Genomic DNA, 57,671 nt, shown 5'->3' with positions numbered 1-57,671 from the left:
CAATCTAGATTAAAACGGTAAATTGCCACTCGATCTGTTTGTAAAGTCTGTCTCACTTCAGTAACTGCCGTATTGAGAATAATATTGAGATCCAAAGATTGGCGGATGGCTTGAGTAATGCTAAAAAGTAACTGTTCTTGTCGGGCTTGTTGTTGTAAGATTATTTCGGTTTGTTTGCTATCGCTAATATCAAATACCGTTGAACGACTCATCAAATAGTTTCCGGCTTGATCTTTAATTGCTGTGGCATTGACACTCACCCATAAAATATTACCCGTTTTAGTAATCAGTTCAAATTCTATGTTATTAATAACACCCTGTTGTTTAAAGCAGTTAAAGTTCTTCTGAAAAACCTGTTGACTTGCGGCGGTAATCAGCTCAAAAAACTTGATTTTGTGTAGGATTTCCTGACGGGTATAGCCAAGCCAATTGAGTTCTGTATCATTAATTCTAACGATTGTTCCTGCTGCGTCTAGGGAGTGATAACCACAGGGAGCATTATTGTAGAGATCTTCGACTTCTCGGCTATATTGTTGTAAGGCTAATTCTGCTTGTTTGCGTTCGCTAATATCGTTGTTAATTTCAAGAACCTTAATCGGTTCTCCTGCATTATCTTTTTGCAAAACCCAACGACTTAATACTGTTATTGGGCAATTATCTTTGGTGAAATGAATCAGTTCTCCTTCCCAAAACCCCTGTTCTAACAATTGTGTTTGTATCTCGGCTAACGGTTGATCAAATTGTGTCTTCAAAAGAGTATGAGTCTCTTGTCCCAATGCTTCAGCTTTTTTCCAACCATACATGAACTCAGAACCTTGATTCCAAAACGTGATCTCTGAGTTGAGATTCCAAGTGATAATACTATCATGGGCAAGGTCTAAAAGTTCCGCTTGTTCTGCTAATAATTGGGAGGCTTGTTCTTGTTCCTGTAAGCTAACTAATAGGCGCTCATTGAGTTTTGTGAGTTGTGTTGTTCGTTCTATTACCCGTTGTTCAAGTTCAGAATTCAGTTGTTGTAGGGCAATTTCTGCTCGTTTGCGCTGGGTTAATTCAGTCTGTACCTGTTCAAATAAATCAGATTGCTGAAGCGCTATGCTAACCACAGAGGCGATTTGTTTCAATAAATCAATTTCAGAATCTTCCCACAACCGAGGGGATCTACAGTGGTGAGCCGCTAATAATCCCCATAATTCCTCACCTTTGAGAATCGGGACAACCAGATTCGCTCTAATCTTAAATTGTGCTAAAAATTCTATATGACAGGGGCTAATATCAGCCTTGTAAATATCAGATTTTGCCGTCACTAAACCTTGTTTAAACGGTTCAACATATTTTTCCCCAATACAAGGATCGTAAATATCAAAAGGTAAAATCGCCATTGTTTGATCGACAACAGACTCAACCTCAACGGTTCCCCCCCAGTTAACACTAAACTGAAAAATAATCACCCGATCCACTTGAAGAAACTCTCGCACTTCATCAACAGTAGTTTGTAAAATATCCTGTAAATTGAGCGATCGCCGAATACGTTGTGTCATATCCAGGATCAGGCGTTGTTGCTCAAATTGCTGTTGCTGTAAAATTTGGGCTTGCTTGCGTTCATTAATATTTAAAATCGTTCCTGACATTCGCACAGCTTGACCGATGGTATCATAAAAAGCGTGTCCTCGTCCTTCCATCCAGTGAATGCTACCATCAGGCCAAATCACCCGAAATTCATGGTGGTAGGTGCTGCGAGTTTGTAAAGCCTGCTGTACGGCTTGATTTAATCCTGGGCGATCATCGGGATGCAAACATTGATCAAATGTCTCATATTTGCCATCAAATGTACCGAGAGTTAACCCCAATAACTGTTCATGTTCCGGCGACCATTTAATCTCTCCTGTCACCAGATTCCAGTCCCATAGTCCCATCTGTGCTGCTGACAGGGCCATCCGCAATTGTTCGGCGTTTTTTTGGGCTAATTGTTGGCTGAGTCGTTCAACCTTTTTTTTGCTATTTTTAAGATTTCCTGTTACAAAGTTAATCACCATCCCAACAGTCAGAAAAAGAGTTAACTGTAATAGATCCTGTGGGTTTGTTATCCAATTCTGATGAAGGGGAACCCGAAAAAAATAACTGATTGCTAGAGTTGACAGGAAAACCGCAACTATTCCGGGTCGAAAACCGCCATACCAACTACTGATAATAATAGCGATGTAAAAAAGCGGACTAATAATTGGTGACAGAAGGGGTTTTAGCCAGAGTGTCAGTAAAAGGGCAATGGCTGTTAAGCACAGGGCAACTGCGTAAGGCAAGGGTTGATTGGGTTTCATGTTTGTTGTTGCGCTAAAGCGCTTCATTAGAGAAAGTAGAAACACCACAAAGACACAAAGGTAGAAAGAGGGTGAATTTTTCTCACAAAAAATGTCTATCTTGGGCTTTTATACTGCTATGATATCTATGATTTCACCATTAAGATGTAAGTTTTCAACTTTATTAATAAGTTATTGACGATTTTTCATGCAAATTTTTTCTACCTTTTGCGATCGCGTTCAATGCGACTGAGTACCCGTGCTACAAGTTCTGGCCCTAATATGGGTTTGGTAATAAAATCATCCGCACCCGCACTAAAGGCTTGTTGCAGGGAGTCTGCATCGGTGCAAGCCGTTACTACTAAAATCGGCAAATCTCCCCACTGGGTATCTTGTCGCACCACTTGACACAATTCTAATCCACTAACTTCGGGCATTTCTAGATCTAATAGGATTAAATCAGGCGAAGTTATCAGTAATTTTTCCCAAAAATGTTGGGGTTCATTTAACGGAATGACTTCTAAACCCCAAGGTGTTAATATTGTGGATAAATGAGTTAAAATAACAGGATCATCATCAACAATTAAGACTTTTGCGCTTAAAGGTTGAGTTTTATTTAAAACACGGGTAATGGCTTGAAAAATTTGTTCAGGGGTAGCGGGTTTATGTAAAAATTGTTTGGCGCCTAAACGAGAAACGGCTAATCGATCGGCGAGGCTATCTCGTCCCGTAAAGACAATAATCGGAAGATTGGGCAATTTTTCGGTAAGTTCTCGCAGTAGGATTAATCCATCTTCTTCGGTTGTCGGAAAGCTTAAATCGAGTAAAATAACATCAGGTGTGGAACGTGTAAGATAGGAACGAGCTGTGCTACAATTGGGTGCAATCTTGATGTGAAGTCCCCAGGCTATAGATTCGCTTTGCAGTTGTTCTGTTAAGGCTTGATCATCATCAATGACTAAGACTTGAGAGTTGGAAACCATCGCCACTAAAGAAGCTTTGGCAGGCATCGGAGGTTTAGCCCACTCTTGTTTTAACGCGGTAACTCCTTGGGAAAACTGGGTAATTTCTTCAGGCGTAAAGGGAGGATTATTCCTCAAAAAATGTTCGAGAGTTCGGGCAATTTTTGAAGCTTCAGGATATCCAAAGGATGCCATTGAACCTGCAAGTTTATGGGCTTCCTGTTGGGCTGTTTGGTGTAATTCTGGTTCTATATTTCCCGCTAAAAATGCGATTTTTGCCTGTTCTAATACAGCGACTCGTTCGTTAAACATACCCCGAAAGCGTTCCAGGAGTTTGTCAAGATTTAATTGCTTATTTTGAGGACTATGATGTTCTGAAGTATTATCATCAGAGGATACAGCTATGGGGCGAGGTTTGAGGCGATATCCCATCCCATAAACGGTTTCGATTATTTCTTCGCTTAAACCGCCTGTTTTGAGTTTCTTTCGGACATCTTTAACGTGAGTAATAATGGCGCGATCGGTGGGAGCATTATCAAATCCCCAAAGTCGATCTAAAATCGCATTACGACTAAAAATCCGTTCAGGATTTCCCAGAAACAATTTTAACAAATTATATTCAGTTGCGGTGAGCGAAATCACCTGATCATTAAACGTAACTCGCCCCGAATGTAAGTCTAAACAAAGCTTTCCCCAAGTTAACATATCCGATGGATTTTGAGGTAAAGTTTTAGGTAAAATTGCACCACTTCGCCGTAATAAGGTTCGCATTCTGGCTAATAAAACATCGGGTTGGTAAGGTTTGCTGAGATAATCATCCGCACCCGCATCAAAGCCTGCTATAATATCAGTATCAGAATTTTTAGCGGTTAAAAGTAATATCGGTTTGGAATAACTGTGCGATCGCAGTTCTCGCACGACACTAATTCCATCTTGTTTAGGAAGCTGTACATCGAGTAAAATTAGGTCATATTCGACCTGTGTTGCCAGGCTGAGTCCGGCTTCTCCATCGCTTGCTAACTCAACAATATAGTGATTGGCTTCTAACACTTTTGTTAAAGCTTCACTCAGTAAGGAGTCATCCTCTACCAATAGAATTTTGATCGGAGATTTTTTCATCGGACTCAACCGCAACTTATTACTGTTCCATTCTCTAATATTTTTCCGGCATGAAACACACTCAGATTACTGCCAACAGTATCCTCTCTGGAAAAAACCCTAAAGTTCGCCTGAACAATACAAGTCGTAAAACAATCAGCTTATTAAGCTAGAACGGTAGGATTGAGGTTATCGAGTTTCAAGTGAGGTTCGTCGAGAAATTAACCGACGATTAACAGAAGCTAAATTATCTGTTTAAGGAGTCTCTATTGATGCTGACTTGCAGATACTTCCCTCTGTTCAGTGTTGTGTTGAATATCCCAGAGGGAACGATAATGTCCTCCATCGGCGAGTAAATCTTCGTGAGTTCCTTGTTCAACCAATCGACCTTGATTCAAAACAAAGATACAGTCTGCCGGCATCGCTGCTTTGAGTTGATGAGTAATCATAATCACAGTATGTCTACCAGCTAGGGAGGTAATGGTTTGATTAATCGCATCAGCTATCTCAGCCGAAAGACTACTGGTCGGTTCATCGAATAACAGAATAGGCGGACGATGAAGCAATGCTTGAGCGATCGCCATTCGCTGGCGTTGGCCCCCAGATAACTGTCCTCCTGCTTCGCCAACTACGGTTTGGTAACCCTCTGGTAAACTCAAAATAAAGTCATGGATTTCGGCCTCACGAGCAGCAGCAGCAACCTCTTCCTCTGTAGCTTCTGGTTTAGCGATGCGGATATTATTCATAATCGTGGTGTTGAAGAGAAAGGTTTCTTGCAGTACAATCCCCATCTGCGATCGCAAAGATTTCTGCGTCAGTTGACGTAAGTCCTGCCCATCAATCGTTATCCGTCCCTCAGTGGCATCGTAGAAACGCATCAGCAGGTTAAACACCGTACTCTTACCCGCACCACTCGAACCCACAAATGCCACAAATTGTCCGGCTTTTATCGACAAATTAATGTCGTGCAATTGACGCTGTGCATTGTTATAGCTAAAAGATAAATGCTCAAAGCAAATTATCTTCTCAAACGAAGTCAAAGCATGAGCATCAACAGCATCAAGAATTTCAATCTGTTGCTTAAATACCTCGTCAATTCGTTGCATCCCAATACTGGCTTCAAACCAGCGACCAATCCGCATATTAACCAATTGACCTAAGAGGTCATACATACTATGAGAAATCGTGAAGAAAGTGATCCAGGTTCCAAGCGTAATTTGGTTGGAGAGAACGTAAACGCCTCCAATTCCCATCACCCAAGCATCAAGCAAATAAGCGGAGAATGTGACTGCATACTTAAACACAAGAAAGCTGAATACAGCCTCGGTTTTCTTGTCCTCAAGTTTTCTCAACTCATCACTAAAATAACCTGTAAATAAAGCCTGTAAGCCATATCCTGAGATCGTCGGTCTGGCACGAATTCCCTCTTGTACCGCATCCACCATTAAGGCATTCTGGTTAATGGCATCCAGACCTCGCCGAGTCATATTAACCGTCAAATACAGAGTAATGGGTAGCATTATAACCATAGGCAAAGTACCCAGTAGGGTTAAAGTGCCACTAATGCGAATCATCATCCCCACATTGACGAGGATCATCACGATTTCACCGACACTGCGAACCATTTCTTGACCTAAAATCGGCTCTATTTTATAAATATCTACAGAAAAGTGAGTTAACAAATTTCCGAGTCGAGCCTGTTTATGGAAGTTTTGTGAAAGGGTTTGCAGTTTGACAAACAAGTCGTGTCGGATATCATTGGCAACACGGCTAGAAACGCGAGCCGATAAACGACTCCCTAATATGTATAAGCCAAAAGCTATAGGTAATAGAATAGCCAGTTGGATTGCTGAACTGATCAACACAGTGGCTCCTTGATCAATCGCCCTGCCTAGCTTATGAGCAGCAACGAGTTGGTACGCAGGTATACCCATCAAACAGATAGCACTAACTGTCGCAATAACCACATAAGGAGACCAGTAAATCCAGACGTATCTGAAGAATAAGTAAAAACGACTCGTGAACTCTTTTACTAATAAACTCCAATTACCGAAGTTGACCTTCTGATCTTTCTGAGACAGTTCATGCCCTTGCCAGGGTGAGGAATCTTTCAGTTGAGAGGGGATGTGCTGAAGTTTCTCAGATGCAGGCATCCAACGATCCACAGAGAAAAGTTGAGTAAAGCGTGCGATCGCTTGACGAAGGGGGGAAACTGAATTTGAAATATCTGTTTTCTTACAATCAATTGACTGGCTTGAGGATTGTCCGCGAAAGTAGCATACCAAGCCCCAACAACAAACAACTGTAAGGGTTACAGCTAACCCTATCGTTGTGGAAGGGGAGATGAAGCTCTGATAATCCATCCTAATTTAGTCTTTTTCTGGTGGGGTTTTCAGTAGATTGAGTTGGTGAGAGTCTTCACCCCGTACTACAATGCAAGGAATGGGATTGCCAGCAAAATTTTTGATTTCAACATCAGGTCTTGCAAAGCGAGCCACAAGACCAAAGCGAGTTCGAGTGTCATTATTTCGACTAACACCATGCCAAATTCCACCTCTTGTAAAGCAGTATTGACCTGCTTTCATTTCTATCGCTTTAATTTGATGAGGTGCGTTTTCTGGGTGCATCCGATCGGCTAACCTCAGCAGACTACTCGCATCGGTGAGATCGCACTCTCCTGCTTCTTCTAAAGCCGGAAGATCTGCATCATATTTGTGGGTTCCGGGGATAACGAGGAGACAACCCGTTTTCATGGTCATATCGGTCACAGCAATAGAGGTATGAACCCCTTTGATCCAACCATTGATGACATCTATATGCCAAATTTGACCTGTCTTTTTGACAATATGACCATCATGCCCTGGTTCTCTGACTATCGTTTCTGCCATCCAAAACAGGAGATTTGAGCCTAGAAAATCAGCAACATCATCCAAAATCTGAGGTTCTGTAGACAGGTCATAAACCAACTTAGAGGTAATATGAGCTATCCTGCGATCCATAACAGGGCTTTGAGGGGACTCAGTGGAAGTGTCTTGAGCTTGAGAGTTTTCTATCTCTTTACTCATTGCATCACGCAGAGCAACTAAACTAGCAGTTTGACCCAGCGTAAACGGGCCAACAAAGCCTTCTTTCTCGAAGAAAGAGACTTTCTGCTCAGTTTGATTTAGATTAGTTTGACTAGAACTATATGTTTGAGAAGATCCAATCGATTGCATAATTAAATTGTCCCTCTCACAGATGGAGGTATACAAACAGTCATTTATCATTTTACTGAAAATCAGGCAAACCCGTACAAAAACTTTCAAAACGTTTGGAATAATGGGCGTTTGACTCGCGTGATATCTTTATAAAGCCAGAGATAATACTTTCTCTAGCTTCAACGGATCTACCCATGTTTGCCAATCTGAACTGACATTCTCCCCAAAAATATGCCAGTGAGTATGTCCCAGAAAACTGGAAATGATTCGAGATGAATGATGCCAGTAGTCTTTGTTATAAATTTCTATGATAGTTGTCCCTGAGCGGCAAAAAATTTGATTATATATCCCGGCTCCATGAGAACCCAGGACAACCTCTGCCTCTGAAAAAATTCTGATCTGTTCAGCGAAGCTCATTCTTTCACAGTGTATGACTTCAAAGTTATAATTTTTCAAAACCTGTAAGATCTCTTGTTCGTTAACTATTTTTCGCTCTGATTGAGATCGAGAAATATACAGCCGTCTAGAAGCTAAGTCATTATCTTGATTAACCAGAACAGAATCAAGCAATTGATTTCGTATTGTTAAAATATGCTTCTTACTGGGTCTACCTGGATTTTGTGCTGCGTGACAAAGGATCAATTTTTCGACTTGGATGCCTTTTTCTGAAACGGGAATAGTTTGATTTTCTTGAATTCCTAATAGCTTTAGAGAATCTATAATATAAGGGGGTGAAGCATCAGGAATAATAAACTTTAAATCGGCTTTTACGCTATCATTGAGTGATGCAATTAAAGAAAGTTTTGGCAAGCCATCCATCAACCAGTGAGCAAAATTTAAGGTGTAGAAAGACAAAAGAGATACATATGTTCCCGAAATTATTTTGTTATCCTCCAACCTTTTTTTTATGGGTTCTGGATTTAAACTAATAGTCCTATTTTGACCGTCTAGAGATTGACGGATAATTTCCATATCAGAAGTCAGAGTTAGTCCCATTTTGTTAACAATAAAAGCATTGGGAATAACACAGAGAAAAGTCTCGTCTATTTCGTAATTGGTGACGCAATGAAGATGATAAAAATATTCTTCTCTACCGAGTTTAGTGCGTTCTTCAGCCGGCTGTGTTAGAAGTTCGGCCCAATGTTGAATAACGTAGAGGATATCTTCTTCAATCGTCTTTGAAGGATAACTGATCTGAATGCTTGGGGGAGTGACAACTTCAAACAGCCATCCATTCCTTTTTGCGAGTTCCTTGAGATTCGTATTAATAGTCAGCATCTTAAATTCCCTTAAGAAGATCTCTCCAGTTTTAACTCATACACATTCCATAATCTCCAACTCAGCCCAGAGAAACGTACATTCTTGACATCATTGCGAATAGCCGAGAACGAGAGAGGATTGACAAGGTAAATAAAGGGGAGATATTCCTGGGCTAGAATTTGAGCCTGAGCATAAATTTCTCGACGCTTCTGTTCATTTAACTCTTGGCTACCTTGGATATAGAGGTCGCTGATTTTTTGTTCCCAGTCGGGAATCACTCTTCCCTTCAAAGGATCGCCATAAAAGACGTTTTGGTTGAAGGTATGAAGACTCCCATCGATGAACCAGATTCTGCGGCCATTATCCGGTTCTACGCCTCCGCCGACGAAGTGCATGATCTGTGCATCCCAGTCAAGAGTCTTTAAGACTTTCGTGATAAAAGTGTTGAACTCAAGTTGTTGCAAGTCTACAGTAATACCGATGTTGGCAAGATCTCGCTTAATTTGAACTCCGATTTTGACTCGAATTTGGTTGTCGCTACTGGTCAGCAGGGTAAAGCGCACAGGGTTGCCGTCAGCGTCCTCCAGTTGTCCCTGACTATTGTATCGGAATCCCCCCTGCTTTAACAGTTGTCTGGCACGATCAAGATCGTAGTTGTAAGTGGGTAGCCCTTCTTCTGGGGAGAGGTAATAGGGACTTTGTTTATAGATGGGGGAATCGTGGGGCGTGCCTAACCCCTGAAAGATATTATTAATCATGGTAGAGCGATCGATGGCATGGGCGATCGCTTGGCGAAATTCCAGGGTATTAAACCAGCGAGACTTAATCGGGTCTACCAGAGGTTTTCCTTCACGGGTAGCCTGATTCAAATTGAACGTGAGTAAATGGGTAGCCGGTGCCGGTCCGCCGTTGTAGATCGTGAAGTTTCCTTTTTCTTCTTCCCGCTTCATCAGTGAAAAGAAACTACTCGGAAGGTTGATCATATCCAATCCACCCGAACGAAACTGTATCAGTGCATTATCAGTCGATCCGACAATCGAGATTACGATGCGTTCGATATAAGGTTGGGGGTTGCCTTGATCATCTTTGCGCCAATAGTAGGGATTGCGCTCCAGAATGATTCGCTCTTCGGGTTGGAATCTCAACAGGCGATAGGGGCCATTGGTAATCAGTTGTTCTGGCGGGGTATCGGTTCCCCAGGCTAATAAAAATTCGGGCAAGCCCTTTTCATCAGTTGTATTGACAGTATCTTCTAAGGCCTGTTTGGGTAACAGCTTAACTTTCCCCGCATACCGCAACAGGGGAGCAAAGGGTTCTGGACTGATAAATTTGACTTGGTTGGGACTAATTTTGCGAACTTGGGGAAACTTCCCGGCTTGACCAATCCGAAAAACATCTTGCTCCCCGTTAGGAATGTTTTCGTTAAAGTAGATTTTATTGAAGCTAAAGACGACATCATCTGCTGTAAGTGGCTCTCCATCTGACCAGCGCACGTCCGAGCGGAGGTTAAAGATAATCTGTTGTTGGTCGTCGGAAATTCTCCAAGACTCGGCGATGCCGGGTTCTAGTTCTCCTGTTTCTCCATTTTCTGTAATCAGTCCTTCATAGATCAACCCTAGCATCGCATGGGGATCGAGGCTCATAACGGGGTTGAAGGTGGCTGGACTATTCAGTTCGCTAGTGACTAGATGAGGAATTTTGTCAGTTTCGGTTATGAACCAATTAGGGACGCAGCCTTGGAAGACGACTACTATTGCTATTACCCCAGGCAGAAGTCGGAGAAATACTCTCGGCCACTTGATTCGACGTAGATATATTAAAATTGTGTAGATTCGTATAGAACCCATTGAAGATCGATTGATACTAAAGTGAGGAAAGTAAGTTAAATTACTCGAATTACTATTTTACTTAAAACTATTACGATTCCGTTTTAATTCAATGATCATCGGTACTACAGAAGCTGCTCACATTTTGAAGATCTCTACGGCTCGTCTAAGAGTCCTTCTGATAGCAGGTAGAGTCGAAGGGGCTTACAAGACGGGGAAGATGTGGTTAATCCCTCTATTTAATGGCAGACCGATTATTAAACGAGGCAAAAGAGGTCCGGCTCCCCGTTGGCGTAATCCCAGAACCCCTGCGAAAACCATCATTCATGTTAACTCTCATAAAATTAGAGAAAATCAAAAACAAAATCTTCAACAGCCTGTGATTACAGTTAAGAAGTGGTGCGACCCGAGTGAGGAAACCCACTTCTTCCCAGACAATCAGCCATCAACGCCCTTGGTAGATTCACCAACAAAGAGTAATATCAATATTTATGGCAATGAGGTAGAAATACTGGGAGGATGTCGGGTCGTCTATCGTCCCAATAGTCCTAGATGTGGTGCGAGGGTTTGGATTGAAACGCTATATGATGTCAAAGTTACTTAAGTTAAAAAATTCTGCACAGGGGGTGTTCTTTGATTTTTATTTTGCATTTAGAGTTTCCAGTAGATCGGCGATCGCTTGATGAGTTGGATTCAGTTGCAGTGCTTGCTGGAGTGCAAGCTTGGCAGAATCTAGCTGACTTCTCTGATTTTCCGAACTCAATTGAACAGCTTTTTGATAAGCAGAAACGGCTTGATCCAGCTTACCTAAACGTAAAAATCCTTCGCCCATTAGATAGTGAGCTTCCGGTACTGAAGGAGCTACTTGCAAAGCGATATGAATATATTTGAGTGCCTGTTCAACCCGATCTTTTTCTAACAAAACTCTGCCAAAATTTAAGTAAGTGTCATAAAGTTGTGCCGTTGCTCCAACAACTCCCAGAAAAGGCTGTAATGATGGATCTAAAAATAGACTCGCTGAACAGAAAAACTCTTGCAGTGCCGGGGGAAGAATCACCTCACTTTTTGGTTTGAGCCTCTCCAGCAGATCTTTTAGTTCTGTGTAAGAATAACCTAAACTCCTCAGCAAATCTTCTCCTAAAAACTCTAGATAATTGTCAGCAGATTGCCAAAAGATTGGATTCTGTAAATCTTCTTGCCAGCGATTGATCTGATCGGAACTCGGTTTGGTTTCCTGGTGAATGAGAGATTGGTCTCCAAACTGCCATTTCTCAGAAAAAGACTTACCGTAGCTAATGATTTCCGCATTAAAAGAAACATTAAGGAAACTACAAACCTTTTGAATTTCTTCTTCTGGGTTACTCAGTAAGTTTTCATATCTCAATACTATACTGTTGCCCTGAAAGTTAAGCAATGCTTGTGCAATCAGACCCGGCGCTTTTAGTAAATCATCCTGATAATACTGTATTTTCCACCAATCCTCTTGAACAAAAGTGTTGAAGATAGAACACAAAACAGCTAGGGGATTCCTAATCAGTAAAATATATTTAGCATCAGGGAAGGTTTTGTATAGCTCGGGCAGAATATAATAATATCTTGGAGTTTTATCTAAAAAATATTTTTTGTCTGATCCTCGAAGCAATCCTTCATATAAATTCAAAGACATTTGTCGTACAGCTTGAAAATAAGCATCTTCACCTTCGGGGTGTAAGTTCAAGAAGTTATCGAGTGCTTTCTGACTATTTTGAACACTATATTCAGCTTGATGTCCATCCCTACGCAGTGCGTAAAGAGGATGTAGCATAATCCAAGGTTCAGACACCGTATAAATTTCTCGATGGCTTCCTAAAATCCTCTGAGTCAGGGTAGAACCAGCACGAGGCTGAGAAATTAGAAATATTAAATTCTTCTGGGAGAAGGCAGCCATTAAACAAACCTCGAACAGTAGAAAATGGTTTTGTTACGTCATTAAATAGCGAAATTTATGCCGGGTTCAGTCTGTTATAGGCAGATGAATCCCCCTTAACTGACTTGCTTTCGATGCCTTCAATGCTAACAGGTAAGTTTCCTGCAATTGTTACCCGTTGAACACGACGGGGCTGAGAACCAAAATCATCGATTCCATAGTGTTGGGTGACTCGGTTATCCCAAAAGGCAATATCCCCCGGTTCCCAACGCCAACGGACAGTATTTTCAGGACGCATGATGTAGGACTGCAACATCTTCAGGATTTGTCTTGACTCATCTACGGAAAGTTCTCGAAACTGACGCACAAAAGCGCCAATAAACAGGCTCCGTTCACCCGACTCTGGAATCACGCGAACGACTGGATGCAATGTCTGGTATTCAGTGGAGGTGAAAACTTTACCCAATTCTTGTCGCTTTTGAGAGATATTCACCGTTGCTGCGGCATAGTCATTATAGGTATTGCTGTGAACGGCCCAAAGCTCGTTAGCCAAGCTACGCAAGGGTGCAGGCAAATCTTGATAGGCTGTTACCGTGTTTGCCCATAGTGTATCTCCCCCGACTGAAGGAATTTCAACTGCACGCAAAATTGAAGCCAAGGGAGGACGATCAAGAAATGTTAGATCTGTATGCCATTGGTTTGTGCGGTTATCCATGCGTCCATAGTCGAATTCTAAGATCTCTGGATGACCCGGCAAAGATGGAAGCATTGGATGTGCAGTGGTCACAACCCCAAATTGTCGGGCGAAGGCAACTTGACTAACCTCGGTAAGCTGCTGCCGTCGAAAGAAAATTACCTTATATTTGATTAATGCTTGGCGAATGTTATCAACGGTTTCATCGCTGAGAGTTTGGCTCAGATCGAGTCCGAGTATTTCTGCCCCAATCCGTCCAGCTAGAGGACGAATATCAAAGTTTTCATACTCATCTGTTTTTAGCCGTGCTGTTATTTGAGTTGTGCTATCCATGAATAATTACTCCTAGTTAAAAGTTAATTTCAACGCCAATAAAACTTTTCACAATATTGTATATATTCGTTTCTCTGAATATTCCCAGATGAAAACCAAGCGATATAGCTTCGTAACTCTTCGCAAGGCAAGGTGGTAATATCTTTAATATATAAAATTTCTTGAGATTCCCAATTCACAATATTGGTTGAAAGCAGACCGTAAAATGCTTCTTCCCATGAATGAGCAGTTACATCAGATTGATGATGAGTTATCTTGGTATTCATTGATGAACTACCAGGCTTCGCGTTTGCTAAAGCATGAATAATGTCCATCGTGTGAGTTTGATATAAGTCATTTGCCTTCTCTGGATTGGGGTTGTTCTTGTTGCGTAAGCACCACTCCTTAATTATTAAGGTCGAGAGTCGATCTGACAACATCCCGATTGAATTCATCCCCACTCCTAGCTCGGTTTGTGCTTGACTCCCGTTATACTGGGGACGATTGAGATTTTTATAGTTTTCTATCATACTTGCTTTTAAACGAGCAAGCTTATTTGATAAATCAGGTAATAATGTTTCTAGAGGAAGAATATCAGAGGATAACTTTAAAATATCTAGAAGTTTGTAACTTTCAGAGGTCAAGCCCTGAAAATAGGACACGAGTTGCTGTTTTATCTGCCAGTTTTGTTCATCCATTAGTTTTTAGGGTGGTCGGTTTAATGTTTAATAACGTAAGCTGTGGGACAAGGATAGTGAAGGGCTTGAATTTGAATATTCTTTTCTTCAAAGAATTGATCGGCTCCTCGTGCTTCTGACCATTGATGATAGGCATATTCATCGAATACGACCATCCCTCCAACAGATACTCGGTCCCAAAAGGCATTCAAGGCGTGATAGGTGGGATATTGTAAGTCTAAATCTAGATATAAACAGGATATTTTTAAACCCGGTCTTTGATCAACAAACTCTTGAGCAACTTGTGAAATATCACCTTTGACGATATCATAGCTGCTTCGATCAAACCCCGCATTAGCAATTAGATCATGCACAAATCTTTCTGCTCCTTCTTCATGTTGGTAGCCTCTCACCTCAAATAGACTTTTCATGGAAGCTTTGTCTTGTCCAGATAAAGAATTTAGTAACGATTCTGTATCAAAGTAGTCAAATCCTATCACTTTTTTTAGAGCGTTTGGTGCGAGGATTTTTTTAAGTTTTAGCCAAGTTAACATACCACTTCCCCTATAGACTCCAGCTTCTATTATATCCCCTGGAACATTAATAATTTGTTCAAAAAGCAGGGTTCGGGCAACTAGCTTGGCTAATATTTTCGTATCATCACTAAAAATAAATTTCTCAAAGGCGTCATAAATCTCACGTTGCTTTTGTGTTCTTGTTTCCAAAGTCAGTGAGTTATCGGGTTGGGAAAGCTTGTCAATTTCAGGTTGAGAATTATTCATAAAAGCTTCTTCCTAATTTTGCTTGATATCAAAGGTCTGGATTTTTTACAACTTTCAAACTATCTAATCCTACATCTCTCCATAAGTTTACAGCATAACTGGTGAGCAGCCCAGAGGCTTTTTTATCGTTGATACAAATTCGTTCTCCTGTAGGCACACCAAAAATGGCAATATTATAGCGCAGTCCGTGGTTATCTAATAAAGACAATGTGGCTTCACGCATTTCTTCTGTGCGGGCGGTGAGCAGAATAACAAAGTCTTCCTGAGAGATTTGATGCCAAAATTTCTTAACTCCAGGGAGTAAAATTTCACCATCTTGCTTGTAGCCGTTATGTTTAAGGATAACCCCATCAATGTCGATTAACCAAGTTTTGGGTAAACAACTTAAGACTAATTCTGTCATCTTACCACAGTCTCCAACCAATATAATCCATTATAAAAACTAGCGAGTATTGAGTCATAGTCATCTTTTACATATCCTGATAATGAGAGCCAAATCAAAGAATGTAACAGGCGAATAACAGGCATTTGTGTCGGCAATTTTTCCGCAAACATTGGTTCTAAATCTTTCCAGTCATTACTTTTTATATCAAGATAAACTTGTTTTCCGATAATTTTAAGCTGAAATTGACGACGGTTAAAACAATCGTAATCTCCGACAACTGAGTAGTACAATTTTGCCCAATCATACATCGGATCGCCGTACAGCAAGCTTGAACCAAAGTAACCTCTAGGATCGATTAGCCAAGCTTGGTTGTAATGATCTATCAGCATATTAGAGAAAGTCGGATCGCCATGAATAAGTGTAAATTCATCAACTTGAATTTCATCAACAAGTTGAGACAACCAATTTTCATATTGAGTATGAAAGGGATTTCGACAGAACAAACCATTGACTTGAATTGTTGGCTGGTCGAAAAAAGGAATGAGTTGAGCAACACTATTAACACGACTATAAGTTTTCTGAAGGTAAACTTCTCTTATAACTTTGGGGTCAGCAACTTTTTGGACGCAATGATGGAGCCGAGTTAAAGTTTGAAAAATGTCAGTCAGAATCTCTTTTTTTTGCTGAAAGTCAACTTTTAACTCAAAAGGATGTGACCCGATAATTCTAGAGATAGTCATCGGGTGTTCAGACAGTAAGGTTGGGGTACGATCAAATCCAAGTGAGTGAACAACGCGATACCAATTGCACTCTCTATCAATTAATTTCTCAAATTCTTGAACTCGTGCTTTTTTGATGACTTTATTTTCTGAAATCTCCACCGAGTTAAAGAAACGACTAACGAGTTTTGTTGCTTGATATTCTGTGAGATTATCTACAGTTCCGAGTTCATAGGTATTATCAAGAAAAATTTCGTTAAATTGTATAGGTTGTTGAGAGAGCCAACGAACATACTCTCCTGATGATGGGATATCTTTGAGAATGGCTTTATTTTGAAATACGAAAAATCCGGCTATTCCTCGTTCTGTTGAAGCTTTCTCTACACAAATTCCACTGTTATCATAAGACCAGCGACATTTGAAAGAACGACTAAGGCCAATCCAGTTCTGTCCATCAATCTGAATATTAGGTATTTTTTCAAACAGTAAATCACACCAGACTAATAAAAATGGATCGTTATCCGTAATATAGGTTAAGGCTCGATCAATACCTGAGAGCGTTCCTTTGGTTTCTGCTAAAATTAACTTCACGGAAGCTTGGGGTGGAAAAACCCTTAGATATTTGTCTAAAACGTCATAAAGATAATCTCCTATGACTAGAAAATTAGCCGATGGAAAGCGATCAAAACAATGATAGATGAGGGGTTGACCTGCAACTGAAAGTAAACACTTGGGTTTATTCCAAGTATAGTGTTTTAATCGATTTCCTTGGCCACCTGCCTGAACAATTACCCAGGGAATTTCCTGTAGCTTCACGATTGACGCTCCATTATCTCAACAGAGGTTTGAATACTTACTATATCATGTTTGCATAATCTTTGGTACATTCATATTTGAAATCGAAGCTAATTGATGGACATGAACAATCCCAATTGGTATCTTGTCTTTGACAACAAAAACATTAGGTACTCCTTTATTTTTGAAAAACATGAGTAATTCTGAAATCATCATCTCAGGGGAAATAGATAAAGGTGAGGGGGTCATGTATTGACTAACAGGTTCTTCCAAAGAAACTTCAGCTTCCAAACTTCGACGAAGATCTCCATCTGTGAAAATCCCAACGTATTGATTTCGATGATTAACAATACCAACACATCCTAAGCTTTTAGAATTCATTTCGATAATGGCTTCTTTAATGGATGCGCTCAAGTCAATTAGAGGCATTTTTTCGTTTACATACATTATATTCTTCACGGGAACAAGTAATGCACCTAAATTTCCCCCTGGATGAAGTTCCTTAAAATTATCCGATGTAAAACCTCGTAAAGACATCACAGTTATAGCTAACGCATCACCTAAGACAAGTTGACAGGTTGTTGATGTTGTCGGCGCTAAACCGTTAATACAGGCTTCTGGAAAGTTAGGAATTTGTAAGATAATATCTGCAAAATGGGCTAAGGAGCTAGTCTGATTTTTAGTGACGATAATAATGGGTACTTTTAGGCGTGAAGCATATTGTACTATGTCTAATAGCTCAGTGGTTTGACCGGAAGCGGAGAGTATAATCAGAACATCTCTGCTATCTAATAAACCTAAATCTCCATGACTGGCTTCTGTGGGATGAACAAAGATTGAAGGCATTCCTGTCGATGTAAATGAAGCCGCTATCTTCTGGCAAATATTACCGCTTTTTCCCACTCCAGAAACGACTATTTTACCTTTACAGTCTCGGATCGTTAGTACAGCTTGTGACCAGGAATCATCGATAGTTTCATGGAGTTTTACCACTGCGCTAATTTCTTGTTCTACAACCGTTTTCAGTTGCTTCTTAATCATTTCATTAATAGACATTTTAGATCTAGAGCGTTATCGTAATAGTTAGCACGACTTGACTTAAGTTCAAAACCAAATTTCAAAGATTAAGGCTTCTTTTACTGATCATTCTCCTTCGCTTCATCAAACAACATCATCTTCCAATTTTTGTGACTCTTGAATTCCTTCATATGTTTGAGGGAACTTAAGAGTTCTTTTTCATATTTGTAAGCATACTCTTTTTCGTCAATTAATTTGGTTTTTACGGAAGCCCAGTTCGTCAGACTTTCTGGGTCTCCGGTTAAATAAGCGACATTTTTGAAGCTAGCAACTTCTACTCCGCAATAGTCTAAATGACTCTTAAGATGTCTTTCGTGATTTAAGTTATTTTCATCTAGATTGTTATAGATATAATTCAAGGCTTTTAAGCTAATCATCGATGCAAATATACTGAGGTAATTTTCAACATTTTGGGTGCTACAAATTGCATGGCGATCGTTGTAGCCGTTGTAATTTTCTCCTGTGGGTATCCAGACGAATTTTGGATCGAGTAAATTTAAGGGTGGATGTTCTACCAGCCATAATAAATCTGTTCTTGTGATTATAAATCTCTGATAATCAGAACCACTGTTTTTCAAAGCTTGTAGTCTATCCCAGAGTTTCCAATAATTGAAATTCAAATGAAAGCCTGAACCTCTACGCCCCTTTATTCCTCCTAGCCAATTTCCTTCAATTTCAAAGTATTTATGCCATTGTTTCTGTTGTTCGGGAGTGAGTTGATTGCAAAAGTTTTCTAAAAAGTCTTGATATCCGTTTTTTCCATCTTCGTAGATACAGATGTCAACGATATTATAATTTCTAAATTTGTCTAGAGAAGCTTCATCTTCAGAACTCATGCGAGATACACAGAAGACTAAATCAGCATTTAAAGGCTCAATGACTTTTTCAATCAAGTTTTGATACGTTAAATTGACTGCCCTCAAAGTCCCTACTATACAGATAACTGGGCGATTTTCTACTACTGTTCCATTTTGAGTTGATGTAATATTATCCATGATAATTTATTAATTAAACACAATGTGAATAGTCTGACTTGGGTTGCAATTTCATCTGTCCATGCAAGACCTGCTTGAATTCAAACAAATCTACTTTAAAATCAGCATTCTCATCAAACTGATCGTGCGTCATAAAGTAATGTTCTTGACCAAGCCCTTTAAATTGGGTAAAGAAGAACGGTGTAGGAGAACTTTCGGGGTACAAAACTAATATTTTAATTTTTCCTGAGAATAGAGTCGTTGCTAAACCTGCACCGTGAGGTGCTACAATAACTTCCGCTTGAGTAAAGAGTTTCACTTGTTCTCTAAACGACATCTTTTCAAGAAAAACCACTTTAAATCCATAGTTATTTAGGTACTGAATAATTTCATCTTCATTCAAGACTCTGCGATGTTTTGCATGGGCGCGGGAAATATAGATGCGTTCAGTGGGATTTTCAACGGTCGCGAGATCAAATTTCTTGAACACACAGTTTCTAATATATTCGTAATACTCAGAAGGCAAAAATCCATTTTCACAACGACTGACATAAGAGGGCATAATCAAACGGTCTACTTTAACCCAAGAGCCTTGTGGAACCGATATCGTGTCAAAATTTTCGGGTAAAACACAGGATAAAAGTTCTTTAAACGAATTCGGCAAAGTGTCGGGTACAAGAACTGTTAATTTTTGATTGGGTCTTGCAAGCATAGCCGAATAAATTCGGGGGATGGAGTCATATAGAAAGTGCCAAAAGTTTTCGGCTGAAAGTGAAAAAATGTAGAGGGCTGCGATCGGTAAATGTTGCGACCAGAGAAGTTTCAGGCGATCAAAGTACGCAAGCCTCCATCTGGCAATTGTAACTCTATACTGCATACCTGAATCAACAATTACCCTAAAGTCTTTTGTACAGATAGTTCCTAAACCCATATGTACATAGGCGGGAACCACATCACATACAAATATTTCCGAGCGCTCAAAATAATCTTTTTTGTAATAAAGACAAATCTTGAGAAAATCTCGGTCAATCTCATTAACACCAAACTCTATTCTTTCAGGAGGAAACAAGACCTGATAGTTTTCAACATTATCTCCTAATGTTTCTTGGGGATGAACGGTTTTTCTCAGTCGCAATAGCCGCAGTATAGGAATATAATCTACAAGGGTAAAGATTAAATTTTCCTTAGATAAAGGGGCATTAGGATGGTCAATTAAATGGGTTTTTATCGCTTTTAATCGTCTTTGCCTCTCTTCATTGAGCAAAGCCAAATAACGCTGAGAGATACGCCTTTGAACTAAGAAATGAGTTTTCATTATGATCGCGGTTCATCTTGGAGTCATTGTTGTTGTAATTGAGATTAAAAATCAGATTTCATCCCGCTTCAAGCAACGTGCTTTCTCATCCTAAGCTGCGTTGGCATTAATACAGTATTGCGGCGTTGAGGAAAAACGGGACGATGATTCATTAGTTCTAGCTGATAGCGAGAAACAACCATCGCCAGAGCCAGTTTTAGTTGATAAAGGGCTATTTCTCCTCCAATACACCCTCGCATTCCCCCACCAAAGGGCAAAAATTCATAGGGAGAAAAGCGATGATTTAGAAAACGCTCTGGTTTGAAGGTTTCGGGTTGGGGATAAATATCTTCGCGATGATGAATCACATAGGTTCCCACAGTCACTAACATTCCAGGATCGACAGTGCGATCGCTAATTTTAGTGGTTGCTTTCACTAACCGAGGAATCATAAACATGGTAACAGGATACATCCGCAACGTCTCATTACAAACTGCACTGAGATAGGGGAGGCGAACAATCTCAAGAGGGTCAGGAGAATTACCTAAGTTATTCAATTCTGCCAATAATTTGGCTTGAATTTCAGCATCGCCATAAACCCGATACCAAGACCAAGCAATAGACGCTGCGGTTGATTCATTTCCAGTAAACAACAGCGATAAGACTTGACCTAATAATTCTTCATCTGTTAGAGAGTTTCCCTGTTCATCCGTCGCCGACATTAATAAGGTGAGAATATCGGGTTTTTCTAAGTCAGGATGGCTGCGACGTTCCGCAATTTCGCTATAGATTAACTCTTGCATTTGCTGACGTTCCTTAAGAAACTTTCCCCAAGGACTGAATGAGCCAAAATCCTGTTGTAAGAATCGAAAAAATAAGGGAATACCTACAATGTTGGAGGCAAATAAACCGATCATCTCAACCATCAAGCGTTTAATTTGTTGATAGCGCTCTTGCTGATAGGAGCCAAACAAGAGCTTAATCATCACTTGCATGGATATCTCTTGCGCCGTCTCCCAAACCAAAAAAGGTTGATGGGCGGGTACTGCTTGCATGACATCATTCACTAAGTCACAAATTAACTGCCCATAGGAGTGAATGCACTTGCCATGAAGTTTTGGGATCAACAGCTTTCGCACCTGTTGATGACGCATACCTTCGAGGGTGAAAAAAGAACTGTCTCCAAAGATTGCCTTCAGTTCACTGTCAAATGCAGTCGTAGTCAAATGCCCATGACGGTTTTCAATAATTTGTTGAGCCGCTTCCGGTGTGTAAAAGACCACCAGAGGGCGACCAAAATCGATTCCCTTTGCCCAAAATCCATCTGAATAGGTTCGGTAAGCCCTTTCCCAATAGCTAACTGGATTAGTGATGTATTCAATTCTCTGCATCCAGATCGGTATTTTTAATGATTCAACCTGTGTCATAAGCCAACTTTAATGAGTCAATATTTGGAAAAGGAGGAATGTTTTTATCGTTAGATGTATCGCCTCTCATCAATCGGAAAACATTCCCTAAATTAGTTTAGCTTCAGCTAAACGTTCAAACAGTCCAAGACTATTTTGTGGCGACAATAATACCGCTTGGCGCCCAAAAATCACAATAAATTCGCTTCATTTGGGTGAATCCCGCATCCCGCAAGCATTGTTCATGGTCACTCCAAGAATAAATCATCCCCCCCTCGTGCGGAATTGAGACAAAGTAGGATGAATCAAGGGCGGCCATCAGGGGGCCGTCTTCTTCATCGGATGTCATCATGTTAAAAATAACGACGGAACCTCCCGGTTTTAGGGCTTCATAAGCCCGACGAAGCAATGTTGTATTCTTATCTAAAGACCAGATGACTAATACATGAATAAACAGAAAACAATCTTGATTTTGGGGAAATTCATCAACAAAGATGTCCGCTCCCCTCACTTGAATTCGGTTTGTTAATTGATGTAGATCGATATGATTTTGAGCAATTTTACAACTGTCTGGAATATCCATCAACGTAATCTGTACGTTGGGGAAAGCCTGAGCTAAAGCAATGGAATTGGTTGCATCTCCCCCTCCGACATCCACAACTGTTTTGAAATTAGAAAAATCAACCTTTTCAAACAATAAAGGGTTCACTAATTTTGACCAAGATCCCATAAAGTTATAGAATACTTTGTCAAGTCCGGGATTCTCGTGCAAGCGATTATATAAATCTGGCCCTTGACCGGGGAATTGTCGCAAACCGACATTTTTATTCTGATGTAAAGATTCTACATAATCAATCGAACCGCGATAGACAATCTTGGCTTCAAAGAGAACAACATCGTAGAACTCTTTCCAAGTGTTTTCTAAAAACAGCATTTGAATGACTAAACTATTGCGATATTTATCGTCAACTTTTTGAATCAGTTTCAACGCTGTTAGTCCCAGCAATAAAGCTTTAGTCGGATAGTCGGCGAGTTGTAACTTTTGACTAATTTCTGCTTGGGAAAGATCGGGGTGTTTCCAGAGCAGTTCAAAGACGCCCAGTTCACAGCCAGCATACAGATTTTGAAAGGCGGAGTGACCGTACAAAAGTAGCACGAGGTCATCCATTTTTAAGGTATCTTTATTGCTATTGATCAACTGCAACATTTTCAAGTCGCTGTGAGCTTGACCGTTGGGTTGGGAACTCGCAATACCCTCTTGAGATACCGACAAGGGTTCAAAATTTTTGACCATAAATTTCTCCTGAATTTCTGACTAACTGCCAACGGGTATCAATTAGGAAAGTGTCTCACTTTTAACCGCATATTTGCTCGATAGAGACAGATATATACCCAGTAAAACTATACAACAAAATACCCCATTTAAAATATTTAATTGTTCGCTCAAGATTGTCCAAGCAAAAAGAGCGCTAATCACGGGATCAAGGAGCATCGTAACCGCGACAACTCCCGATGATAAATAGTTAAGAGAATAGGTAATTAGTCCTTGACCAATGACTTGACAAACCAGAGCCAAAGAAATAACAGCCCCCCATCCTAGCCATGACACAGGAAAAAAATGATCGCCTGTAATGATCAAGGTAATTGTTGTTACAAAAGAGCCAATGGTACAACACCAAAACATTAGAGTTTGAGCGGAAAATTGGGTGATCAAGTGTTCCATAATCAGCAACTCCAAAGCAGAAGAAATTGCAGAGAATACAGATAATAAATCTCCCTGTAATTTATTGATTGAGTCTGATAAATCGTTAAAACCAATCAAGATAGCGCCGATAATGGCAATAGCCATACCCATTAAAAATTTGCTGTCATAGCGATTTTTATATAAAATCCATCCTCCCAGTGCCGTTAAAAGGGGTCGCAAACCATGTAAAATTGTCACAGAACTCGCAACAGTTGTTCGAGACAATGACCAAGCCCAGAGGAGTTGAATAGCTGCATATAAACTACCAACCAATAACAGCAACCCTATGTTTTTCGGCGTATAAAGCTTTTGTTGCTCGTTGGGTGAATTGTCAGATAAATGTTGGCGAATTGCCCGGATTCCATTTCCAACCGCAAAGACCAGACTCGCCATCCAAAAGCGATTAAAAATGGTCGTATTGGGACTAATCTCGCTTATGCTAAATTTCATAAAAATTGGAGCAAGACCAATGGCAAACAGTGCTGTTAAAAGGAAGGCGAACGGTAAAAAAACAGTTCTTTTATCCGATAACTGATTGAGATTTTTGAGTTGGTTTTCCATACAAATAGGGGTGATTTCATTTCAACTAAACTGTTTTTTCTGAGGCTAAGATCTCAAGTTCGCTATCGGGAATTCTGGGGAACTGATTCAAGATTAAATATGCCCGTAGTAGTCCCGGTGAACGGCAACAGAATAGGCATAATCTAATAGAGTTCCCCAACTCAAAACCGGAAGATTAATCGCTTGTTGAATCGCACGGGCAAAGGGTGGAGTTCCCGAACATTCTAAAAGTAAAGCTCCCATATGAGGATAACGTTGATAAAAATCCACCGCCAATTCGGTTAATTCCTGTTCAATTTTGTCGTAGTTCGCTCCTCGTAATAGGGGATCGGGTGACATATAAAGATTGGTGATTTCCGAACAACAACCCGACTCTAACATTCCCTCAATCACATAATTACTATTGGGCTGAATTCCAACCGCTTCTAAATGGGCAACAGTTAAAACATCTTTTGAGAATACAAGAATTCCCACAACTTTATCCTTCCCGATCAACTGTTGAGCCAAAGGAACTTGAAGTAAACTCGACATAAAAACGGGAACATTAACATAGCCGGCAATTTCTTTTTGAAAGTAAGCAAAATAACCACATTCCCCCGCGATCGCCCGACAGCCCATTTTCTCCAGTTTCTTAGCGGCTTTTTGAATCGGTTCTAAATAGGGAGTTTTATCGGCTTTGAACAGTAACTCTTTCCCGTCTAAACCTTCAGCAATTTCATATTGAATGGGAAACGGATAAGCGCTGGCGTTGCGGGTATCTCCGGGAAAACCTGGATATTGTTCGTCCAGAATAATAATACCTAAACCCATCCCATAACAATGACGATGGGGTGAAGTTTGGATATAATTAATTCGGTGATTTCTTTGTTGATCTATCATTTGATTTGATCTACTCCTCTCCATCTGCCTTTCATGTACTGAGCCAGCCAATAAGATTCGGTTTCTGATAGAGGTTCCTTAATTGATTGGTTGGGGGGAGTCGGATGATTGGGCAAAAATCCGCCTCTGGGTTTCCCAGTTTCTACATTTCCCCACATCGCTCTGAATGCAGGTGTATCGGGCAATTCTCGATTATTAAATGGAGAAAACCAAACCCTTAAAAGTAAGCGATCGTATTCCCCTGACTCGATTTTCCAAGAAGAGCGGGCATGATAAGTCACATGATTGTTTGTAATCAACCAATCGCCCGGTTCTAACTTGAACATCATTCCTACTTTCAATCCAATTTCCTCTAAAAGTTCCAAACCTTTCTGTTGTTTTTCCGTGAGTCGGGGCGCTCCTGCTATGGATTGGCTCAAACGAACATAAGCACTGGAATATTGAGTGGTGAATTTTCCGTTATGAATACACCATAAAGGATAAGTTATCCAATTATTTTCTCCCTCAAAAAAGAAGGGAATTTCTTTGAATAAATCTTGGACGATTTCGGGATGAGATTGCTGCATTTCATTGTAGATGGTAATGGCACTCGCCAAGCGATTTTCGCCCCCTTCTCTGGCTTGTCTAACGCAGAGTAAACTATTAAGATCACAGCGATCGCAATGAAACTTAAAAGCATCATTGGATTGTTTCCCTTCCTGAGATGAATCTGGAGCTTCTGCTCTAATATAGGTAATAAATTGTCTAGTTTCCCGAGAGGGCGAATCAAAGTCTGAATTGGATTCTCTCACGGGCATACCCATCTGTTTGCACAGTATTAGGTAAACCTCTGCGAGTTCTTCTTCTGAATATTTATCAACTGGAAACCCTTTTAAAAGAACGGCTCCTGTTCCATTTTCCAATTCTTCGGAAACGCCTGCGAGAGTTTGGCGGAGTTGATCAAACTGAATCCCTTGATTGTTAGAGACTTTTAAAGTGTGAATTGCCGCGTCAATTTCGGCGACTTCTTCTGGAGTCAATCGATAATTCCAGTAGGGATAATTGGTGATTTCATCACCTTTCCACTGGGCTGGAAGATTAACTAAATTCATCACATTTTCCTTCATTTTTTTGCTTCTATTCCTACCCATCTAACTTTCAGGTATCGATCCAACCAATAAGATTCTGTTTCCGATAACGGTTCATTAATCGCTTGGTCTGGCGGAAGCTTATGATTAGGCAAAAATCCCCCTCTAGGTTTTCCTGCTTCTACAGATCCCCAGATGCTTTTAAAAGTATCCGTGTTCGGCAATTCTCGACTATTAAGCGGAGAAAAACAAACCCTTAGAAGTAAGCGATCGTATTCCCCTGACTCAATTTTCCAAGAAGAACGGGCATGATAAACAATATGATTATTCACCATCAGCCAATCTCCCGGTTCTAAGGTTAGCGTTACCCCCATTTTACTCCCAATTGCTTGTATTAAATCCAAACCTTGTTTTTGCTTCTCAGTCAGTCGCGGCGCTCCTTCAACGAATTGACTTAAACGGGGATAGGTACTAGAAAGTTGGGTGGTAAATTTGCCCTTGTGGATACTCCATATTGGATAACTGATCCAACCTTTTTCTCCCTCAAAAAGCCAAGGCATCCCTTGAAATAATGCTTCGGCAATTTCTGGATGAGATTGAAGCATTTCGTTGGCGATCGTAACGGCACTTGCCAAACGATTTTCTCCACCTATTCTTGCTTGTCTAACACACAATAAACTCAGCACATCATAACGATCTGTGTGAAGTTTGTAAGCATCATTAGACTGTTTACCATCCTTAGATGAATCCGCCTCTGCTCGGATAGAGGTAATAAATTGAGTTTTTTCCCGAGAGGGAGAATCAAAGTTTGAATTGGATTGTCGAATTGGAATCCCCATTTGTTTACACAGTGTTAGGTAAACCTCTGCGAGTTCTTCTTCTGAATATTGATCGACGGGAAACCCTTTTAAAAGAACGGCTCCTTTTCCATTTTCTAATTCTTCTGAAACCGCTTCTAAGGTTTTTTTGAGTTGAGGAAATTCAAGGGGAGAATTACTAGAGGATTTGAGAGCATGAATCGCCGCTTCAATTTCTCCAATTTCTAGGGAACTGAGTTGGTAATTCCAGTATTGAGAATTAAGTAGCTCATCCCCTTTCCAAGCTGCGGGAATCTTGAGTATTTCCATTGTATTTTCCTTAAACTTCATTCATTTTTAACTCCAAACGAGCGACTGAAACCTGATAACTATTAGGGCGTTGGGTTGGGATAACGGGCGTGAACTTTATCGATTTCTGCCAAAATTTCTGAGTCTAATTCTAGGTTGACACAACTTATATTTTCTTTTAGCTGTTCGATTGTTGAAGCCCCAATAATTGTACTGGTCACAAACCAGCGCGATCGCACAAATCCTAACGCCAACTGTACAGGAGTTAAACCATATTGATGAGCAATTTCTACATAAGCTTTAACTGCTTCTTGAAAATAGGGTTTGTGATAGCGTCTGTCAAATCCGGGGAACAAATCTAATCTAGAACCTGCGGGAGTTTGGGAGAGATATTTACCCGATAGATGCCCAAAAGCCAGGGTACTATAGGCAATTAATCCAACGTTATGAAAATGACAGGCTTCTGCTAAATGAATTTGAAAGACTCGATTGGTTAAATTAAAAGCATTCTGAATAGAGACAATTTTCGGCAATCCAAACTGTTTGGCTAAATGACAAAATTCACACAATCCCCAAGGCGTTTCATTACTCACACCCAAATAGCGAATTTTACCCGCTTTCACTAAATCTGCAAAGGCTTCTAACTGCTCTAAAATCGGTACGGTTTCTCGCTGATAACGAGGATCATAATCGGGAGCGCCAAATAAAGGAACGTAACGATCCGGCCAATGAATTTGATAGAGATCAATATAGTCCGTTTGTAGACGTCGGAGACTCCCCTCTACGGCTTCCTGAATGTTCTGGCGATCAATTCGACTGCCATCTCGAATCCAAGTAATTGGTAAAGTTTTATCTCCCGATGGGCCGGATACTTTCGTACCAATAATTAATTGATCTCGTCGCTGTTTGCTCAACCAATGACCGATGTATTCCTCGGTTTTACCTTGGGTTTCGGCACGGGTAGGGGCGGGATACATTTCTGCGGTATCGATAAAATTAATGCCTTGATCGACGGCATAATCGAGTTGTTTTTCCGCCTCTTCCAAGGTATTTTGATCGCCATAATTCATCGTTCCCAAACACAATTCGGAAACCAACAAGTCACTATCACCGAGTTGTTTATATTGCATGAGATTTCTTCCCCCTGTTCGCTTAACTCAATTCATACCGATGCTAAATCCCAACAACTTTTTGCCAGGTTATCGGTTGCTCAACCACTCCAAAAATCTGCTGATTGGGGTCAAGAGAATCTGGATTAATATAAGTTCCAAATAGATGATCAAAAATTGTGAAATAGCTACCCATGTTATAAGCTCCAATTTGGGTATGATGTAGACTGTGATAGCGAGGTGTCACAAAAATCCACTCTAATATTCCCATCCAAGAACGCCATTGAACGTTAGAATGAGTCCAATTTTCATGCAAAGCTCCGAGCAAGCCAACATAAAACATCACCTCTGGCGGAATTGAGAGAAGTGGAAAAGCAATAAATCCGACTTGAAACAAAAATCGACTGGTAAAACTGGTTCTTTGAGCGGCAAGCCACCATAATTGTTGAATGGAATGATGCCATAAATGAGTTTGCCAAAGATATTTGTTATGGTGCATCCACCAATGACAAACATAATACCAAAAATCTTTGATGAAATACGCTAAAATTAACCGCACCCAGATCGGCAAGGACAGCACTCCAAACCCGCCCAATAATTCCTTGAATGAGGCCGGAATTAACAGCTTGATCAGATCGGCATAGACATAGGAAATAATGATGGTAAAGAAAATCGAGATCAGCGCCGCCCCAAAGTCTTTGACAAATACCTCTGCATATTTGATTTCCCGGAGAGGATCGGGTTTTTCTAAAAGTATCCAGACCAGCGCACCTGTAACAAAAGTGGCTAACCATCCGATTATGATTTGTGTAATCATTTTTGTCTAATTGATTGGTTTGTTAATTCATGCTCAATTCAGCTACACCCCAACAATTTTTCGCAGGGTGACAACGGCGTTATCTCCTGATGCAAATTGTACTTGATCCGGTGTAACTTTTTCCGGATCAACATAAGTACCAAAAATGCGATCAAAGATAGTAAATAAAGCCCCTAAATTTTTGGTGTGTGAACCCGTTTGGGTATGGTGTACAGAATGAAAGCGAGGAGTAACATAAAACCACTCAATCACCCCCATCCAAGAGTGCCATTTAACATTGAGATGAATCCAGTTATCGTGAATAATGTAATGAATTCCAACAAAAATCATAATTTCGGGTGGAATACCCAACAAGGGAAAGCTGAGAAATCCTACTTTAAATAGCAGCACATCTGTTAAACTTTCCCGTTGCGCCGCCAGCCACCAAAGTTGATCGATAGAATGGTGCCAATTATGGGTTAACCACAGGGTATTATTAGCGTGTTTAATCCAATGGGTGACATAAAAACTGAAATCTTTTAACAAATAAGCAATCAATAACCGCACCCATAAAGGCAGAGATAATAAGCCAGTCCAACCCATAAAATCCATCAGGGATGGAGAGATTGTTAGTTTGACCAGCGCCACAAAAAAATAGGCGAGAATAATGCTATAAACAGCCGAAATCATGGCGGCGCCGAATTCTCTGGGGAAGCGAGAACGGTATTCAACCGATCGCAGTGGATCTTGAATTTCCCAGATCCAAAACAGTATTCCCGATAGAAATAAGACAAACAATCCTGTCAAAGTTTGAGCGATCATACTGCACCTTACTTGAGTGAGAAATTGGATAATTTCAAGGGTTCAGATTCTTCTAAAAAGGGGTAATCGATATACCCCCGTTCATCTCCTCCCGTAAACGTTGGACGATGATAGGAATTGAGTGGGGCATTGAGAGCAAAACGTTTGGGTAAATCAGGATTGGCAATAAATAGCCTTCCGTATGATACTAGATCGGCATCACCCTGAACAATGATAGCTTCTCCTGTTTCGCGAGTATAGCCCCCGGCTGTTATCAATGTCCCGCTATATAAGGGACGAAAATGGTGAACGCCAAGCTGTACTTTTTTTTCGGTAAAATCATCGTGGCTGCCTTTAATTCGGGGTTCTACAATATGCAGATAAGCCAATTTAAAACGCTCTAGCTGAGTCACCACATAGTTAAATAAAGCTTCCGGGTTGGAGTCATTCATATCTTGAAACGTGCTACTCGGAGACAAACGCACGCCGACACGATTCGATCCCCAAACCTCAATTACAGAGGCGGTTACTTCTAGCAGTAAACGGGCGCGATTTTCGATGCTTCCGCCATATTCATCCGTCCGTTTGTTGCTATTATCTTGTAGAAATTGATCGAGTAAATAACCACTCGCCCCGTGAATTTCGATGCCATCAGCCCCCGCTTTCAAGGCATTTTCTGCCCCTTGACGATATTGGGCAATAATTCCGGGAATTTCTTCTGTTAAAAGCGCTCTGGGGACGACAAAAGGAACTTCTTCTTCGCTTGCAGTTAAGGCTTTTTCTTCTGTTGGAGCGATCGCACTGGGAGCAACGGGCAATTCTCCATTGGGTTGCAAGGACGGATGAGAACAGCGTCCACCGTGCCACAATTGCAGAAAAATGCGTCCTCCTTTGTCGTGTACCGCTTGAATAACCTGTTGCCAACCTGCAATTTGTTCTGGGCTATAAATTCCTGGTGTTTGCGGTAAGCTTGTGCCTTGGGGAGAAATTTGAGTCGCTTCACTAATAATTAATCCCGCAGAAGATCGTTGAGCATAATAGAGGGCGTTAAGGGAAGTTGGAGCATTATTTTCTCCTGCGCGTCTGCGCGTTAATGGAGCCATCACAATTCGATTTGATAGCTCTAAATTTCCCAGTTTAAAAGGTTCAAGTAGCTTTAAATAACTCATCTTATATTATCAGTAATTAGCTATCAGTTATCCTTGTGTAGGGGCGGGTGAGGTGACAATATGTGTAATTCATTAAGATCTCAATAAACCCGCCCCCCGTAATCAGTGTTGAATTTTTATTGTTTGGTATTGCATTAATGATTGATAACAATTAACGATTAATTCTTCTTCACTGGTAATGAGTGACTAATTAAGTTTGCGCCTGCATTGAGCAAAATTTCAGCGCATTGATTATGACCATAGAAAAGAGCTTCCTGTAAGGGAGTCCTGTGTTTTCCCGTCGCACTAACCGCATCAATAAATGCTCCCGCTTCAACCAGAAGTTTGACGACTTCCGCACTTCCGCCTTGACAAGCTTGATGTAACACTGAACTCCCCAAACAACTATCAAGCATATAGACATCCGCACCCGCATTTAACAACAGCTTAACCATCTCTACATTCGCCTGACTTGCCGCGATCATCAATACCGTTAAGCCACTCTGGGGATCTCTAAAATTGACATTTGCACCCCCATCTAACAGCGATTTTACCGCATCAAGTTGATGGTTTTTAACAGCTTGAATCAATTGTTTATCAAAGTCCGCTTTAAACGCAGCAACCTCTGGATTGGGGTCAAAATAAAAGCTCCATGATGCAATTTTACCCGCTTCATCTAAGACGATAAATTGAGCATCTTCAAGTTCAAAAATTTGTTGGGTTTGTTTACAAATTTCCTGAGTATGAGAAATAATGCAGGCTTTGTTCCCCTCAACAATAAATTCCAGCAAATCATAGTTTAACAGTTCAGTGGTTTCCGCTCGAATTTCAAAGGCTTCAACCACAGCCTGTTTTCCCACTTTTTTACCGAGATAAGGAATCGCTTTGTTAAATTCATTTTGCGGGGCGTAGAAAACGACGGTTTCTGATAAGCCCTCAATCACTGCTTCTACATCATCTTCTGCCCAACTTTCAAACCACTGCCTTAAAATTTGTGTTGTTGTTTGAGTATCCATTTCAGCTACTTGATTAAATGAATTGACTTCAGGAGCGCTTCATGGTTTTTGTCAACTTCGGCAGCAAAGCGATCAAAAAACTCAAACTCTTGAAATTCCTCAGAACCCGTTTTATACCCCGCATCTCGCAAGTTTTGCCGTGTATCTAGGCTCTCTAAATATTCAGCTTGCTCTGGAGTCACAGAAAGATTTAATTGGCGATAAACCAACTCCACAGAATCTTTAATATTTTGAGTGAGGCGATTAAACGAGAAACACAATTTTTGTTCCGGGGGTAAGCTTTCAAAAAATTCAATGGTTTGGCTGGCGGCTTCTGCTCGAACCGTTCGCTGCATCGGCACCCAGTCGGGAATATTGATCACATCTACCCCGGACTTGCAGTAAGCAGACTGACAAATTAGAGTAATGTAGGAGTTCATAAACTTTTCTGATTCTCGGGTTATCGTCACAAATAAAGCATCCGTATAAAGAGATTTCATCATGTTTAAACGTTGAAGACACTCATTATCTTTGGAGACATAAATGAGATTACCGCCCCGTAAATACAGAACTTTTTGAATCACTTTATATTGAGTTTGTAGCATTCTCTCCTGAGTTCTCCGGGAAAGTTTGCTAAAGTTATTCAGACTTTCTAATAACTTGGGATAAGGAAAGCGGTTAATGACATAGAACTGATGCAGAAAGCATTCTTCAAACAAAAATCCATCATCTTCATAATCATTGAGATAGCTATAGTGCATCTTCTCAGCGAGTTCAGCTTGGTTGCTATTTCCCCAATAATTAACTTGGCTCATTCGCTCCAAAATACCTGTCGCTTGCAAGAGTTTTTGCAGCAAAATAGAAGGGTAGCGCCATTCTAATAGTCGAATACCGAAAAATGTTTTTTCATCTGAAGCGAGAGTTCGGTGCAGAAATGTTGTGGCGCTGCGAGGTTGGGCAACAATAAAAACAGGGGTGCGGAGAATCTGTTTTCGATACTCGGAAAAGAACAGTTCGTCAAGACACCAACACAGGGCAATAAACGGCAGTTTTAACGTATAGTTAAGCAGATAGAAAACCTGTTTTTGTCTGGCTTTAAATCCAACAGAGGGTTCAGGATCAAACAGAATATGTTTCCAGATACTAAAATAGGTAGGCCAATGGGGGAAAGGAGTTAGAAATACCGCTCCTATGAGGATGGCTACTATCAGAAAACCGAGCGAGATGAAAAGCAACATATCTGAATCTCAATCGTTAAAGAAGCAATTGTTCACGGGAATATTCTCGACTCAGTTTAACTAAAATAGTCTTCTAGGGAGCCTTCGCGGACTGTATCAAGCGTGAAACAATGGAACCCACCCCCAAAAATTCTCCGATGTCGATGTTGTACGGGAATGGGGGTAAATCCATGTTTTTCTAAGGTTTTAATCAGTTCGGGAAACAGAGAATTGACGATTATTTTATCTTCATCAACCGACAAAACATTTAAGTCAATGTACTTGGTGGTCAGGATTAAATCATCTTCTTCGTAGCTGGGGAAAATATTCTCAGTTGGCTCAGGTGGATAAATGATATCCCATTTTTGTAGCGATTCGGGTAATCGATCCAAAAACTGAGGGTTGCGTAATAAAAGAGTACCGGGTTTTAAGGGTAATATAATACTGTCGATATGATTATCAGCAAACTGATAAAGCATATGAAAGTTAAATTTTCCTTCAAAATGACGCTGCAACCACTGGTAGGCTAAGTAATGGTTTTTGGTTGCTACGTTGATCAGAATATCTTTACCAAAGCGGATGCACTGGGCCGCATCAAACATCATTTCATAGCCGATATCAAATTCCGATTCATTTTGGTGATAAACCTCCTGCATCGCCGGGACATTTTGACCGGAAATGTAGGAGGTATCAAAGGATTTATCCGTCATAATCGGCTTGGGCATATTTGTCCATTTTGCCCCCTGTTGAAAATATTCGTAAAAAATCGGTTTTAAGAGATCATTTTCAAAATACCTGGCTCGGACTTGTGGAGGCGTTTCTAAGATTTCATTGCCCATAATAATCGCTTGATCGCGAATATTTAAGGCGGGAATACAATCGGCTTTCCAATAAGGAGTTTCAAATTTTATTGCTTTACTCAAGGGAAGGGGTCGATGCACTTTAACACCCAATTGTTTTAAAGTATTTACCAGTTCCTCAACATCTTCATTCAACTCTTCCAAGTATCTTTTTTTGAGGTTATGGGTTCCGGAACTTTGAGAATCTGCCCCCTTGTTTTGACTATCACTTCCATAGTAAGGATAGCAAAATGCGGAATAGGCAACATCGTGAAAAAAAACTTTGAAAGACAACTCTAAATCTTGAGTATTGTAGTTTATGGGAGAACCAACAACCACTTCTTTGAGGGTAGACCATTCATTGAAACTGTTGACCATAAGAGTTAATTACTCCTTAATTAATGTAGGCGAGCATGATTTACTCAATAATGGTAGTCAAGATATTACACTACGCCTGTGAAATAATCAAGCTAAACAGATTGCTCAACCTAATTTGATCCACTCAGTCGCTATTGGCTTCGATGGGCAGTACATTGTCATACCTGAAGCAATACAGTTCAGTTAAGGCTGCAAATGTAGTAAATTAAGTAGAACTACTCAATCATAAAAAGCAATTGTGGTGAATCTCAAGGATTTCTCGTTGTGGTGTAGGGGCGGGTTCGGAATAAATTTATCATTTCCCACAGACAACTGATATAAACCCGCCCTCAACAGTGACCAGTTATCAGTGACCAGTTACCAGTTATCAATTTGGCAAGATTGCCTTTTGCAAGAGTGCCTCTTGCATGAGTGCCTATTGCCGACTAATACTTACGAATGACGCGATACACATCAACCATTTGCTGTTTGCCTTTTAACGGCATCAAACCCCAAGCTTCGACTTCAAATTTATCCTCAATATATTGCAAGGTTTGATAAGCAATTAAAATCCGACATACACTTGATTGACGTTCTTTTTGACAACTTTCTAAGCGAGAGGCAATATTAACACTATCTCCGAGTAAACCATATTCTAAGCGATCGCGACCGCCCAAACTCCCAGCAACTAACGGGCCTGTAAAAATTCCGACTCGCATTTGAATCACAGGCAAACCTCTAGGATGCCACTCTAGATTTAACTGTTGGAGTCGTTCACCCATCTCCAAGGCGCAGGAAACAGCCGCAAAAGCATCTCTGGCAATTTGATGTTCATTGGTACGCACCATCGGCACACCAAAAGCCGCCATGATGCCATCACCCGTAAATTTATTAATAATACCGTGATGATTGTGAATGGTTTGGGTGAGCATTGCCAGATATTCATTGAGCCACTCTAACAAATTTTCGGGGGGCATTTGTTCAGAAATGGTACTAAAATTCCGAATATCGGTAAATAATATTGTTGCAGTTAACTTTTGTCCGGGTAACTTGCCATCAGCCAGTAAGCGATCGCGACTTTTCCATAACGCTTCTGCAATTTCAGGAGAGGCATTCTGTCCGAGTAGCCGCATCATTACCTGTTGTTGACGTTGGGCTTGAAAGGCGCGATAAGAGATCAGGGTTCCACTGGTTAAGAAAAAAGCCAAACACGGACTCACCACCGGAACCCAGTAGGCGTTTAAAAATAGCCAGAAGGAAAGGCTAAATAAGATGCCCAATAAAAGGGGAGTCCCCAAGACTAAAATCAGTATATGACGACTCAGCCAAGCTAAGGTTGACCCCAGAATTGCCCAGCCGAGTACCCAGGCTGTTTCTATCCAAATCGGCCAAAATTGAAATAAGGGTCGCACGCCTTGAACAGCATCAAGTATTTGGCTGACCATTTGAGCGTGAATGATTACACCGGGGGTTTTTGGGGAGCTTTTCTTAGCGGGACTATAAGGAGTCAGAAATAGATCTTTGGCGCTCGGGGCGGTTGTACCAATCAGTACGATTTTATCTTTAACCCAGTTCGGTTCGATCAAGTCATTCAAAACTTCAGAGATACTAACCGTGCGGGCGACCTCCTTAGCCGAACGGTAGTTTAATAGGATTTGATAGCCTTTGTCATCAATGGTTTGATATCCTCCTGAGTTACTTTGGAGGGGTAAAAACAGGGCTTCTCCCCAATGAATTTGTTCAGGATAAAGGGGATCATTTTGCGGTTGGATACCTTGAACAATCAGAAAGTTGAGAGCCAGTTGTAGGGAAAAGGAAAATAAAGTTCCTTCGGGTGCATCAGCAAACATCAAGTTGCGGCGAATCACGTTATCAGGGTCAAAAATTAAGTCATTGAACCCGACTCGTGAGGGGGGAATGGTAGGCGGGGCTGGAGTTCCCTTAATGTCTGCGTAACCCAAGTTTTTGATCGCAATAATCTTCGGGGAACGGAGTTGATCAACGAGTTGCTGATGTCCGGGTTCATAGGGGATATCGCGGTATAAGTCCAGCCCAATCACACGGGGTTCGTAGGATAATAACGTTTTGAGAACTTGGGCGATCAGTTCATCAGAAAGGGGTAAACGGTTATAGATTTGAATATCTTCTTCGGTAATTGCTACGACTAATATATGGGTATCAGGTGGCAAACTCGAGCGTAACCGCATCATCTGATCATAGGCAACCAGTTCTAGGGGTTGGAGTCCTCCCAGCTTAACGATGCCGAGTAGCATTAAGGTTAACACGAGGGTAGCTGTAGCTACGATTGAAAACTCCGTCGCGTCGGGCCACCTCCGTTTGAGTTTTAGTAAAAGCTTATGGATCACAGCAACCCCTATAGTGCAGTGGTAAGGGGTGGGAAGATGCCAAACTGCTGGCTCGAACTGACTCGAATGGGAGCGATTCAGCTTGAGGTTGACTGTGGACAGATGGAACTTCTCAGCCCAATTCAAGCTAATAACTCAGCAATACAAGATGAGATTTCCCGAGTTAGTGGGTACGATATCAGATCCCACAGAACAAAAGCAAGTCACCCTCGCTACAACTGTTATCGATTGATTCAGACTAGCGCCTTGATCCCTTCAATGCCTTTGTAAAATTTGTCCGATAGGAACGGTTAGCTGTAAAGAATACAGGCCATAACAACGACAGAGATAGACGATTCCCGAAACTTTTAACATAATTCGTTTGCTCAAACCCACTCCAGAATTTCCAAACTCCGCCAGTGTAGAGAGCCAGCAAAGCAATCGTGATGAGCGAACCCATAAGGCAACTACTCTCTAGATATTGTTGTCAATCAAACTGAAATTTTGCACCACAGGCTATCCCTGTTGACTTTATTTTAGCAGTTTTAGGAAACATTGGTGAATCCCAAAATTTTTAGGCATCTCGGGGATCAATCAGTCGGAGAGTTGGGGATCAAATGATAAAATGAACGCTAGGCAAGAGGTGGATCGGATGGCAACGAGCCAGAAGGTCAGCACCGGGTAAACGTCGAACTTCTACCGTTTCCACAAAACACCAGATGCTTTCAGGAGTCTGGCTCTACCTAAAGACTCTAACTTCACAATGACAGGCGCACACAACTTTTGGAGGATCTATGCGAGCAGTGCTGATGGCTGGTGGATCAGGAACGAGACTAAGACCGTTAACCTGTGATCTACCCAAACCGATGGTGCCTATTCTAAACCGCCCCATAGCAGAACATATTATCAATTTGCTCAAGCAGCATAAAATTTATGAGGTGATTGCCACTCTACATTACCTGCCGGATGTCATGCGTGAATATTTTCACGATGGGACTGACTTTGGGGTACAAATGACCTACGCGGTGGAAGAAGATCAACCCTTGGGAACCGCAGGTTGTGTGAAAAATATTGCTGAACTGCTGGATGATACTTTTTTGGTGATCAGTGGTGACTGTATTACTGACTTTGATCTCAGTGCTGCCATTGACTTTCATCTGCAACACAACTCTAAGGCTACATTGGTCTTAACTCGGGTTCCTAACCCCTTAGATTTTGGTGTGGTGATCACGGATAAAAATCATCGCATTCGTCGATTTCTCGAAAAACCCTCCACCAGTGAAATTTTCTCCGATACCGTTAACACCGGAACCTACATTCTCGAACCGGAAGTTTTAGACTATCTTCCCGCCAATCAAGAGTCGGATTTTTCTAAGGACTTGTTCCCTTTACTCTTAGAAAAAGGTATCCCCATGTATGGTTATGTTGCTCAGGGATATTGGTGTGATGTCGGTCATCTAGATGCCTATCGAGAAGCCCAATATGACGCGCTTCGAGGTCGAGTTAAACTTGAGATGACCTATGATCAGCGATCGCCGGGTCTATGGTTGGGAGAAAATACTTACGTTGATAGCACCGCTCAGATAGAAACCCCGGTTTTAATTGGTCGCAATTGTCGCATCGGCCCGAGAGCCGAAATTGCAGCCGGATCGGTGATTGGGGATAATATTACTATTGGAGCCGATGCCAATATTAAACGCCCGATTATTTGGAATGGAGCAATTATCGGCGATGATGTGCATCTGCGGGCTTGTGTGATTGCCCGAGGAACAAGAGTTGATCGACGCGCTCATGTTTTAGAAGGTGCGGTTGTCGGATCGCTGTCAACGGTGGGCGAAGAAGCGCAAATTAGCCCCGGTGTTAGGGTTTGGCCGAGTAAAAAAATTGAATCGGGCGCGACGCTGAACATTAACCTGATTTGGGGCAATACGGCTAAACGGAATTTATTTGGTCAGCGAGGGGTTCAGGGGTTAGCCAATATTGATATTACCCCAGAGTTTGCGGTGAAATTGGGCGCGGCTTATGGTTCAACTCTCAAACATGGTTCGACGGTGGCGGTATCCCGTGATCAACGGGGGATTTCTCGGATGGTGACGCGATCGCTGATTTCGGGTTTGATGTCGGTGGGGGTGAACGTATTTAACCTAGAAGCCGCAGCCCTGCCAGTCGCGAGGGCGGTTATTCCGACGCTGAATGTGGCTGGCGGGTTACACGTTCGTTTGTCTCCGGATCGAGCGGATCAAATTTTAATTGAAATTATCGATAGCAAGGGGATTAACATCACCAAAGCTAAAGAGAAAAAAATCGAGGGGGCTTATTTTAAGGAAGACTTACGACGGGCGCAAATTCACGAAATTGGTAATGTGGTTTATCCGGCGGAAGTTGTTGATAACTACAGCATTAGTTTTGAGAAACATTTGAATGTTGAAGCTTTACGCCACAGTAACGCTAAAATCGTGATTGATTATGTCTATGCGGTTTCTGGGGCGATTTTACCCCAGTTGTTAGCTAAATTTGGCTGTGATGCGGTGGTGTTGAATGCCAGTTTGAGTCAAACTTCTGTCTCGAACCGAGAACGAGAAAATCTGCTTGATCAACTGAGTCGTGTGGTTGAGGCGTTGCGGGCGCATTTTGGGGTTCAGGTTTATGCCAATGGTGAACAGTTTATCTTGGTGGATGAAACCGGAAGCACCATTCGCGGTGAAATCCTCACGGCTTTGATGGTGAATATGGTGTTAACGGCAAATCCCCGCAGTACGGTGGTGGTTCCGGTTCAGGCGTCTTCAGCCGTTGAACAAATTGCCCGTCGTCACGATGCGAAGGTGATTCGCACAAAAGCTAATCCTACGGCTTTGATGGAAGCTTGTCACACCAATCCGAATGTGGTACTGGGTGGAAGTGGGGAGATGGGGTTTATTTTTCCTCAATTTCATCCGGGGTTTGATGCGATGTTTGCGATCGCCAAGATGGTGGAAATGTTAACGACTCAAGAGCGATCGCTGGCACAAATTCGGGCGGATTTACCCTGTGTGATTCACCGCCGCTACACGGTACGCTGTCCTTGGGCGGTTAAGGGAACTTTGATGCGCCATTTAGTCGAAACGAATGCTACAGAGAATTTAGAATTAATAGATGGGGTGAAGCTGTTGAATTTTCAAGATGATAACTGGATTTTGGTTTTACCGGATGCGGGTGAACCTCTCGTTCATCTCTATGCTAATAGCCATGATCGCGATTGGGTAGATACGACACTCAGAGAATACCGCAATCTGGTTCAAGATTTTGTTAACCAATCTCAAGGCATCAATCGAGATGATGAAGCGTATCATTTGAGTCAGATAGAGTAGAAAATAGTATTCTGTCTAAGCTGCTGATTTTTGAACCTCAAATCATTATCAACTGACCCATACCAAATCAGATCTATGAATAGTTGCATTTTAATGGTAGAAATCGTACAAGATCCTCAACTTCGCTATACGGCTGATGCTCAGATTCCCATTGCGGAAATGTTGGTTAAGTTTCCGAATTTGCGCGATGATTCCTTTGCAGTGTTAAAAGTTGTGGGATGGGGAAATTTGGCTCAAGAAATTAGCGAAAAATATCATCAAGGCGATCATGTGATTATTGAAGGTCGCTTGGGGATGAATTTGATTGATCGACAGGAAGGGTTTAAGGAAAAACGAGCCGAACTGACTGTTCAAAAGATTTATACCGTCGATAGTTCGGCGACCCGTTCCTCGACCAGTTCATCCTCAACTGAGGAGATGTCGGAAGCGGCTTCGACTCCTAATAATGTGGTTCATTTAAGTTCTCGCAACCGCAGTTCATCGGGGATGAATTCAACGAGTTCTGAACCGATGCAACCAACGCCTTCGGAGGTGGAGTCTGAACCGGATTTTGACGCTCCGACTGACCCGGAAAACCCTGACTATGACCCGATTCCTTTTTAACGGTTCAAGGTCTATTATTTGTAGAGCGATCAACTTTTTAACATTTAAAACTTCAGTTGATCGCTGCTATTGTTGAAAATTTGAATTGAGAAAACTTGTTAACACCAAGCGACAAGGGTATAACCAATTGTACCCGGATCACCGTCACGATTTAAGTCATTCCAGAATTTGGTGTATTCAGTTGGACTAAGAGTTTGACATCCGGCACTGCAAGGGTTGGTTACTCCTGCTGCATGGAAGAACATTGACTTTCCTGTACTCGCACGGGGTTCGGAGACTTCAAAGATCCCATTATGATTTGTATCTCGTTCAGCCATCACGGGTTGGGTTGGACACAACACATTACCCAATCTTAGGTCATAGTCCGTTTGGTATTCATAGTAACCTGCTGGTAAACGACCTAAATCGAGTCTTCGATCACCATCAGCATCTACACCCATAATAGGACGATCAGCGCGGGGATCAAAACAATCCTCATATTGAGACGAAGGTTCTGTGTTAGAGATATATTGACGAACGTGCTTACCTGTATCGTCTTTCCAAATCATAACCGTAATATCATCGTAGCAACCGTCCCAGTTATTGGCTTTTGTGCTGGTTTCTTTACGAAAAGAGATCAAATTCCGCTTGTGCAAGCGTCCACCGTTGCGGGCAATAATATTGCAGTAGTAGTCATACTTTTCGCTTTCAGACATTGCTGATGGTGCAGGTTGATTGCCAACGTATCGAGGTTTGATCGCTTCTGAGGTTAAGGCTTTTAAGACCCAACCCGAACAAGGTGAACTGATCTTAAGCCAAGTGTCTCCTTGATTATCCAAAGCCTGATTAATGACTATCAAGGCGGTATTGTTGTTTAATTGAGAGACAATCTGAAAGTTTGTTCCTGGCCCTGAACGAACGTTTAAAGGTGGATAAGGATCGTTAACAACAACTGATGTTACTGATTTTTGGGTTGGACGAATTTGACCTTCTAAATATTCTTGAACTCCTGCACAAATTTTCTCAGCGATTTGTTGATAGCCGCCATTTTGTAACCAAAGAGCATCTTCGTTATTATCAATGAAGCAACTTTCAAACAAAATCGTTGGCATTTGACAGTTGTGAATACAATTCCAGACGTTTTTACGCCAAGGTTGAGCAAAAGGTTCACTCACATATTCGTATCCGCGATCTTGTAACGGAAGTTGACGGAAATGTTTATCCATAATTGTGATAAACTTCTGCAATTCAGGATTGTGTTTGTTGACATAAAATAACCACCACCCTTTAGCTTGTCCATTGCAAGCATTATGATGAAGACACAGACAAACATCGGCATGACTATCATTGGCTCGTTGTTGTAATGTAGCAAGGGGAGGTAATTCATCTTGTTGCCGACAAATGATCACTTCGTAATTCCCCAAAGCTTCTAAACGAGTTTTGATTTCGACAGCTTCTTTCCAGTTGTAGTCTTTTTCAGTAATGTTGAGAACAGGGTTAACTGCTCCGGGATTACTTCCGCCATGTCCTGGCATAATGGCTATTTTGAAAGTCCGTTGTAGGTGATTGAGTTGCGATCGACTATATTGGTCAAGTAAAGTTTGCGCTTCTGGGAACAATCCTTTAACTTTACTAACATAGTTTGGATCAGTCGCATAGCCTTTTTCCCAAATATGTTGTAAGTAGCCTTCAGGGTGGTTGAGATATTGTTTCCAGCCTTGATAGGGAGAGTTAGGACGATCTATAAACCGCCAGTATCCCATCGCTGCGTGTTCTGCTGTTTTCCATTGACACCAGTCACAACCATTCGGTTCACTGGGGGTACACAACCAAACCTTGTCAGTGATTTTTTCTGAATAGTTATCGTCAATATGATCTCGCCATTTGAGTCCGCCTGGGTTTCCGGCTTTTTGAAACAATTGACTGGTTCCTCTGGCTGATTCAAGAATGGCTTGTGCTAATTGAACGACTCGCAATTTACCACAGTCAGACGGGATTTTGTTGGTTGTGGCGACGGCATAAACATAGTCTGACCAAGAGAATATCATGGTTTTTATCTCCGAATTTACTAAATGTTATTCAAAACAGATGAAACGAGTTGAAAGACAATAACAAAATCAATTTGTTGATTTTCGGATTTGCAGGGTTCTAACAAGCCTAATGCTTTTTTGTAGGTGTCAAGACAGTGATTTTCTCCGATTGTTGGGTTGTCATTTGTTGGATCTTTATCTTCGTGGTTAACTTTTTGAAAAGTAAAATAGATTGGCTCTCCAACATGACGATAATCTGCATAAAAATCGATGGAAAATATATGCCCGACCCCGTTAATTATTTTCCTTGATTTTTCGATAATCCCCTGCACTAAAGGAGGCAGTTTCTTGATCCATTCAGTATCAAAAAGCATTCCAGCCGGAATAGGAAGTGTCGTTACAACATCTTCAGTGTTTGCAATTAGATAGCAATCTTTTAAGGTATTAAAGGATTGAGCAAAGGTTGTATCGCCAACACGAGGACTCGCAAAGGTGTAGAGTTGAGATTGTGGATAACCCTGGTTTCTAATAACTTGTGTTGCAATTGTTGCTAAAGCTCCTCCTAAGCTATGACCCGTGACAAAAATGCGGGTTTTAGGGGAAAATTTACCGGGTTCAAAATAATCTTCAATAGTTTGTTCAAGACTCGGTTTATGCTTGTTACAAGCTCGGTAAATGTTTAAGAATCCTGTTCTGATATCCCCTTCTATGTAGGGTTCTCGGTTGGGAGCAAAGTTATGAAACCATTCCTTACGAAGACGAGTTCCCCGAATAACGACAAAAATTTCTGGACAACCATCATCACCTTCACGCTGGGCAATAAATCCAAAAAGTTGAGATTGATGATGAACATTACTCCAGAGCTTTTTCACTTTTGAATAGTGTCGCTCAATTCTGTTGTTTTGGGTAACGATTTTGATGTTAATTTCAGGGGAAGGAATTCTATGATGATCATGGTATTGATCATAATCCTCTGATGCGACTTCTAGCAGCGTAATTAATTCTCTGGCTCGTTCAAGATCAAACTTCGAGTTTTTAGAGATACAAACTTGATGGCAGTTCGATGCTTGAAAAACACATTTTTTATCAGCACAAACCATAACACAGCCTCCATGAATGATGCTCGTCAGAATTATCTTCAGACCCAATCGGCTTTACAAGGTAGCATTCAACATTCTTGAAACCTTTTCTATAAAAGGACTTCAGACGTTTTATCCAATCACTATCCTGAACAAAATTGGGTATCTGTTATTGAGAATGCAGAAAAACTTTGTATCCACTTTCAACCGTCTTTCAAATGCACTACCTGAGAAATTGGAGCGACGATTGCATGAGGAATTGTTGGATGCACAACTCTGTTATAGCTGCTCAGTATAAATACAGATGTTTGTTTTTACATTTCTTATTCATTTTTCTGCCGATTACACTTTGAGGGCGATCGCTGTGTTTCTCACAGAGTATGCTGTCAGGCTTCGCACTCTATTTCCCCGTGAAAGGGTAAATATAAACGACAATTTTTTAGGAATAACAGGCGCGAACCTAGAACTCCCATTTGGCTATCCATCCCTCAAGCCTTGAGCCAGAGGAACAGAAAGCAGCGAGATTCCCCTCTGAATACCATCGCTTTCTGTCCCCAGAGGCGACTGATAAGTTTTCATTAACCAATCCATCATACATATTGCTCAGTCTCATGTTCACTGCGGGATAAACTATAGATGAAAATCTATACAAAACCATGATATCTTTATAAAAAGTCTATGTAACTTTTATGACCAGACTGGATGAATCGATTGGGAAGGATCGATTTGTTTACAATGTCAGAAAACAATATTGCCAGTGTCGCAACTGGTTAATATAGACAACTTAGAGGTTGATTCGCTCAATACTCTCGGTTTTGTTTCGTGAATTTGCTCACTTGTTAACAACTTAAGTAGGAAGTTAAGAAAACCTTGATGTCAGAATTTTTCCTAAAAACAATTTGGTGGATACCCCTTTATCCGTTAATGGGGGCGATACTATCAATCCCTTGGTCGCCTGGAATTATCCGTAAAACGGGGCCAAGACCCGCAGGTTATCTAAATATTTTGATGACCTTCATTGCCTTTTTACATGGTTTATTTGCCCTCAATGCCATTTGGGGTCAACCCGCTCAAAAATTGATCATTCCTTATCTACAAGTCGTTGATCTTGATTTTTCAATTCCCTTAGAAATTTCAACCGTAACTTTGGGGGCAACATTAGTCATTACTGGCTTAAACTTACTCGCCCAAATTTATGCCATTGGTTACATGGAAATGGATTGGGGATGGGCGAGATTTTATTGTCTTCTCGGTTTATTTGAAGGCGGACTTTCAGCATTAGTGCTGTGTGATTCTCTCTTTTACAGCTACATTGTCCTGGAAATATTAACGCTGGGAACCTATTTGCTCGTCGGTTTTTGGTTTAACCAGTCTTTAGTTGTAACGGGGGCGAGAGATGCCTTTCTTACCAAACGGGTGGGGGATTTATTCCTCTTAATGGGTGTGGTGGCGTTGTATCCTTTAGCGGGAACTTGGAACTTTTCAGAACTCGCAGAATGGGCGCAAACTGCTAATATTGACCCCAAAATTGCCACATTATTAGGTTTAACATTATTAGCCGGGCCGATGGGTAAATGCGCTCAATTTCCCCTACATTTGTGGTTAGATGAAGCGATGGAAGGCCCTGTTCCAAGTACGATTTTGCGGAATGCTGTTGTTGTGGCGTCTGGTGCTTGGGTATTAGTAAAGCTTGAACCTGTTTTAGCCCTGTCGCCAACGGTGATGTCAACGGCGGTGTTTGTGGGGTTAGCAACGGCTTTGGGTGCAAGTTTAATTGCGATGGCTCAAATTGACATTAAACGGGCGATTTCTTACTCGGTGAGTTCCTATATGGGAATCGCATTTGTAGCAGTGGGAACGGGTCATGCTGACATCACTTTACTGTTGCTATTAACCTACTCGTTTGCGATGGCGTTATTGGTGATGAGTACGGGCGGAATTATCCTCAATAATATTACCCAAGATTTAACCCAATATGGCGGTTTGTGGTCACGTCGTCCGATTTCTGGATTGTGTTTTATTGTGGGGATTTTTGCTTTAATTGCCATGCCACCTTTCGGGGGATTTTGGACCCTACAAGCCCTAATTGAAAATCTCTGGACAACTGAACCTGCAATTGTTGTTGTGTTGTTAATGATTAATAGTTTAACGGCGTTTAGTTTAACGCGAGAATTTGGTTTGATTTTTGCAGGAAAACCTAAACAAATGACGGTGCGATCTCCTGAAGGACTTTGGGCTTTAGTGCTACCCATGACGTTTTTAGCGGGATTTTGTTTACACATTCCTTTACTGTTAGCTAACTGGAATTTATTACCAGAATTTGCCAGTTTAGATCAAACAGTTGCGGGTGTATTGCTGTTGTCAAGTTTGGCAGGTTGTGGACTTGGTTGTTTAATTTATGTCAATGACAATTGGCAAAAACCTGTTCAATTGGGTTCAAAAGCCGTTCAAGACTTTTTTGCTTACGATTTTTACACCGCAAAACTCTATCGCTTGACCATTATTGCCGTTGTTGCTTCAGTTTCTCAAGTGATGTCTTGGGTGGATCGTTATCTGGTGGATGGTGTTGTCAATTTAGTGGGTTTTGCAACTCTTTTTAGTGGTCAAAGTTTGCGGTATAATGTTACAGGTCAAACCCAGTTTTATGCTCTAACGATTGTGCTTGGAATTGCTGCAATTTTAGCAATACTGGCTTACGGTTTGTTTTAGTTAAAATGAAGTTTGACTTCAATTGATGTCGAAAAATCAATTTTTTTAGGGTAACTCAAACAGTGAATACAGTTTATCAGTCTAATGAATTTTCTCGTCGTAAATTATTAAAGTTTGGAGCGGGTGCATTAGGAACAGCAACTTTAATAGCAGGAGTTGGTTGTGATTTAGAACAACCGAAATCTGCTGTTGAAAATCAAAACATGACTCCTGATGAAGCGTTGCAAAAATTGATGGATGGGAATCAGCGTTTTGTGAATAACAAACGTCAAAATCCCAACCAAAGTTTAGTGCGACTCACAGAAGTGGCTAAAGGTCAAACTCCCTTTGCTGCGGTTCTCAGTTGTGCAGATTCACGAGTTCCTGTAGAGATGATTTTTGATCAGGGATTGGGAGATATTTTTGTCGTTCGAGATGCTGGAAACATTGCCACTCCTGAAGAAATTGGTAGCTTAGAATTTGGGACTTTAGTTTTAGGAGCAAAAGTTTTAATGGTCATCGGACATCAAAGCTGTGGAGCGGTTAAAGCGACTATTGAAGGCAAAGCGGTTCCGGGTAGTATTAGCAGTATTATCGATGCGATCAAGCCCGCAATTCAAGCCAATCAAAGCTTAGAAGAAGCAACCAAAGCCAACGTCAAGTTTCAAATTAAAAACTTGCAAACTTCTCCGGTTCTCTCCCAACTCATTCAAGAGGGAAAACTGAAAATCGTTGGCGGATACTATAATCTAGATACAGGCAAAATCGAGTTAGTTTCCTAATCAATTATTTTGGGGTCAGCTTAAATTAATTTGGCCCCAAATCCTCTTTTTTTGATCACATACACAGCCTTTAATAAACAACCTATGCTCAGTTTATTCATTTTAATTCCGGTGATTGGGGCGATGATTGTGGGGATACTACCCGCAAATTTAATCAGCCGTCAAGTTCGTTCTGTTGCGTTAATTATTGCGATCGCTATTTTCACTTTCACGATTAAACTAGCAATAGATTTTGATTTAACTGACCCCACTTTTCAATTTTATGAATACCTTTCTTGGATTCCTCAATTGGGTTTATCCTACAGTTTAGGAGTGGATGGTTTATCGTTACCGTTGATGGGATTAAATGCCATTTTGACGATTATTGCCATTGCTAGCACTCGCCCCGAACTGGAACGCCCACGCCTGTATTATTCGATGATTTTGCTAGTAAATGCTGGAATTGCAGGCGCATTTCTCGCGCAAAACTTGTTGTTGTTTGTTCTCTTTTACGAGTTAGAACTGATTCCCCTTTATCTATTAATTGCGATTTGGGGAAGCGAAAAACGGGGTTATGCAGCAACCAAATTCTTGATTTATACCGCTTTGTCAGGAATCCTAATATTAGCAGGATTCTTAGGCATCACTTGGTTGAGTGGTTCAACAAATTTTGATTACAACACTATCAATACTCAAACCTTATCTCAAACGACTCAACTAATTTTATTAAGTGTTTTACTGATTGGGTTTGGCATCAAAATTCCCATAGTTCCCCTCCATACTTGGCTCCCCGATGCTTACGTTGAATCTTCCGCTCCTGTCACTATTTTATTGGGAGGAATTCTAGCTAAATTAGGAGCCTATGGTTTAATTCGTTTTGGCTTGCAACTGTTTCCTGAAACGTGGCAATTAATCGCACCCGGACTCTCAATTATTGGCGTTTTTAGTGTCATGTATGGGGCGTTAACCGCTATCGCTCAACAGGATATTAAACGCATGGTTGCCTATAGCTCAATTGGTCACATGGGCTATATTATGGTAGCAGCCGCCGCCGGAACTTCTATTAGTTTAATTGGGGCAATTTCTCAAATGTTTGCTCATGGTTTAATTCTCGCGATTCTGTTTCATTTAGTGGGAGTTGTAGAAGCTAAAGCCGGAACTCGTGACTTACAAATTCTCAACGGTTTGATGAACCCCATTCGCGGTTTACCGCTTGTGAGTGGGTTGTTAATTATGTCGGGAATGGCGAGTGCTGGAATTCCGGGATTAGTGGGTTTTGTGGCTGAATTTTTGGTCTTTCAAGGCACCTTTCCGGTTTTCCCCATCCAAAGTTTACTCTGTATTATCGCCTCCGGTTTAACAGCCGTTTATTTCGTGATTCTGCTCAACCGAACTTGTTTTGGTAAACTGAATAATGAGTTAGCTTATTATCCCAAAGTTCAATTTTCAGAACAAGCACCCGCTTTAATTTTAGCGGTTTTGATTTTCTTCTTGGGCGTACAACCGAGTTGGTTATTACGTTGGAGTGAACCGACGGCTGAAGCCATAGTTGTTGTGTTAAAAAATAACGCCCCGACTCAAGTTTCAATTAACTTACAGCCTTAATTTTTCTACCCGTTTAACTTCAGATTTTAAAAAATTATGACAATCACAACTGAAATGAAAACTCAAACTAAACCTGCAAAACTACCCCCTTCAACTCACGAATTTTCTGAGATTATTCATCGTTTAGAAGCGGGAGGGGCGATGCTTCCCGATACGCCTGAGAATTTAATGCAAATTATCGGGATTTATAAAGCTTATGCCGTGCCAATGGATTTTTATTGGCGGGATTTGCTGTATATCGCTGAACGGGTATTTTTAGACCCTTTACCCTTTTTTAAATACTTCCTTCCTCAAGAGTATTTAGACTTGCCTAATCATTATGCAGGCGATGATGCAGATTTAAGAATTTGGCGAGGAGAAGCAACAGTACACCCGGAATTATTGGCGTTTATTGAAAAAGGAGAAACGTCAAAAATCCCGAAATTACTGCATCATTTGTGGCATGATAGGATTAACATGGAGTTTGCCGAAGCTTGTATGCGGGCGATGTTTTGGCATCGAGAAATGGGCGGAAGATTTGATCCTTATCTCGATACGGATGAATACAAGGCTAATGCAGATAGAGCGATTAAAGCTTACTTTAAAAACAATCCGGTGATGTTAGGCTTATATAAGCTATTTCCCGATCTGTTTCTTGAACAAGTTCGCCAACTTTCCTATTACAGTAATTTGGGGCTATTCTGGGAAGTAATGGCGCCTGTTTTCTTTGAAATGAGCGATTTGTATGATGAGGGAAAAATTACCACAGTTCCCGAAGCGATGAACTTCTTGGTCAATGGAATTTTTGCCATCGCAGGACGCCCCATTTATCATCATGTTTATATCGATGGGGAATGTTACGAAATTATTCCCAAGTCGAAGGGATTTATGTGGTTATATGAGGCTGCACTTCCCTATGTTGAAGCGGTATTTTATCGGACTGCACCCTTCCGAGGAACGAAGTCTTACAACGCCCAAGCCCAAGAAGTTCCCCAAGATCAAAAAGACTTCCATTATGGCATTTTATACGCTGATATTTTCCCGGTGGGAACTGCGGGAATTCCGCCGACTTTGTTAATGCAAGATATGTTTCATTTCTTACCGCCTTATTTGGTGGAATATTACCAAAAACATTGTCGGGGTGAAGATGATATGTTGATTCAGCTTGCCAATAGTTTCCAACGTTCAATGTATTGCGTAACCTCTGCGGTAATTCAAGCGTTACGGACGGCGTTATTGTATCCTTTAGATGATCCGAATCCTCGACATTTACAAGCAAATCGCGACTTTTTTGAGATGCAATTAGATCGGTTTAAACGTCCTGAAGCGCGTTTGAGAAATATCCAAACTCAAAATTATCGTTAGAGTGTTTAAACCCGGTTTGATTCAAAAAACCCGGTTTCTCACAGAAACCGGGTTTTTTAGTTTTTATACTATTATGGGGAGTAAATAGGAATGGGTTAGGACATACCTCAGCCGAAGCAGAAGTGGAAGTGAATCATTAAAAAAATGGATTTGGCTGTTAAATACAGTAGGGTGGGTGACGGAAAAAACTTAAGAATTTTAACGTTAATTGATCGGTTGTCACCCACCCTACACGCAGCAGGGCTTAGTATTAATGTTAGATTGTTCGCTTCATATTTTTACAGTGATAATTAATTGCTGGTACTGTTACCTCAAAACGCTCGGCAAGTTCTCTTGCAGATATGCCTCTTGCATAATCATTTGTAATTTGTTGGATTTGTTGGGGGTTAAGTTTTCTAGTTTTTGATTCAAACAACCTCTCAACATTTACATCTTCTGGCTCAGGCAACTTGAATTTGCGTTTGGCAGCGTTGATAGAAATATCATGTGCTTCTTGCAAATCACCTGTATAAAGCTCAGTTGTCATACGCTCAACATAACCGACAGCTTCAAGCCCTAAAGCTTCAGGAATATGATTACGAGCAATGCGTGGAGTGCCATCTATTGTTTGCCACTCTAAACGCATTTCAGAAGCAAGTTTACCGAATAGTTTTATGTAAGTATAGTCAGTCCAGTAGGCAGGTGACTCTCGAAGCTCGGCAATAAACCGAGCATAAGGCAACCTTTCATGCTTATTCCTCAAACGTGCCTCTAACCATTGATGTAGTGCCTCACTATCAGCTTTTGTGTAAACTCCTTGAATAACAGTGTATGCCTGAGCATAAAAACCTTCGGTGGCAAACCATTTAACAAAATCTTTAATCTTCTCTTGAGTTCCTCGAGGTAAACCCCTTTCTGTAAGAAGTTCAAGAGTAAAATCAAAGAACTCGGATACCTCTATGACTTTATGATAGGAGTTTGTAAGATTACCATAACCTCGTTTGTTATAGTCTTCATCAAATGGCAAGTGATAAACTGCAAATCGCTTCTTATTCGAGGGCAATTCAAAATAGTGAACTATATCAATAGTGTTAAAGTCATCAGGGTTTTTATCTCGGGTCTGACGTGTCCACTTTGCTAATTTATCATAAGTAATGCCAGCGTACTTTTCTGACATTCCGAAATTCAAACCTATACTGGGTTTATTCTTGCCAAAAGCGTGAGGATTAATAATGATAGCTTCAAACTGGCGATTTTTATACCTTAGATTTAGATGTTGGCCAGGTCGTAGATCCATATTTTTTACCTTATAAGTTAATAATGATGAGTATATCATAAAAGCCATGTCAAAGGGTTGGGTGATTTCCGCTTCAGATGACAATACGCTGAAAGTTTGGAATCTCCAAACCGGGGAAGAAATTGTCAGTTTTACTGGCGAGAGTGATTTATTCTGCTGTACTGTTGCACCGGATGGGAGGACAATTGTAGCGGGTGAACTTTCAGGAAGGTTACATATTTTGCGTTTAGAGGGGATAGAGAGTGAATCCCCCCTACCAATTCTGGGGGGAACCGGAATGTTAAAGTCCCCCATTTCTCAAAGTCCCCCATTATTGGGGGATTTAGGGGGATTCTTTCAAGGGGGATTTAGGGGGATTCTTTTTCTTTCGCCACTTCAACGAATCCCTTTAAAAATTTGTTCTGCTGTTAGATTAAGTTCGGGAAAAACTACCGATTCAATTAAATCATTCTCTCTAAATTGATTAACTTGGTATTCGCCCTCAACCAAATTATAAACAGAAATTGTCGGTTGTTTGGGATTACCAATAAACCGCTTACCTCCCAAACCGAGATAGTCTACAATCCAATATTCTGCAATTCCCATTTCTTCATAATCACTTGCTTTTAAAGCGTAGTCATCCCGCCAATTGCTACTGACAACCTCAACAATTAAACGAATTGATGAACCCATTGTAATGATAGATCCAGTCTCCCAACGGGGTTCGTTGACAACAGAAAGGCGATCGAGGATAATAACGTCTGGTTCGTATCCAGACTCCTCACGCAAGGGTTTAACAACGCATTCTTTAGGAATTAAGTAAGGCAATTGGCGGTTACGACACTGAAGACCTAATTCCAAACTGAGAAATCCAGCAATTTCCGAATGTTTACCTCTGGGTTTCGGCATCTCAATAATAACCCCGTTGTGCAGTTCGTAGCGGTGTTCTGAATTCTCGGGATACCAAGCGATGAATTCATCAAAGCTGAGGAATTGGGGTTTTGATTGAATCATGGCATCATTTTCTGTGATAGAGACTGTTATTGAAAGAATTGTATCAACTTGTAGGTTGGGTTAAGCCTGAGTCGCAACTCAACAATAATCAAGCTGTTGAGTTTCTTCAACCCAACCTACAAAAAGCTACAAAAAGCCAGTTTTTGATGATGAGCATTGAACTGGACTTGATAGAACCCCTAAATTTATTAAAACTTTAACCCATTAAAAGTACCGTATCAATTACATGAATTACACCGTTATCGGCTTCAATATCAGCAGCGACGACGGTGGCATTTTTGACTTCAAATCCTTCAGTAAATATCAGGGGAAGAGGAGAACCTTCAATAGAAGTGAGGGTTTGAAGTTGTTCTAAATCCGCTTTCATTAGCTTACCGGAAACAACGTGATAAGTTAAAATCCGAGTCAGTTGGGGGATGTTTTGAACTAAAGTTTGTATGGTTCCGGGAGGAAGTTTCGCAAACGCATCATCATTGGGAGCAAAAACGGTAAAAGGGCCTGGACTTTTGAGGGTTTCCACTAAACCTGCGGCTTGAACCGCTTGTACCAGCGTAGTAAATGAGCCTGCACCAACTGCAATATCAACAATATCCGCCATTGATTTTATTTAACTCGATTGTTCTTGGGAATCCTATTGTGTGGCTCTAGTTTAACATGATTGTTTCCTCAAAACGACGAGATCTTTTTGACGTTCACAGCTTGAACTTGATGAAATTTCAATTTAAACAGAGGTGAGAGGTGAACAATTTGCTTGTCTTTTCTGTAGGATTAAGCGAAAGCCTCCCGATGGAGGCTAAGTGTAATGAGAACAGTTTGATTGAGTCATTTTACTGACTTCTAGGACTTTGATAGGAGGCATAGGTATCAAATAAAGCGCCAACGAGACTACAGGTTATAGCAATGATCATACTCCCTTGTAAGGGGTGTCCACTGCCAAAGGTTGCCAGAAATTGTAAAATTTGCCTACAGGAAAATTGACCGATAGTTTCGAGATAGGGAAGACAACCGATAATTGCCGAGCTAGTTAATCCTAAACTGATCACCAGAATGGGAGTAAAAAAGCTGAGTGTCATCGTCAGTAATACAGAACGCAGAAAATCAGGAAATATACCCATAGTTAGAGGAATTGAGAATTGAATTCGCTTACCGCCAAAACAGAGGCAAGTTAATCTAGACGATATAACTTCTAAGATAAAGGTAATTTCTCGTTTCGTTCCACTCTGTCAGAAAACTTAAATTAATGTTCAAAAATCTTGGTTAAGATTTGTAGATAGTTGTTATGTTTCTTTGTCATTTTACCGTTAGGATTCATTTAAGCCAGATGCAAATTAATTCCAGCCTCGGACTTTGGACGCGCCGCTTCATTGCTGCTTTATTTTTGGGCGGACAGGTAATTGTTCATTTATTTCAGGGTAAAATTCATCGTCGTAACACTTTAGAACAAATGGCAACTGTCGGGCCGGAGTCCTTGCTAATTGCCTTAATCACAGCAGGTTTTGTCGGAATGGTGTTTACTATTCAAGTTTCCCGTGAGTTTATCACATTGGGTGCAGGAAATTTAGTGGGGGGTGTTCTTGCTCTTTCTCTAGCACGAGAATTGAGTCCAGTTTTAACTGCTGTCATTGTCACCGGACGAGTGGGTTCTGCATTTGCGGCAGAGATTGGAACGATGCAAGTTACGGAACAAATTGATGCGCTTTATGTATTAAAAACTGATCCCGTTGATTATTTAGTGATCCCCCGTGTGATTGCTTGTTGTTTGATGTTACCTTTACTCAATATAATTTGTCTAATTACAGGTTTAGCAGGTGGCTTACTAATTTCTAGTAACTTATATAACATTCCTCCAAATTTGTTTCTAGACTCTGTGCAGAATTTTCTCACCCTTTGGGATTTAATCAGTGGTGAAATCAAAGCGGTGGTGTTTGGGGGAGTGATTGCAGTGATTGGAACGAATTGGGGACTGACAACGACAGGCGGCGCCAAAGGTGTTGGACAATCAACAACAACGGCGGTTGTGACGGCTTTACTTTCGATCTTTATCCTTGACTTCTTCCTGTCTTGGTTGATGTTTCAGGGAGTCGGAAATTCCGTACTGTAGTTAGGGAACAGGTTACAGGGAACCAACTGTAAATCCCTTCCTTTTTACGGAGTTTCGCCTTACCCCTATTTTGGTAACATTTGTTTACATCACGCACACCTGACGCATTGGAGCATGAACGATGACCACAACTCCATCAACGACAACCATTCCCTCAAGTGTTGAACTAAGGCCCAATTTTATCATCCCGGCTGTACTGCTGTTGACGGGAATTCCGTTAATTTTCGTTCAGAAAGCACTAGGATTGATTATTGCCTTACTGGGACTGTTTCTACTGGTACAGACGACAACCATTCGTCTCCAGTTTACCGAAACAGCGCTCGATGTCTCCCGTTCGGGTAAATTACTTCGACATTTTCCCTACGCAGATTGGATCAACTGGGAAATTTTCTGGCCCGGTGTACCGATCTTGTTTTACTTCAAAGAAGTGAACAGCATTCACTTTCTGCCGATTATTTTTGATCCCAAAACCCTAAAAGGCTGTTTAGAAACTAAGTGTGGTAATATCAAATCCCCAGGCGTAGGACTTAGAAGTTAGGAGTGACTGGTAGGGGTAATTGATCAATTACTCCTACAACTGATAACTGTAAATCCCATCCTGTTGTTAAAATTAACTCTGATGGGAAACTTTTTATCAGTTCGACAGTTGTTGAGCATAATATAAAGACAACCCCCCTCTATCAAATCGCGTTTGGGCATCCCTGGCTTCAGTTTCAGTGTATGTTGTCGAACTCGTCTGACCCGAATTGAACCTCTGTTGATTCCATGAATTTAGACGAACCTCAAAATCAAGAGCAAAACGATCGCTCAAAAGAACTATCCGAACCGGATGAAAACCCTGTATCGGAGGAATTGTTCGCGTCTACGCAAGCTGCGACAGACTTCCAAACCGCGACGATTTTAAAAGACCAAATTCAGCAACTCAGAAAGGAAATCGCTGATTTACAAGCTGCTAAAGCCAAAATGCAGCATGAACAGATGGCTTTGACAGAGACAATGGGGAATTTAGTCTCTGAAACCTTAAGCCAACTTGAACAACGCCGCCAAACTCTACAAATTGAAGTCGAAAAGCTTGAACGCCGTCGAGAACGCATTCAGAATGAAATGCGAACCAGTTTTGCAGGAGTTTCTCAGGATTTAGCTATTCGGGTTCAGGGGTTCAAAGATTATCTCGTCGGAAGTTTGCAGGATTTAGTCAGTACCGCCGAACAGTTGGAACTGATCCCCCAATATCCAGAACCACCCATTGAAAGCGATCGCCCCCTTCCGAAACGAGAGATCGAACCCGAGCCGAGTTTAACGCCTCAGTTTGCTGAACAAGGATTTCAGGAACAATCCCAACAAATTCGCCGCATTCTTGATCAATATCGCACCATGCCAGACTATTATGGCCCGCCCTGGCAGTTGCGACGCACGTTTGAACCCATCCACGCTAAACGAGTTTCGACTTGGTTCTTTAACCAAGGGGGGCGGGGTGCATTACGCACGATGGGAAGTCGGTTACAAAATATTTTGATCGCCTCGGCGATTACTTCTGTTCTCAGAACCCTCTATGATCGCCGTCTACGCACTTTAATTTTAGCAAATAGCCCCGAACGTCTGGGCGAGTGGCGGCGTGGCTTACAGGACTGTCTAGGCCTTGATCGCAGAGATTTTAGCCCGGAGCGGGGTATTGCTTTGTTTGAAGATGCTAATATTGTGGCGATTAAAGCAGATCGACTCGTTCAAGATGGAAAATTGCCGTTTATTGTGGTGGATGATAGCGAAGAAAAAATTAGTCTGTCGTTGCTGCAATATCCCCTCTGGTTAGCCTTTGCACCCGAACCTCAATCTCAACAACAGCAACCCCTTTACCGTGAACTTTAACCGTTAACACGGCTGATTTTGCATTATTGTTGAAAAATGAGTATGGCGCATTGGGTAGAGAAAGATGCTTGAGTGGATTGGATTAAATTTTGGGTTGTTAGTGGCGGGTTATTTGTTAGGTTCTATTCCCACTGGCTATCTAGTGGCTAGAACATTCTATGGAATTGATTTGCGATCTGTGGGTTCGGGTTCAACCGGTGCGACGAATGTTTTAAGAAGTTGTGGCAAGTCTCCGGCGTCGTTTGTGTTGTTGGTTGATGTCCTCAAAGGGGTTTTGGCGATCGCATTGGTTTTCTTTGTTTATGCTTTAGAAATTACCCCTCAAATTGCTGCTTCTGCGAATATTCAAGATGTTAATCTGTTCTTATATTGGATAGCAACAGCAGCAGGTTTAATGGCTCTTTTAGGTCATACTAAACCCGTTTGGATTGGCTTTCAAGGCGGAAAAGCGGTGGCAACCAGTTTAGGGATTTTACTCGCTTTAAATTGGCAATTGGGTTTAGCAACTCTGGGGATTTTTGCCCTATTTCTAGCGATTTCTCGCATTGTTTCTCTAAGTTCTATTGCCGGAGCGGTGGGAATTGCCAGTTTAATGGTGATTACAAATCAACCTTTACCCTATCAAATTTTTGCGATTGTTGGGGGAATTTATGTGATTTTGCGTCATCGTAGCAATATTGAACGATTATTAAAAGGAACAGAACCCCGCATTGGTGAAACTTTATCAACAGAACAGCAGTAGATTCGTTGTAGGATGGGCATTGCCCGTTCTACTGTTGCTACGTTTTTTCTTATAAATCAGAAAACTACTACGATGAACAGTTTAAGCTGACCAAAATGGATCACTTAATAAAGTATATCCCCGATTTTCCATAAAACTGACTAAATCATTACTCTCACTAGAAGGAAACTCATATTTAATTTCTTCAATCAGAACTTGAATGAGTTTCGCTCCTAAAATATGTCGAAAACTACCGCGTAGTGCTTTCTCATACCAAGCTTCTAAATGAGATTGAGTAATAATCGACTGTATTCTAGATTTCCATCCAATTTGATTAAGCAATGAAATAATAGTTTTTTCTTCAGAATCTCTGCAAACAATTACTATCCGATCTGCTGTAATATGGGAAACGATACCTTCAGCAAGACTCTCATTTAGTGAAAGATGTTTGATTTGTATGGCTGGCCCATAATTCGCCCACATATCTAAACCTCGGTCAGCAGCGTTAGTCACTCCTACTCTATAGAACTTAGCATTTGCAGTAAAAGAAGGATTCTGACTGTTAATTGAGAGAACTTTTTGTGTAAAATCTTCAAATTCTTGGAGTATATCTAACTTGTTAATATCAAGTTCTACTTTAACTGTTACATTAAGTT

49 protein-coding genes (1 of these 49 running past the window's edge) are annotated in these 57,671 nt (G+C 41.1%); 12 read left to right on the top strand and 37 right to left on the bottom strand.

The genetic code is table 11. The features are described 5' to 3' along the window. The 6 genes from WN50_RS11150 to WN50_RS11125 all read right to left on the bottom strand — a co-directional run. Positions 1-2,315 carry the 5' portion of a PAS domain S-box protein gene (locus WN50_RS11150; RefSeq protein ID WP_046277782.1) on the bottom strand. 1,480 nt of this gene lie to the left of the window's left edge, so the window shows 2,315 of its 3,795 coding nt (coding positions 1-2,315); its start codon is at positions 2,313-2,315; the stop codon falls past the left edge of the window. A 200-nt stretch (positions 2,316-2,515) separates the two neighbouring features. Further along, entirely contained in the window at positions 2,516-4,375 is a 1,860-nt protein-coding gene (locus WN50_RS11145) for a response regulator (protein ID WP_235440917.1), read from the bottom strand. 245 nt (positions 4,376-4,620) lie between these two features. Next, on the bottom strand, positions 4,621-6,507 hold the full coding sequence (locus WN50_RS11140) for an ABC transporter ATP-binding protein (RefSeq protein WP_160315369.1): 1,887 nt from the start codon (positions 6,505-6,507) through the stop codon (positions 4,621-4,623). 216 nt (positions 6,508-6,723) lie between these two features. Further along, on the bottom strand, positions 6,724-7,569 hold the full coding sequence (locus WN50_RS11135; RefSeq protein WP_046277780.1) for a phytanoyl-CoA dioxygenase family protein: 846 nt from the start codon (positions 7,567-7,569) through the stop codon (positions 6,724-6,726). A 129-nt stretch (positions 7,570-7,698) separates the two neighbouring features. Beyond that, positions 7,699-8,829: a glycosyltransferase family 61 protein gene (locus tag WN50_RS11130; RefSeq protein ID WP_046277779.1), complete on the bottom strand. Its 1,131-nt coding sequence runs from the start codon at positions 8,827-8,829 to the stop codon at positions 7,699-7,701. Positions 8,830-8,840: 11 nt separating this feature from the next. After that, entirely contained in the window at positions 8,841-10,658 is a 1,818-nt protein-coding gene (locus WN50_RS11125; RefSeq protein WP_082172414.1) for an ABC transporter substrate-binding protein, read from the bottom strand. Positions 10,659-10,749: 91 nt separating this feature from the next. Between WN50_RS11125 and WN50_RS11120 the strand changes: the two genes are divergently transcribed. Continuing rightward, positions 10,750-11,241 (top strand): hypothetical protein, encoded by a 492-nt coding sequence (locus WN50_RS11120; protein ID WP_046277778.1) that lies wholly within the window; start codon positions 10,750-10,752, stop codon positions 11,239-11,241. 36 nt (positions 11,242-11,277) lie between these two features. Here WN50_RS11120 and WN50_RS11115 read toward each other — a convergent pair whose 3' ends face one another. From WN50_RS11115 to WN50_RS36070, 24 genes are all read right to left on the bottom strand, one after another. After that, positions 11,278-12,564 (bottom strand): sulfotransferase, encoded by a 1,287-nt coding sequence (locus WN50_RS11115; protein ID WP_046277777.1) that lies wholly within the window; start codon positions 12,562-12,564, stop codon positions 11,278-11,280. 55 nt (positions 12,565-12,619) lie between these two features. Then, positions 12,620-13,570 (bottom strand): TauD/TfdA dioxygenase family protein, encoded by a 951-nt coding sequence (locus WN50_RS11110; RefSeq protein WP_046277776.1) that lies wholly within the window; start codon positions 13,568-13,570, stop codon positions 12,620-12,622. A 29-nt stretch (positions 13,571-13,599) separates the two neighbouring features. After that, positions 13,600-14,247 (bottom strand): hypothetical protein, encoded by a 648-nt coding sequence (locus WN50_RS11105; RefSeq protein ID WP_046277775.1) that lies wholly within the window; start codon positions 14,245-14,247, stop codon positions 13,600-13,602. 20 nt (positions 14,248-14,267) lie between these two features. Further along, a complete protein-coding gene (locus WN50_RS11100; protein ID WP_046277774.1) occupies positions 14,268-15,008 on the bottom strand; it encodes a TylF/MycF/NovP-related O-methyltransferase in 741 nt (246 codons plus the stop codon). A 28-nt stretch (positions 15,009-15,036) separates the two neighbouring features. Continuing rightward, positions 15,037-15,411, bottom strand: a complete 375-nt coding sequence (locus tag WN50_RS11095; protein ID WP_046277773.1) for a hypothetical protein — start codon at positions 15,409-15,411, stop codon at positions 15,037-15,039. Then, positions 15,408-16,928, bottom strand: coding sequence for an NTP transferase domain-containing protein (locus tag WN50_RS11090; RefSeq protein ID WP_082172413.1), 1,521 nt, complete (start codon positions 16,926-16,928; stop codon positions 15,408-15,410). The genes WN50_RS11095 and WN50_RS11090 overlap by 4 nt, the downstream gene beginning before the upstream one ends. A 45-nt stretch (positions 16,929-16,973) precedes the next feature. Then, entirely contained in the window at positions 16,974-17,948 is a 975-nt protein-coding gene (locus WN50_RS11085) for a KpsF/GutQ family sugar-phosphate isomerase (RefSeq protein WP_160315368.1), read from the bottom strand. 95 nt (positions 17,949-18,043) lie between these two features. Next, positions 18,044-18,979, bottom strand: coding sequence for a hypothetical protein (locus WN50_RS11080; protein ID WP_046277771.1), 936 nt, complete (start codon positions 18,977-18,979; stop codon positions 18,044-18,046). Positions 18,980-18,992: 13 nt separating this feature from the next. Continuing rightward, complete coding sequence (locus WN50_RS11075) at positions 18,993-20,273, bottom strand: glycosyltransferase family 61 protein (RefSeq protein WP_046277770.1); 1,281 nt, start codon at positions 20,271-20,273, stop codon at positions 18,993-18,995. Between the two features lie 68 nt (positions 20,274-20,341). Beyond that, entirely contained in the window at positions 20,342-21,679 is a 1,338-nt protein-coding gene (locus WN50_RS11070) for a cytochrome P450 (RefSeq protein WP_046277769.1), read from the bottom strand. Positions 21,680-21,809: 130 nt separating this feature from the next. Then, the gene (locus WN50_RS11065; RefSeq protein WP_049559101.1) at positions 21,810-22,952 is read right to left on the bottom strand and encodes a methyltransferase; all 1,143 of its coding nucleotides are present in this window, start codon (positions 22,950-22,952) and stop codon (positions 21,810-21,812) included. 42 nt (positions 22,953-22,994) lie between these two features. Continuing rightward, positions 22,995-23,963 (bottom strand): DMT family transporter, encoded by a 969-nt coding sequence (locus tag WN50_RS11060; RefSeq protein WP_046277768.1) that lies wholly within the window; start codon positions 23,961-23,963, stop codon positions 22,995-22,997. A 93-nt stretch (positions 23,964-24,056) separates the two neighbouring features. Further along, the gene (locus WN50_RS11055; protein WP_046277767.1) at positions 24,057-24,842 is read right to left on the bottom strand and encodes an aspartate/glutamate racemase family protein; all 786 of its coding nucleotides are present in this window, start codon (positions 24,840-24,842) and stop codon (positions 24,057-24,059) included. Next, positions 24,839-25,933 (bottom strand): TauD/TfdA family dioxygenase, encoded by a 1,095-nt coding sequence (locus WN50_RS11050; RefSeq protein ID WP_072075569.1) that lies wholly within the window; start codon positions 25,931-25,933, stop codon positions 24,839-24,841. The genes WN50_RS11055 and WN50_RS11050 overlap by 4 nt, the downstream gene beginning before the upstream one ends. An 11-nt stretch (positions 25,934-25,944) precedes the next feature. Next, a complete protein-coding gene (locus WN50_RS11045) occupies positions 25,945-27,036 on the bottom strand; it encodes a TauD/TfdA family dioxygenase (RefSeq protein WP_046277765.1) in 1,092 nt (363 codons plus the stop codon). 62 nt (positions 27,037-27,098) lie between these two features. After that, positions 27,099-28,145 (bottom strand): aldo/keto reductase, encoded by a 1,047-nt coding sequence (locus WN50_RS11040; protein WP_046277764.1) that lies wholly within the window; start codon positions 28,143-28,145, stop codon positions 27,099-27,101. Positions 28,146-28,188: 43 nt separating this feature from the next. Continuing rightward, complete coding sequence (locus tag WN50_RS11035; RefSeq protein ID WP_046277763.1) at positions 28,189-28,941, bottom strand: sterol desaturase family protein; 753 nt, start codon at positions 28,939-28,941, stop codon at positions 28,189-28,191. 42 nt (positions 28,942-28,983) lie between these two features. Beyond that, positions 28,984-29,742, bottom strand: coding sequence for a sterol desaturase family protein (locus tag WN50_RS11030; protein WP_046277762.1), 759 nt, complete (start codon positions 29,740-29,742; stop codon positions 28,984-28,986). An 8-nt stretch (positions 29,743-29,750) separates the two neighbouring features. After that, positions 29,751-30,890: an alkene reductase gene (locus tag WN50_RS11025; RefSeq protein WP_046277761.1), complete on the bottom strand. Its 1,140-nt coding sequence runs from the start codon at positions 30,888-30,890 to the stop codon at positions 29,751-29,753. A gap of 158 nt (positions 30,891-31,048) precedes the next feature. Next, positions 31,049-31,885 carry an ankyrin repeat domain-containing protein gene (locus WN50_RS11020; RefSeq protein WP_049559098.1) on the bottom strand — a complete coding sequence of 279 codons (837 nt, stop codon included), beginning with the start codon at positions 31,883-31,885 and terminating at the stop codon, positions 31,049-31,051. Between the two features lie 5 nt (positions 31,886-31,890). Then, complete coding sequence (locus WN50_RS11015; RefSeq protein WP_046277760.1) at positions 31,891-33,102, bottom strand: sulfotransferase; 1,212 nt, start codon at positions 33,100-33,102, stop codon at positions 31,891-31,893. A 56-nt stretch (positions 33,103-33,158) separates the two neighbouring features. After that, positions 33,159-34,298, bottom strand: coding sequence for a glycine amidinotransferase (locus tag WN50_RS11010; protein WP_046277759.1), 1,140 nt, complete (start codon positions 34,296-34,298; stop codon positions 33,159-33,161). A 425-nt stretch (positions 34,299-34,723) separates the two neighbouring features. After that, the gene (locus WN50_RS11005; protein ID WP_342586749.1) at positions 34,724-36,769 is read right to left on the bottom strand and encodes a CHASE2 domain-containing protein; all 2,046 of its coding nucleotides are present in this window, start codon (positions 36,767-36,769) and stop codon (positions 34,724-34,726) included. A 112-nt stretch (positions 36,770-36,881) separates the two neighbouring features. After that, a complete protein-coding gene (locus WN50_RS36070; protein ID WP_072075568.1) occupies positions 36,882-37,082 on the bottom strand; it encodes a hypothetical protein in 201 nt (66 codons plus the stop codon). 334 nt (positions 37,083-37,416) lie between these two features. Here WN50_RS36070 and WN50_RS11000 point away from each other — a divergent pair, with 334 nt between their 5' ends. Beyond that, on the top strand, positions 37,417-39,969 hold the full coding sequence (locus WN50_RS11000; protein WP_046277758.1) for a mannose-1-phosphate guanyltransferase: 2,553 nt from the start codon (positions 37,417-37,419) through the stop codon (positions 39,967-39,969). 75 nt (positions 39,970-40,044) lie between these two features. Further along, on the top strand, positions 40,045-40,572 hold the full coding sequence (locus WN50_RS10995; protein WP_046277757.1) for a single-stranded DNA-binding protein: 528 nt from the start codon (positions 40,045-40,047) through the stop codon (positions 40,570-40,572). A 98-nt stretch (positions 40,573-40,670) separates the two neighbouring features. Here WN50_RS10995 and WN50_RS10990 read toward each other — a convergent pair whose 3' ends face one another. Both WN50_RS10990 and WN50_RS10985 read right to left on the bottom strand, forming a co-directional pair. Then, a complete protein-coding gene (locus WN50_RS10990; RefSeq protein WP_046277756.1) occupies positions 40,671-42,599 on the bottom strand; it encodes an N-acetylmuramoyl-L-alanine amidase in 1,929 nt (642 codons plus the stop codon). Positions 42,600-42,619: 20 nt separating this feature from the next. Then, a complete protein-coding gene (locus tag WN50_RS10985) occupies positions 42,620-43,681 on the bottom strand; it encodes a lipase family protein (protein ID WP_046277755.1) in 1,062 nt (353 codons plus the stop codon). Positions 43,682-44,533: 852 nt separating this feature from the next. On the opposite strand from WN50_RS10985, the gene WN50_RS10980 reads away from it, so the two are divergent. The 4 genes from WN50_RS10980 (at position 44,534) to WN50_RS10965 (ending at position 50,058) form a co-directional block, all read left to right on the top strand. Then, on the top strand, positions 44,534-46,369 hold the full coding sequence (locus tag WN50_RS10980; RefSeq protein WP_046277754.1) for an NAD(P)H-quinone oxidoreductase subunit F: 1,836 nt from the start codon (positions 44,534-44,536) through the stop codon (positions 46,367-46,369). Between the two features lie 62 nt (positions 46,370-46,431). Further along, complete coding sequence (locus WN50_RS10975; RefSeq protein ID WP_046277753.1) at positions 46,432-47,130, top strand: carbonic anhydrase; 699 nt, start codon at positions 46,432-46,434, stop codon at positions 47,128-47,130. 84 nt (positions 47,131-47,214) lie between these two features. After that, entirely contained in the window at positions 47,215-48,714 is a 1,500-nt protein-coding gene (locus tag WN50_RS10970) for an NADH-quinone oxidoreductase subunit M (RefSeq protein ID WP_046277752.1), read from the top strand. 36 nt (positions 48,715-48,750) lie between these two features. Next, positions 48,751-50,058, top strand: a complete 1,308-nt coding sequence (locus WN50_RS10965) for a CO2 hydration protein (RefSeq protein ID WP_407659689.1) — start codon at positions 48,751-48,753, stop codon at positions 50,056-50,058. A 256-nt stretch (positions 50,059-50,314) separates the two neighbouring features. Here the strand turns inward: WN50_RS10965 and WN50_RS10960 are convergent, their stop codons facing one another. Further along, positions 50,315-51,334, bottom strand: a complete 1,020-nt coding sequence (locus WN50_RS10960; protein WP_152964776.1) for a hypothetical protein — start codon at positions 51,332-51,334, stop codon at positions 50,315-50,317. Between the two features lie 46 nt (positions 51,335-51,380). On the opposite strand from WN50_RS10960, the gene WN50_RS37115 reads away from it, so the two are divergent. After that, the gene (locus WN50_RS37115; RefSeq protein WP_072075566.1) at positions 51,381-51,797 is read left to right on the top strand and encodes a WD40 repeat domain-containing protein; all 417 of its coding nucleotides are present in this window, start codon (positions 51,381-51,383) and stop codon (positions 51,795-51,797) included. On the opposite strand, the gene WN50_RS10955 is transcribed toward WN50_RS37115, so the two are convergent. The 3 genes from WN50_RS10955 to WN50_RS10945 form a co-directional block, all read right to left on the bottom strand. Then, positions 51,710-52,327, bottom strand: coding sequence for a Uma2 family endonuclease (locus WN50_RS10955; RefSeq protein WP_046277750.1), 618 nt, complete (start codon positions 52,325-52,327; stop codon positions 51,710-51,712). The genes WN50_RS37115 and WN50_RS10955 overlap by 88 nt on opposite strands. Positions 52,328-52,523: 196 nt before the next feature. Next, positions 52,524-52,925, bottom strand: coding sequence for a fasciclin domain-containing protein (locus WN50_RS10950; protein WP_046277749.1), 402 nt, complete (start codon positions 52,923-52,925; stop codon positions 52,524-52,526). Positions 52,926-53,154: 229 nt separating this feature from the next. Next, positions 53,155-53,442: a hypothetical protein gene (locus WN50_RS10945; protein ID WP_046277748.1), complete on the bottom strand. Its 288-nt coding sequence runs from the start codon at positions 53,440-53,442 to the stop codon at positions 53,155-53,157. A gap of 206 nt (positions 53,443-53,648) precedes the next feature. Here WN50_RS10945 and WN50_RS10940 point away from each other — a divergent pair, with 206 nt between their 5' ends. The 4 genes from WN50_RS10940 to plsY all read left to right on the top strand — a co-directional run bounded on the left by WN50_RS10940 (position 53,649) and on the right by plsY (position 57,036). Beyond that, positions 53,649-54,428, top strand: a complete 780-nt coding sequence (locus tag WN50_RS10940) for an MlaE family lipid ABC transporter permease subunit (RefSeq protein ID WP_046277747.1) — start codon at positions 53,649-53,651, stop codon at positions 54,426-54,428. A 121-nt stretch (positions 54,429-54,549) separates the two neighbouring features. After that, the gene (locus WN50_RS10935; protein ID WP_046277746.1) at positions 54,550-54,966 is read left to right on the top strand and encodes a DUF3119 family protein; all 417 of its coding nucleotides are present in this window, start codon (positions 54,550-54,552) and stop codon (positions 54,964-54,966) included. A gap of 227 nt (positions 54,967-55,193) precedes the next feature. Beyond that, complete coding sequence (locus WN50_RS10930; protein ID WP_046277745.1) at positions 55,194-56,294, top strand: DUF3086 domain-containing protein; 1,101 nt, start codon at positions 55,194-55,196, stop codon at positions 56,292-56,294. Positions 56,295-56,358: 64 nt separating this feature from the next. Further along, a complete protein-coding gene (plsY, locus tag WN50_RS10925) occupies positions 56,359-57,036 on the top strand; it encodes a glycerol-3-phosphate 1-O-acyltransferase PlsY (RefSeq protein ID WP_046277744.1) in 678 nt (225 codons plus the stop codon). Between the two features lie 81 nt (positions 57,037-57,117). Here plsY and WN50_RS10920 read toward each other — a convergent pair. Next, positions 57,118-57,671 (bottom strand): HaeII family restriction endonuclease (locus tag WN50_RS10920; RefSeq protein ID WP_046277743.1); only part of this gene is annotated, 554 nt, incomplete at its 5' end.

It is taken from the genome of Limnoraphis robusta CS-951 (assembly GCF_000972705.2).
The sequence above is the reverse complement of the archived record's forward strand: the minus strand, read 5'-3'. Positions and strand labels throughout refer to the sequence as shown.

Coding starts and splice junctions, on each gene's coding strand:
- WN50_RS11145 (WP_235440917.1), bottom strand. CDS start 4,375: ATGAAAAAATCTCCGATCAAAATTCTATTGGTAGAGGATGACTCCTTA.
- WN50_RS11140 (WP_160315369.1), bottom strand. CDS start 6,507: ATGCCTGCATCTGAGAAACTTCAGCACATCCCCTCTCAACTGAAAGAT.
- WN50_RS11135 (WP_046277780.1), bottom strand. CDS start 7,569: ATGCAATCGATTGGATCTTCTCAAACATATAGTTCTAGTCAAACTAAT.
- WN50_RS11130 (WP_046277779.1), bottom strand. CDS start 8,829: ATGCTGACTATTAATACGAATCTCAAGGAACTCGCAAAAAGGAATGGA.
- WN50_RS11125 (WP_082172414.1), bottom strand. CDS start 10,658: ATGGGTTCTATACGAATCTACACAATTTTAATATATCTACGTCGAATC.
- WN50_RS11120 (WP_046277778.1), top strand. CDS start 10,750: ATGATCATCGGTACTACAGAAGCTGCTCACATTTTGAAGATCTCTACG.
- WN50_RS11115 (WP_046277777.1), bottom strand. CDS start 12,564: ATGGCTGCCTTCTCCCAGAAGAATTTAATATTTCTAATTTCTCAGCCT.
- WN50_RS11110 (WP_046277776.1), bottom strand. CDS start 13,570: ATGGATAGCACAACTCAAATAACAGCACGGCTAAAAACAGATGAGTAT.
- WN50_RS11105 (WP_046277775.1), bottom strand. CDS start 14,247: ATGGATGAACAAAACTGGCAGATAAAACAGCAACTCGTGTCCTATTTT.
- WN50_RS11100 (WP_046277774.1), bottom strand. CDS start 15,008: ATGAATAATTCTCAACCTGAAATTGACAAGCTTTCCCAACCCGATAAC.
- WN50_RS11095 (WP_046277773.1), bottom strand. CDS start 15,411: ATGACAGAATTAGTCTTAAGTTGTTTACCCAAAACTTGGTTAATCGAC.
- WN50_RS11085 (WP_160315368.1), bottom strand. CDS start 17,948: ATGATTAAGAAGCAACTGAAAACGGTTGTAGAACAAGAAATTAGCGCA.
- WN50_RS11080 (WP_046277771.1), bottom strand. CDS start 18,979: ATGGATAATATTACATCAACTCAAAATGGAACAGTAGTAGAAAATCGC.
- WN50_RS11075 (WP_046277770.1), bottom strand. CDS start 20,273: ATGAAAACTCATTTCTTAGTTCAAAGGCGTATCTCTCAGCGTTATTTG.
- WN50_RS11070 (WP_046277769.1), bottom strand. CDS start 21,679: ATGACACAGGTTGAATCATTAAAAATACCGATCTGGATGCAGAGAATT.
- WN50_RS11065 (WP_049559101.1), bottom strand. CDS start 22,952: ATGGTCAAAAATTTTGAACCCTTGTCGGTATCTCAAGAGGGTATTGCG.
- WN50_RS11060 (WP_046277768.1), bottom strand. CDS start 23,963: ATGGAAAACCAACTCAAAAATCTCAATCAGTTATCGGATAAAAGAACT.
- WN50_RS11055 (WP_046277767.1), bottom strand. CDS start 24,842: ATGATAGATCAACAAAGAAATCACCGAATTAATTATATCCAAACTTCA.
- WN50_RS11050 (WP_072075569.1), bottom strand. CDS start 25,933: ATGAATTTAGTTAATCTTCCAGCCCAGTGGAAAGGTGATGAAATCACC.
- WN50_RS11045 (WP_046277765.1), bottom strand. CDS start 27,036: ATGGAAATACTCAAGATTCCCGCAGCTTGGAAAGGGGATGAGCTACTT.
- WN50_RS11040 (WP_046277764.1), bottom strand. CDS start 28,145: ATGCAATATAAACAACTCGGTGATAGTGACTTGTTGGTTTCCGAATTG.
- WN50_RS11035 (WP_046277763.1), bottom strand. CDS start 28,941: ATGATTACACAAATCATAATCGGATGGTTAGCCACTTTTGTTACAGGT.
- WN50_RS11030 (WP_046277762.1), bottom strand. CDS start 29,742: ATGATCGCTCAAACTTTGACAGGATTGTTTGTCTTATTTCTATCGGGA.
- WN50_RS11025 (WP_046277761.1), bottom strand. CDS start 30,890: ATGAGTTATTTAAAGCTACTTGAACCTTTTAAACTGGGAAATTTAGAG.
- WN50_RS11020 (WP_049559098.1), bottom strand. CDS start 31,885: ATGGATACTCAAACAACAACACAAATTTTAAGGCAGTGGTTTGAAAGT.
- WN50_RS11015 (WP_046277760.1), bottom strand. CDS start 33,102: ATGTTGCTTTTCATCTCGCTCGGTTTTCTGATAGTAGCCATCCTCATA.
- WN50_RS11010 (WP_046277759.1), bottom strand. CDS start 34,298: ATGGTCAACAGTTTCAATGAATGGTCTACCCTCAAAGAAGTGGTTGTT.
- WN50_RS36070 (WP_072075568.1), bottom strand. CDS start 37,082: ATGGGTTCGCTCATCACGATTGCTTTGCTGGCTCTCTACACTGGCGGA.
- WN50_RS11000 (WP_046277758.1), top strand. CDS start 37,417: ATGCGAGCAGTGCTGATGGCTGGTGGATCAGGAACGAGACTAAGACCG.
- WN50_RS10995 (WP_046277757.1), top strand. CDS start 40,045: ATGAATAGTTGCATTTTAATGGTAGAAATCGTACAAGATCCTCAACTT.
- WN50_RS10990 (WP_046277756.1), bottom strand. CDS start 42,599: ATGATATTCTCTTGGTCAGACTATGTTTATGCCGTCGCCACAACCAAC.
- WN50_RS10985 (WP_046277755.1), bottom strand. CDS start 43,681: ATGGTTTGTGCTGATAAAAAATGTGTTTTTCAAGCATCGAACTGCCAT.
- WN50_RS10980 (WP_046277754.1), top strand. CDS start 44,534: ATGTCAGAATTTTTCCTAAAAACAATTTGGTGGATACCCCTTTATCCG.
- WN50_RS10970 (WP_046277752.1), top strand. CDS start 47,215: ATGCTCAGTTTATTCATTTTAATTCCGGTGATTGGGGCGATGATTGTG.
- WN50_RS10965 (WP_407659689.1), top strand. CDS start 48,751: ATGACAATCACAACTGAAATGAAAACTCAAACTAAACCTGCAAAACTA.
- WN50_RS10960 (WP_152964776.1), bottom strand. CDS start 51,334: ATGGATCTACGACCTGGCCAACATCTAAATCTAAGGTATAAAAATCGC.
- WN50_RS37115 (WP_072075566.1), top strand. CDS start 51,381: ATGTCAAAGGGTTGGGTGATTTCCGCTTCAGATGACAATACGCTGAAA.
- WN50_RS10955 (WP_046277750.1), bottom strand. CDS start 52,327: ATGATTCAATCAAAACCCCAATTCCTCAGCTTTGATGAATTCATCGCT.
- WN50_RS10950 (WP_046277749.1), bottom strand. CDS start 52,925: ATGGCGGATATTGTTGATATTGCAGTTGGTGCAGGCTCATTTACTACG.
- WN50_RS10945 (WP_046277748.1), bottom strand. CDS start 53,442: ATGGGTATATTTCCTGATTTTCTGCGTTCTGTATTACTGACGATGACA.
- WN50_RS10940 (WP_046277747.1), top strand. CDS start 53,649: ATGCAAATTAATTCCAGCCTCGGACTTTGGACGCGCCGCTTCATTGCT.
- WN50_RS10935 (WP_046277746.1), top strand. CDS start 54,550: ATGACCACAACTCCATCAACGACAACCATTCCCTCAAGTGTTGAACTA.
- WN50_RS10930 (WP_046277745.1), top strand. CDS start 55,194: ATGAATTTAGACGAACCTCAAAATCAAGAGCAAAACGATCGCTCAAAA.
- plsY (WP_046277744.1), top strand. CDS start 56,359: ATGCTTGAGTGGATTGGATTAAATTTTGGGTTGTTAGTGGCGGGTTAT.